The following is a 57671-nucleotide window of genomic DNA, read 5'->3' on the forward strand; positions in this document are numbered from 1 at the left end:
TATAACACCACCCTTATCCAGTTTTATGATGCTGGATGGTTTCGGATGTCCCATTTCTTCCCGTCGATAGCCCACTACGTAATCGACCATGGACTTAAGTTCTTCTGTGATCTCACTGTAATTTGCCGGCGAAGGTTGTCCGCTGATATTGGCCGATGTAGAAACAATCGCCTTACGGAACTGTTGACAAAGCCGTTTTGAGAATTCTTCATTCGTTACCCGGATACCCACGCTACCATCTTCGGCAATCAGGTTAGGTGCCAGGTTTCGCGCACCGGAGTAGATGATCGTCAACGGTTTATCTGCCACTTCAATCAAATCCCATGCCACTTCAGGCACATCCTGCACATAGAAGTCTACCTTTACAGGAGAGTCTACCAACACAAGCATCGCCTTACTGTCCGAGCGCTGCTTAATCTCATACACACGCCGCACAGCTTCTTCGTTGGTGGCGTCACAACCTATTCCCCAAATGGTGTCGGTGGGGTACAGAATGACTCCGCCTTCGTTCATCACTTGACAGGCTTTTTTAATATCTTCTATCATTTCTTGGTGTATAAATACAGTGATTAACACGCAAAAGTACTATTTTTGCACGGATTAATAGAAAAGTTTAAGAGAAAACAATGGAAGAAATTCAATTTAACCACACCCTGCCCATACAACTACGATTTAATGATGTCGATAAGTTCGGCCATGTGAACAATACGGTTTATTTCTCTTTCTATGATTTGGGAAAAACCGAGTATTTTGCTTCTGTGTGTCCGGACGTTGATTGGGAGAAAGACGGTATTGTCGTCGTACACATAGAAGCGAACTTCCTTGCACAGATTTATGGCTCGGATCATATCGCTGTACAAACCGCCGTTACTGAAATCGGCACCAAAAGCTTTCACCTCGCACAGCGGGTGATTGATACGGAAACACAGGAGATCAAGTGCATATGCACCTCTGTAATGGTAACTTTTGATTTAGAGAAACATGAATCTAAACCTCTGGAAGAAGAATGGATTCAGGCAATCTGTAAATACGAAGGAAGGGATTTGAGAAAGAAAAAATAAAAACAAATATAATAAAATACAAGAAGTCCCCTTTCACTGCACTATTCCTTTATCCATAAGGGCTGCATGTAAAGGGGATTTTTCATATGCAAACACTGCTTTTCGACTTTCAGTAAAACACTATTAGTCAATCCGGTACAATTTATAGATTTGGATAATAGAAATATATTGTATAATTTTGTTATGTCCATAATGCATATGACGTAAAAACAACTAATATTATGAAAAAACAAGAAAGATCATTTTCCACATTGCTTCAAGCCGGTTGCTCTGCTATTCTGTTTATCAGTTGCCTGCTGCCTTGGTTAAACATTACGTCACCACAAGAATCCTTAAGAGGGCAATTCAGTCTTATCAATATGCCTGTCCAAATGGTGAGCGATGCAGGAATAATGACTAACGCATTCCCGCCAGCAGGTTCTATTTTCGACTACTACCGAATAATATTCTATGTTATTCTCTTCTTTATCTTCATCAATATATTTATTCAACTCATAAAAAAGATTCCCCTGTTTACATGTTACTCGTGCCTGCTTCCAACATGTTTCAGCTACCTTTTTTGGACAAGAGTAGCAGACTGCGGAAATTATCTTGAATGTGCAGGAATCGGTCTTTATCTGGCTAACATATTTGGTACAATTGCCATTGCAACCGCATGGACAGACCTTGGAAGAAATTATGAAAACCATAGAAAATTGTTCCGTTTCTGTTGGGGATGGAGCGTTCTATGCTTTATGCTTCCAATCATTCTAATTCCCTTTGCCGGTTTTCTCAGAATTCAAACTTCCGAGATTCATATAATCCATCGAATCGTATTTGTATTTACGACAATTTGCTTTATTATCTGGGCAATAGGAATCATGCAAATACCATTTTTAATATATACCAAAATCGTAAATCAAATATCAAAACAAAAGATTCATCACGCAAAATTCTTTTTATCAAAAAGTCATTAAATCATTCACTTTACATAACATAGAAACGCTTTATCCCTATTATCACAAACAATCACATTGAGCAAATAAGTTCTTCCGGGAAAAGATATCTTTCTTTTTTAACATTTAGACCACCTATTTTAAGCAAACAGACAATCCATTTACCCCCAATAGACCATCTGTTTACTCTAAATACATGGTTTCTTTCTCTGAAAAAAAACTATTTTTACTATTATGGCTACACCCTTTTCATCAAAAGATGACACCCTTTAACCAAAAGGGTGATACCATCTTCCATTAATGGTGTAGCCTCACTGAAAAACAGATAGGATTCTTTCTATCTTGAAGTAAACCTCCGGCCAAACAATAAAACCATTTTTCAACCATGCTCAGAAAAGCACAATCTTTATGCATAGAAACACCCCATTATTCTTGCAAATAGATTTAATTCAAAGATTATTCGTGTCATTTTAGACCTTACCCATTCATATATCCTTGCGTTTTTTTCATGTATCCAAGCATCATTCCACAAAGAAAGAAATGTCAGAGAATAGAATTATCATTTTGCCATTTGGTTACTCCTATTTTTTCTCTAATAGTTTTTTACTTCACACGACAATTTCCATATATTCCTGGGCGGATTATGAATATACAAGAAATAAGCTGCACATTTTACTACAGTAAGTTTAATACTCGTATGCAGCCTTTATCTGCCTCTTTTTTCATAAATTTGCCCCCATTATGGAACAGCAGCAATCATCTTTCAAAGAAAAGGAACGTACAGACCTGCGCGAGCCGCAGCATTTCAAGGTGATCATCTATAACGATGACTTCACCACAATGGAGTTTGTCGTCAAGATACTTACTACCATATTCTTTAAATCGGCAGCAGAAGCGGAAACGCTGATGTTACAGGTACATAAGAGTCAATCGGCAGTGGTGGGCATCTATACATACGACATTGCACAATCGAAGGTACAAAAAGCCACCCGTATGGCACGCGAAGAAAATTTTCCACTCCGGCTCACCGTTGCGCCGGAAGAAGAATAAGAATTAGGAGAAGATTATGGATATACAAAATACAGTGCATGTGAACAGCGCATTCACCTATGCACAAAAAAAAGCGATATCTTATCGCCATGAATTTATCACACCTGAGCATTTGCTAAGTGCATTTCTGGAACAGAGTCCCTTTACCAGTGCCTTAAATATGTGTTTTTGTGACCCCCGAGAACTTGCTTTCTCTTTAGAGAATTATTTCACGGAAGAACTGGAAAGCGTTCCCGCAGACATGGATTATGAACTGGAAGTTTCAACCCAGCTCAACGAACTGATACAACATGCCTATCTGATGATAGACTATTCAAGTGCTGAAGCATTGAACGTCCCCCATTTAGTGCAAAGCATGCTTCAGCTCAAAGACTCCTGGGCATGCCATATTCTGAAAGAAACTCTTGAAGAAGATCTACCCGAATTTATCAGCCAACTCATCTCCCGATATGAAGAAGTGGAGGAAGAAGACGATCTGCAAACCTCTCCACAGGAAAAAAGCGAGCCCTGGCGAAGCTTTGTAACTTGTCTGAATGACTGTCTGCAAGATCATAATCCACTCATCGGACGGGAAGCTGAACTGGAACGAACCATCCAGGTGCTCTGTCGCAAAGAGAAAAACAATCCGTTGCATGTAGGCGAACCGGGTGTTGGCAAAACCTCCCTCGCTTACGGACTCGCTGCCCGCATCGAAGCACGCGAGGTCCCCGAACGACTCCTCGACTGCCGTATCTATGAACTGGATTTAGGCACTCTACTGGCAGGTACGCAATACCGGGGTGACTTCGAAAAACGCCTGAAAACTATTATGGAAGGTGTTCGCAACGAGGGACACGCCATCATCTATATCGACGAGATACACAATCTGATAGGTGCCGGACGTACAGGAGACGGTTCCATGGATGCATCCAATATGCTGAAACCTTATCTGGAAAGCGGAGACATCCGTTTCATCGGCTCTACCACATATGAGGAATACAACCGTTACTTTGCCCGCAGCAAAGGGTTGGTGCGTCGCTTTCAACAAATTGACATACTTGAACCGAGCATTGAGGAAACCATCCATATCGTAGAAGGTCTGAAAGAAAAATATGAAGAATTTCATGGAGTAACCTATCAACCTGATGTAATCCCTTACGCCGTCAAAGCGAGTGTTCGCTATATCAGCGACCGTTTTCTGCCCGACAAGGCTATCGATCTGGTGGATGAAGCAGGAGCTTATCGCGAAATTCACCCTATACCTTCCGGAGAGCAAATTGTAGACAAGACATTGATAACCGATGTACTCGCCCGTATCTGCAAAGTAGATGCACTCGCCATGAAAGAAGAAGATACCACCTCACTGGAAACTTTGCATGCACGTATCAGTGCCAAAATTTACGGCCAGGAAGAGGCAGTGCGCCAAGTGGTGGAAGCCGTACAAATGTCCAAAGCCGGACTGCTGGATGAAAACAAACCGCTGGCAAGCCTGCTCTTCGTCGGTCCTACCGGAGTAGGTAAAACCGAAGTAGCCAAAGTGCTGGCCTCCGAACTGGGTATTTCCCTGCAACGTTTCGATATGAGCGAATACACCGAGAAGCATACCGTAGCCAAATTAATCGGTTCACCCGCCGGATATGTAGGCTATGAAGACGGTGGTTTATTAACCGACGCCATCCGCAAAACTCCCAACTGTGTGTTGCTGCTTGATGAAATAGAAAAAGCCCATCCCGATGTATTCAACATCCTGCTACAAGTGATGGACTATGCTGTTCTTACGGATAACAAAGGACGAAAAGCCGACTGCCGACACGTAGTACTTATCATGACTTCAAATGCCGGTGCACAATTTGCCCGTCAAGCATCTATTGGATTCAGCAGTCAGATTACAGCCGGGGAAGCCATGTTGAAACAGGTCAAGAAGACCTTCAAGCCGGAGTTTATCAACCGTCTGTCCGCTACTGTCGTTTTCCACGATATGAGTCGGGAAATGGCCTCACTTATCCTCGACAAGAAGCTTGGGGAACTGAGCAGCAAACTTGCTGCACGCCAGATAGAGATGGAACTGAGCCCGGAAGCCCGCAACTGGTTATTGCAACGTGGATTCCTGCCCGAATATGGCGCCCGCGAAATGGACCGTGTGATAGCTTCGCATCTGAAACCACTCCTGATGCGCGAAATCTTATTCGGTTCCTTAAAATCCGGCGGTAAAACTTGCATACAGGTAGACAAAGATCAGTTAGTCCTACAACTCTCAACAAAGTAATACTATGGTCTTTGCGCTAACTGACGAAATTACATTTCCCGATCCGCACTACGCCGATCCGGACGGATTGCTGGCAGTGGGCGGTGATCTATCGACCGACCGCCTCATCCTGGCTTACTCCAACGGAATATTCCCCTGGTACGCTTTCCAGGAGGGTATGATACAATGGTGGTGCCCGCTGGAACGCTTCGTCATTTTCCCCGACGAAGTCCATATCTCACACTCCATGCGTACGCTCATGAACAAGGGGAAATACGACGTCACCATCAATCAGGCTTTTGATGAAGTCATCCGTAAGTGCGGAGAACTGAGGATGGATATGGAAGGTGCCTGGCTCGGTCCGAAAATGATAGAAGCTTACACGTTGCTGCATGAACAGGGCTTTGCCGCCAGCGTGGAAATATGGGAAGGAGAACAGTTAGTAGGCGGACTCTATGGAGTAACCTTGGGACGCTGCTTTTTCGGTGAAAGTATGTTTTCACTGGTTCCCAGTGCATCCAAGTTAGCCCTCATCCACTTGGCGCAATTCTTCGGAGAGCATGGCGGCGTACTGATAGACTGCCAGTTCGAAACTCCCCATCTGAAATCAATGGGAGGAAGATATATCAGCTACGAAGAATATATGGAGCTTTTGCAATCATAGCCACCTCCGCTGATCACACCAGCGTAAATTGCAAGTGCTCATCCGTACTGCGCCCTTCATCGTATGCAAAGCCCTCCCACGTAAAAGCTCTCAAGTCTTCGGGATTTTCAATCCGATTTTTAATAATATAGCGTAGCATTTCCCCGCGGCACATCTTGGCATATATCACAATCGTCTTTAGCTGCCCGCCTTTCCAAACCTGGAATTCGGGAGTAATGACACGGACTTCTTCTTCTACTCGCTTCCAGTCGAACAGATCTCTCATCTCACCACTGGCAAGATTAACGAGTATGCCACCCTGACGTTTGATATCCGCTATAAAATAATCCGTCAGCAAAGGTTTCCAGTAATCAAACATAGTCATCCCTCCCCTTTCGGGCAGGCGTATATCTCCTTCCATACGATAAGGCTTTATCCCGTCCAGCGGACGAAGCAGTCCGTACAGAAAGGAAGTGATGCGCATGTGTTCCTGAGCATAACGAAAATCATCTTCGGAAAAATCTTTCGGTACTATACGTTTGAACACCGCACCGGTATAGGCACAGATAGCGGGCATCGCAGAATTTGCCTCCGAAAAGAAATCCTGATAGCGCAGATAATTCTCAGCGGCAATCTTGGAATTTATACGTAGCAGACGTTCCAGGTCAGCAGCTGAAAATTGCCCCATATCCAAGGCATTCTGTACTGCTTCCGCCTGAAAGTACGGAACGGTTATTTCAGGGACTCCTACAGATGTGCGTGCCGTCATCGTTTTGGCACAAGAGATGAATGTCAACATATCACGTTCAAAGTTTTTTGGGAAACAAAGATAATGCAAATCGAATGCAGAACTTTCATACTTGCATGAAAAAGTTTTGCGCAAAGTTTTTCCGCATAATCCTCCTCTGTTTCCATACTTTTTCGTACTTTTACGCCTTGTTGGAAAAATACAGGCTTTTCCCGAGAGAAACGAAACCTCTTCCAACCACGAGACTGAAAAAAGGAAAAAACAATATATAAAATGACTCACAAATGGAATTATCAACCCATTACACCCGAACAGGCAGAGACAAGCCAAAAGTTGGCCCAAGAATTAGGGATTAGCCCGATTCTTGGCGGATTATTGGTGCAGCGGGGAATAACGAAGGCACAGGATGCCAAGAAGTTTTTCCGCCCGCAGTTGCCCGACTTGCACGACCCATTCCTGATGAAAGACATGGATGTGGCCGTGGAGCGCCTTAATAAGGCAATGGGAAAGAAAGAGCGTATTCTGATTTATGGTGATTATGATGTAGACGGCACTACAGCAGTGGCACTGGTCTACAAGTTTATTCAACAGTTCTATTCGAACATTGACTATTACATCCCCGACCGCTACAACGAAGGTTACGGGGTATCTACCAAAGGGGTAGACTATGCCGCAGAAACCGGTGTAGGATTGATTATCGTACTGGATTGCGGCATCAAAGCTGTAGAGGAGATAACCTATGCCAAAGAAAAAGGCATTGACTTCATCATCTGCGACCACCATGTGCCCGACGATGTACTTCCACCTGCCGCCGCTATCCTGAACGCCAAGCGTTTAGATAATACGTATCCGTACGAGCACCTTTCCGGTTGCGGCGTAGGCTTCAAATTCATGCAGGCATTTGCCATCAGTAATGGCATCGAGTTCCATCACCTCATTCCACTGCTCGACCTGGTTGCCGTAAGTATCGCTTCGGACATTGTTCCCATCATGGGAGAAAACCGGATACTTGCTTTCCACGGATTGAAGCAGTTGAACAGTAATCCCAGCGTAGGTTTGAAAGCGATTATCGACGTATGCGGATTGACAGAGAAGGATATTACCGTCAGCGACATCGTGTTCAAGATAGGCCCGCGCATCAATGCCTCCGGACGTATTCAGAACGGAAAAGAAGCCGTCGACCTGCTGACTGAGAAGGATTTCTCCATAGCTTTGGAAAAAGCCAATCAAATCAATCAATACAACGAAACCCGGAAAGATCTCGATAAGACCATGACCGAGGAAGCCAACCAGATTGTAGCTGATCTGGAAGGACTCGCCGAACGCCGTTCTATCGTGTTATACAACGAAGATTGGCACAAAGGTGTTATCGGTATCGTTGCCTCCCGCCTGACGGAAATTTATTATCGCCCCGCAGTAGTGCTGACCCGTACGGACGATATGGCAACAGGTTCCGCCCGTTCCGTATCCGGCTTTGACGTGTATAAGGCGATTGAATATTGCCGTGATCTGCTGGAAAATTTCGGTGGTCATACCTATGCAGCCGGTCTTTCGATGAAAGTGGAGAATGTTCCAGCCTTTACCAAACGCTTCGAGGAATTCGTTTCACAGAACATCCTACCGGAACAGACAAGTGCGGTCATAAATATCGATGCAGAGATAGATTTCAGGGATATTTCTCCGAAATTCTTTAGTGACCTGAAGAAATTCAATCCTTATGGTCCGGATAATCCGAAACCGATATTCTGTACGCATAATGTCTATGATTACGGTACCAGTAAAGTAGTGGGGCGCGATCAGGAGCATATCAAGCTGGAACTGGTAGACAACAAATCGAATAATGTAATGAACGGCATTGCCTTCGGACAAAGTTCGCATGTACGTTTCATCAAAACCAAGCGTTCGTTTGATATCTGCTACACCATTGAAGAGAATACCCATAAACGGGGCGAGGTACAGTTGCAGATAGAGGATATTCAACCTAATTAAATGAAGAATGAAGAGTGAAGAATGAAGAATTACCATGCGGATAATAGCATAGCTAATTCTTCATTCTTCATTCTTCGTTTTTCACTCTTCACTTCTATGTATAAGGAAGTCTTAAAGCAATACTGGGGATATGATAACTTCCGGGGCATACAGGAAGACATCATCAATAGCATTGGCGAAGGCAGAGACACCCTGGGGCTGATGCCTACGGGCGGCGGAAAGTCTATCACATTCCAGGTGCCTGCACTTGCCAAAGAGGGACTTTGCATAGTTATTACTCCCCTGATTTCTCTGATGAAAGACCAAGTGCAGAACCTGAAAAAAAGAGGAATCAAAGCACTTGCCATCTACTCCGGAATGTCCCGGCAAGAGATTATCGTCACGCTGGAAAACTGTATTTTCGGCAATTATAAATTCCTGTATATATCGCCCGAACGGTTGGATACGGAAATCTTCCGCACCAAGCTACGGAAAATGAACGTCAGCATGATAACCGTTGACGAAAGCCATTGCATTTCACAATGGGGATATGATTTCCGTCCTGCCTATCTGAAGATAGCCGAAATACGTGATCTCCTACCCGGTGTCCCTGTGCTGGCACTGACTGCAACCGCTACTCCGGAAGTTGTGAAGGACATCCAGACGCGGCTGTGCTTCCGGCAGGAAAATGTTTTCCGCATGAGTTTTGAACGGAAGAATCTTGCCTACATAGTCCGCAAAACAGAAAATAAGACCGGAGAGCTTCTTCACATCCTACGCCGTATGCCGGGCAGTGCCATTATTTACGTACGCAATCGTCGGCGAACCAAAGAAATCACCGAACTTTTAATTAACGAAGAGATTACCGCCGACTTCTACCATGCCGGTCTGGATGATGCCACCAAGGATATACGTCAGCATCGCTGGCAGACAGGAGAAAGCCGTGTAATGGTTGCCACCAATGCTTTCGGCATGGGTATCGACAAACCCGATGTACGTATCGTAATCCACCTTGATTTGCCGGACTCTCCCGAAGCTTATTTCCAGGAAGCAGGACGTGCAGGACGTGACGGCAACAAAGCGTATGCCGTAATACTCTATGCCAAATCGGACAAAGTCACCCTTCATAAACGTATCCCGGACACCTTTCCGGAGAAAGACTACATCAAACAGGTGTACGAACATCTGCAATATTATTACCAGATGGCAATGGGAGACGGTTTGGGATGTGTCAGAGAATTCAATCTGGAAGACTTTTGCCGGAAGTTCAAATACTTCCCTGTACCTGCCGACAGTGCATTGAAGATTCTGACGCAAGCAGGATATCTGGAATATACCGACGAACAGGACAATGCCTCCCGTCTTTACTTCACCGTCCGCCGTGATGAATTGTATAAATTACGCGAACTGGGAGAGGACATGGACAAACTTATTCAAATTGTTCTGCGCTCTTACACCGGAGTATTCACGGATTACACCTTTATCAACGAGAATTCACTTGCGGTACGTAGCGGATTGACGCGACAACGGGTGTACGACTTGCTGATACGTCTATCCAAGATGCGCGTCATCGACTATATTCCACATAAAAAGACACCTTATATCATATACACACGCGAACGTGTAGACAGGCAGCATCTGCAAATCTCCCGCAGTGTATACGAGGAGCGCAAGGAACGCTATGAAGCCCGCATTCAGGCAATGGTAGATTATGTAACGACCGAAACCGTTTGCCGCAGCCGTATGCTTCTACGCTATTTCGGAGAGAAGAATGAACATAACTGTGGAATATGCGATGTCTGCCTCAGCCACCGTGCCGAAGAAGTACCACAGGAAATTTCAATGGAAGAGTTACGTGATAAAGTGCTTCAACTTCTTGCGGAAGCATCAGTCACTCCGGCAGGCCTTGCCGAACAACTATTGGTAGATAAAGAACTTCTGACCGAAGCCGTACACCAACTATTGGATGAAGGCCGGATCACCTCTATAAATGGAATGCTTCAAATGAAGAAATAATCAATCACCGTACATGTCAAGCTTATTATTCCACAGGTATTTCCGTGTTTCACGCGCCGCCACTCCCGAAAGGAGAACTAAAGACAACAGATTGAGAATAGCCATCAGTGCATTCATGCCATCTGCCAGGTTCCAAACCAAAGAGAGATTCATCACGGAACCCAGATAAATAGCCAGTACCCAAAGTACACGGTAATATTTTATCAGGCGCTTCCCTCCCAAATATTCCACAGCTTTCTCGGCATAGTAGCTCCAACCTAAAATAGTGGAAAAGGCGAAAGTCACAATGCCCACAGCCAGAATAAGAGTTCCGACAACAGGTATTTTTCCAAAAATTGTGAGAAATAAGTGTGTGCCAAGCAACATAATGATCATAGGCCAACCCCATAACCATGTGCTGACTTCAGAAAAGAAGGAAGCAAGTGTTTCCATTCAGATATAACTTTGTTTAGATGTATTTTGCAGACCAAAGATAAAAATTATCTCACACACATACATCTATTAAAAATACAAAATAGATTGCAGGATATCAATATCCTGTCTACAAAAAGTTAAGAGTTTGTCGACAGGGAATCAACTCCTTGTTGACAAACTCTTAACTCCTTGCAGGTAGAGAATAGAAGACTATTCCCAACACTTATATAAAATTTCTAATATTATTCCGTTGCCGGTTTCTCGATACCCTCGCTGGTTGCACGTTCTTCCATACGTTTGATACGGGCATCCAAATCCGGGTGGGTAGAGAACAACTGGTTCAGTTTACTGCTCTTCTGTGCGCCGGCTTCTTCCTGCAATTTCTTCAACTTTTGGAAAGACAAAGCCATTGCCCAAGGGTTCTTGCCATGATTTTTCAGGAATTCATAGCCATAATCATCAGCACTACGTTCCTGCTTCTGTGAGTAAGTGGAATTCACCAAAGCCTCGCCCAGGTCGCCCAACTGAGAATCTGTCAGTTTAGCCGCCGTACCACCTTGTGAAGAAACACCGTCTTTCAGGGCAGAAGTCAGCAATGCTGTGCGGAAGCCATTCTTAGAGTCCTTGTGTGCCACATGACCTACTTCATGACCGATAACACCGAGCAATTCGTCGTCACTCATAATGTCCATCAAAGAAGAAAAGATACGTACACTACCATCTGCACACGCAAAGGCATTGACGTCTATCACATAGTAAACCTTAAAATTCAAGGGAATTCCTTCCACATCCGTCAGGCCGTCAGTCAGCTTTTTCAAGCGGATAGTGTACTCATTGTCGTCCGCACACACCTGATTGTGAGTATCCATCCAGTCAATGTATTCTTTCACATACTCCGTCATCTGGGCATCTGTCAAAGTCACCGCTTTCACGGCTTTCACGGCACCTTTCAGTGCTTTCGCATTAAATTGAGCCATTGCAGGCATTGTCACAGCTATGCATACGAGAAGGAGGGCCCACTTCATAAGAGTCTTTTTCATTCTTGTGTTTTTTAGAAGATGATTATTTTTATTTTAATAAATGTGGCGCAAAAGAACAAATTTTAAATGATACCGCCATCATATTAAGAGAGGTTTTTCTCTTTTTCGGCGGAGTTCTTGGTATGAAAACAAGATTTTTATGTAAGTTTGCAAAAGAATAGAAACAAAATATCAAAGACATACATAATTATGGGATTCTTTAAATCTTTCTTCTCCGGCAAACAAGACAAGCCGGAAACTGAAAAACAGAAAAACGAGCAAAAGAACTTTGAAATATTCAAGTATGACGGCATGCGTGCACAGCGCATGGGACGTCCGGACTACGCCATCAAATGTTTCACCGAAGCCTTGGCCATCCAGGATGACTTTGAAACCATGAGCTATCTGAGCCAGGTTTACATCCAGACAAATGCCCTCAGTGAAGCACATGAGCTTTTGGAACGTATGGCGAAACTGGAACCGGAACATACTTCCACCTTCCTCACCCTTGCCAATGTATGCTACCTGCAAGAAGATTATCAGGCCATGGCCAAAGCCGCACAGAAAGCCATTGAAATAGAAGAAGGCAACGCCATGGCGCACTACCTTCTGGGAAGGGCCAAGCAAGGAATGGATGATGGCCTTATGAGCATCGCCCACCTCACCAAAGCCATCGTTCTGAAAGATGATTTCACCGAAGCACGCCTCCTACGTGCCGAAGCATTAACCAAGATGAAGCAGTATAATGAAGCCATGGAGGACATTGACGCTATATTGGCACAAGATGCAGATGACGAAAGCGCCCTCTTGCTACGCGGAAAAATAAAAGAAGCCACCGGTGACGCTGGAGCGGCAGAAGCCGATTATTGTCACGTGACTGAACTGAATCCCTTCAATGAGCAAGGTTTCCTCTATCTGGGACAACTCTATATTGAGCAAAAGAAACTTCCGGAAGCTATCGCCCTCTTTGATGAAGCTATTGAACTGAACCCTAATTTTGCGCAAGCCTACCACGAACGCGGACGTGCCAAGTTGTTGAATGGCGACAAGGATGGTTCGGTTGAGGACACAAAGATAGCATTGGAACTAAATCCGAAAGAAGTTCAAACCTTCAACGGACAATATGGCAACCAGTCTAGCGAAAGACAACCGAATGTACTAGGACTATAACGCCCAATGAGAAGCGTCCTCTCCATACTCGTATTTTGTTTTCTTTTTCCAGCATTGGCAACTGCCGACAGTTTCGAACGCAGCTTTGAAGAAAACAAAAAACTTCTTTACTCACTGGACAGCCTGTTAGCACATCAGGATGTATTTGTGAAAGTAAAAGAGGAACGCATCATGCAGTTGAAGAAGCAGTATAACCAGGTAAAAGATGTAAAGGAACTCTATGCAATGAATCGGATGATTTATTTAGAGTATCGGGTATATGATGCGGATTCAGCCTTGCACTACATCAATAAAAACATTCGGCTGGCACAGCAGACCAGCAACCGGACCTGGGAAGTGGTATCTCTGCTCGAACAGTCTTTTGTCCTTACATCCTGCGGACTTCTTACTGAAGCACTGAATGCTGTGAGCGATATACGTTCGGAAGAATTGCCACAAAATCTACGTTCTGAATATTTTGGCCGTTTGTGTACACTTTATTCCCGCCTAAGGGACTACTCCGGTGAGAATTCTCATTTATCGGAGCATTACAATGAGCTTCAAAAGACTTATCGGGATTCAATACTCAATACGGCTACCCCCGATGAATTACGCTACTGGAATACCCGGACATGGCTCTACTTGGGTACTCCCAAGGTAGCCCCTGTCAAGCAAGCATTGGAACATAACAAAAAGATATTGCCCAACGACAGCCGAAAATACTCCATTGCCACATACAATCTGTCTGCCATCTACCGAAGCGAGAAAAATGAAAGCAAGTATCTGGAAAATCTGATTCTTTCCGCTATGGCAGACATCCGGTGTGTCAACGGAGACATAGGTTCATTGCAGGAAATAGCCGAATATCTGTTTAAACACGGGAAGATAGACCGTGCATATAACTATATTGTCTACTGTTCACAAAAAGCCATGCTTTTTCATAACCGGGTACGGATAGTCAGAATGTCTCATTTGCAAAATCAAATCTACAAAGCCTACCAGGAACGGGACAACATACAGCAAAAGCGACTTCAAGCTTCTCTCATCACCGTCAGTTTACTTTTTCTTGTACTTATCGGTGCATTCCTGTTCATCCGTAAGCAAATGCGCAAACTGAAGGAAGCTAATACGAGATTGGACAATACCAATCAGAAACTCTCTGTCAATATGGATGCCCTCTCCATCGCCCATCAAAGTCTGGAAGAGGCTAATGACCAACTAAAAGAACTGAATACCCAATTAAAAGAGGTAAATTCCCAATTGCGGGAATCCAATTATGTAAAGGAAGAGTATATAGGTTATGTATTCAATATCTGTTCCACCTACATCAGCAAGCTGGAAGAGTTCCGCAAAAACATCAACCGGAAACTCAGAGTGGGGCAGATAGAAGACGTCAAGGCCATGACTGATCCTTCAACGATGGCCTCCAACGAACTGAAAGAATTCTATCAGCATTTCGATACAATCTTTCTTCACCTCTACCCCAATTTCGTGGAAGACTTCAATGCGCTACTTCTACCCGAAGAACGGATTGAACTGAAAGATGGTGAACTGCTGAATACAGAACTGCGTATACACGCATTAATAAGGCTGGGTATTACGGACAGCGTGAAAATAGCCGACTTCCTTCATTGCTCCGCACAAACCGTCTACAACAACCGCCTTCGTACCCGGAATAAATCCGTTATTCCGAAAGAAGACTTCATGAACGCCATCAAAAAGCTCGGAAAATACAAAGCATAGCCCTTACTTCACACTCCCGTCTGCTATCGGGAAGTTTACTTCCAAGCTTTCCATTCTTCAAACAGGCCATTAATAATCAGCCACTTATCCATTTTAACAGTTTACTTCGACGGTTTACCTCACGAAGTGAATAGCCCTTTGTTGCATATATCTTTGCCAAAGAGATTTTAAAACAAGAACTTATGTTAACTATCAAATTAATCATGAAGAACAAAAGAAAAGAAAAACGCCTTTGCAGACTTATTCTTGTCTGCTGCGCTTTGTTGATGTTCATTTCGATCAACGCATTTGCCCAACAGCAAGTCACAGTCACCGGAAACGTAAAAGATGAAAAGGGAGAACCCATCATCGGAGCCAACGTCATCGTGAAAGGTACGGGCACAGGAAGTGTCAGTAATGTAGATGGAGATTTCTCACTGCCCAATGTACCTAACGGAGCCACACTTGAAATTTCCTTTATCGGCTATCTGAACCAGGACGTAAAGGTCAGCGGAACCAAACCTATCAACATCATTCTGAAGGAAGACACAAAAATGCTGGATGAAGTGGTTGTAGTGGGATACGGTGTACAGCGCAAGTCAGACATGACAGGTGCAGTTGCTTCCGTAAATACCAAAACACTGGAGAATCGCCCGCAGACCAACATCATCCAATCTTTGCAAGGTGCTGTACCGGGCCTGAATATCTCAGTGACCGGAACCAATGCGGAAGGCTCTTCCACCAAGACCCGCATCCGCGGCGAGAACTCCATCACGGCAGATAACAAACCACTGGTTATTCTGGACGGTATCCCCTTTGATGGTCCCTGGTCCGAAATCAATCCGAACGACATCGAATCCATTGAAGTTTTGAAAGATGCTTCTTCGGCTGCCATCTATGGTGCCCGCGGTTCAAACGGTGTCATCCTCATCAGCTCCAAGAGAGGTGAAAAAGGCAAACTGACCGTATCCTACGACACCTACATCACCATTGACAATCCCATCAACTTCCCCAACCTCATGAATGGAGCTGAATTCTGGAAGTATAAGACGGAAGCATTGAAAGATGCCAATACCACCCCGCCCACTGAAAGCAATCCCGAACCGTGGATGGGATCTATGACCGCCACAGAATTGCGTATGCACGAAGCCGGCATGGATACCGACTGGCTGGACCTGGCAACCCGCACCGGTTTCAAGCAGCAGCACAACATCTCTTTCCGTGGTGGCGTCAACAAGACCAACTATTTTGTCTCACTGAACTATACCGATGTGAAAGGTACTGCCGTAGGCAACCAATTCAAACGCTACAACATCCGTTTCAACCTCGATCAGGAGTTCACTTCCTGGTTTAAATTCTCTACCAGCACCCAGTTGGGACGCTATGACCGAAGTGGCAGCAGTGCTTCTTTCTCCAGAGCATTCCGTATGAATCCCCTAGCAGAAGCTTATGACGAAGAAGGCAACATCCGTTCCGCCGCCTGGGAAGATTCCAGCGAAGCTTTCTCTGTAAACCCCTTAAGCAGCCTCAACAACAAGAGCAACGACATACGCTCTAAAGTCATCACCAACAACGTGGTAGAAATAAAGTTGCCGTTCGTCCCCGGACTCAGCTATAAGCTCAATACCGGCTATACGTACCAAAACAGCAGCTGGAAACAGTATCAGGGAATGGACACTTACTACGGCGCACGCTCCAACGGTATTCTGAACACCGACGACTGGCATTCACAAGAGTGGATTCTGGAAAACATCGTCACTTATACCCGTGAATTCGGCAAGCACCGCATCTTCTTCACCGGTCTGTATTCTGCACAGAGCTACGAGAAGGAAGGCAACGGGATGGAAGGCAAAGACTTCCCGAACGACGTGATGTACTATTACCAGATTTCCAAAGCAGCCACCATGTCCGGCAGTTCCAGCTACACCAAGCAAAATCATATCTCTCAGATGGCACGTCTGAACTATTCATACGACAGCCGTTACCTGTTGACACTAACTGCACGCCGTGATGGCTACTCCGCATTCGGCAGCCAATCCAAGTTCGGTGTATTCCCCTCCATGGCTATCGGCTGGAACATTTCCAATGAACATTTCTTCCAGGCAAGCCCATTAGCAAAAGTGGTGAACAACCTGAAATACCGCCTGTCATGGGGTAAGAACGGCAACGAAGCGGTAGGTGCCTACACTACATTGCCCGACCTTTCCACCTTCAATTATCTGAAAGACGACCATACTCCCAACTACGGTTTCTATCCTTCCAAGCTGGCTTCTCCCTCACTGGGATGGGAAACTACACAATCCATCAATACCGGTATCGACTTCCAACTGTGGAACGGACGTATCCAGGGAACATTCGACATGTACTGGTCGAAGACAAGCGACCTGTTACTGAACCGCTCCATCCCCACCATCAACGGTACGGGAAACATTACCGAGAATATCGGTGAGACCAAGAATCGCGGTTTAGAGTTGCAGATTACCTCCAACAACATTGCCAAGAAAGATTTCGACTGGTCCACTACCTTCAACCTGTCTCACTACAAGACAAAGATCGTGAATGTAGGTCTCTACGATGCCAACGGCAACCCCATGGATGACATCGGTTCCAGATGGTTCATCGGCCAGCCCATCAGCGTGAACTACGACTACCGCTTCATCGGTATCTGGCAGATCACCGACCCGTCTAATCCGAACGGACAGCAAGACCCGAACTATCGCTACTCCATCCCCGGATATATGAAGTATCATGACAAGGACGGTGTGAACGACATCACCCCGGCAGACAAAGAAATCATCGGCTCGGCAATCCCTAAAGTAACAATGGGTATGACGAATACTTTCCGCTACAAGAATGTCAGTCTGAGCGTATTCCTCAATGCCCAACTGGGACAGACCGCCAATAACTGGCTTTACGACGTATCTCATAACTCCTATCGCCAGAACCGCCTCATGGTAGACTTCTGGACACCGGAGAACCCTACCAACAAGTACCCGAAAAACTCACTGGATACTTCTGTAAACCCGATGAACGCAGGTTTCTATGAAAAGACCGACTTCCTCCGCGTGCAGGATGTCACACTGGCCTACCGTGTTCCTCAGCGTTGGTTAAAGAAGATTTCCCTGAACCGCCTCGAAGTATATATGAACATCAAGAACCTGGCAACCTGGACAAGCTGGACCGGCCTCGACCCGGAATTTATCAGCGACCAACAGTCCACTCCGCAGGTACGTTCATTCACATTCGGTCTGAAACTTGATTTATAAACCACTAAAACAAAGAGAAACAGTATGAAAAAGCTAAAATATACACTGATAGCACTGCTCGTGCTCTGCATGACCGGATGCAATGAATCCAGTTTTCTGAAAGAAGATCCGCGTGCTTCACTCTATCCCGAAAACCTGTTAGTAGATTACAGCGGGTTCCAATCCATGGTAACCAGCCTCTACGGAATGATGCGTAACGAATACCGGCGTGCCGATGCGCTCGGTGGTGGTCTGCCGCTCGTTCTGCACTCTGCATGGGGTTGTGGTGTGGATAATTCATGGAGTAATAACTCACACAGCGACTTTAAATACATGTACTATCCGTCGCAAATTAACCAGACGGACTTGCAGATCTTCCAGAACATCTTCCAATGGTGTTACCGCATCATCAACACGGCAAACATGGTGATTTCACGCGCCGAAGGCAGTGGTATCGACTGGAAAGGAACCGAAACCGAAGCTACCGCCCACAAGAATAAGATCATCGCACAGGCTCGCTTCTTCCGCGCATGGGCTTACCGCCATCTGACGTATTCATTCGGTGCCGTACCTTTGTCTACCGAAGAAATTACAGGTATGAACTACCGTAACGACTGGGAGCGCAACTCCGTAGAATCCATCCGTGAAGTCATGGAGCAGGACTTTGCTTTCGCCATGAACAATTTACCGTTGCGTGAAGAAAACAACAGTAAGATTTCAGGAGCCATGGCACGCCACTATCTGGGTGAACTGTACCTGGCAATGGACCAGCCTTCCAAGGCAGTCGAAGTTTTGAAGCCACTGGCAGAAGGTTCCGAATACAGTTTGATAACCAACCGTTTCGGCAAGAACTCCGCCAATCCCGGCTGTCCGTTCATCGACGTATTCCGCACACCGATGTATGCGGACGGAAACACAGAGGTTTTATACGCTTTTGTCAACACGGAACCGGAAAACAGTGCTTTCGGTACAGCCGAGGTTTACATGAAGAGTACATATAAGAACTATTACTCCAACGATGGTGTCATCAACAAGAGCAATAAGTACGATCCCGACTATACAAGCGGTGCAGCCACCTGGCCTCAGGTGTTCTGGATAAACAACGGTGGTAAAGGTGCCGGACGTTGCGTGCCTTCAAGAGGCGCTTTCCGTCTCTACAACTACAAGGATCAGGGAACTCAGGACGACCGTGTATCCGATTATGCAGTGGTATGGACTATTAACGAGAAGGGTGCCGACGGAAAGATTACAGAATTCCTTAACAACGGTAAGATGGTGGTAGACACCACTGTAACCGCCGCTATGCTGGATGATAATAAGACAACTATCAAGAAGTATAACTGGCCCACTACCCGCAAATGGGATTACGTGGCACCGTTACTGGCAAATGGTGACAAGGATGGATGTTATCAAGATATTGTTTATCTCCGCCTCGCCGACACGTACTTGCTTTATGCGGAAGCCTTGCTGAAAAACAACCAGGCAGGTGAAGCCATCAAATGGATTAACAAGGTACGCAATCGTTCCAATGCAGTCAGCATCACAGAAGCCGAACTCACCGCAGGAGGCGTAGATTTCATTCTGGACGAACGTAGCCGTGAACTTCTTTCTGAAGAAGAACGCCGCCACACCCTGATTCGCGTAAGTCAGGAGAAAGGTGGAGATGAACGTGATGTGAACAATTACTTCAAACGTCGTATGCGACAATTGAATGAGATTGCAGGACGCGATGCACGAGGCATGAATTCGTATGATACGCCTGTGTTGTTCCCGATTCCGCAAGAGTTCATTGATTCCAATACAGGTCGCCAATTGGAGAATAATCCGGGGTATCTATAAAAGAACTTCACATGTATGAAACGGATGTAAACGGACTGATACTGATATACATAAAACTGATAATAACTTCCAAGGTAAAAATCCGTCGCAGCCGTTTCATCGTGTGTATTTAATCCAGCTCTATTTATAAACTTAGAACCCTACAAGATATGCCAGTTATAGCCTTCCTACTCTGTATTGTAGTGACTACTTTCACTGCTATTTACCTCTACCGGAAGCTCAATCCGCAAGGAGTATTAATGTTGGCCGGGCTCATCATGCTGACATTTGCCCTCGTGCTCAACGTCCAACCTGTTATTCCGGACAAGCCTACCGGCAGCGTTGTTTTCGATTTGGTGAAGATAGTGGAAGAAACATTCATCAGCAACCTGTCCCGTGCAGGACTGATGATTATGACCATCGGCGGCTATGTAGCCTTTATGAATCACATTAAAGCCACCAATGCCCTGGTGCACATCTCCATGAAACCGTTGGGTTTCTTTCGCCGTTATCCCTACCTGGCAGCTACTGTCACCATTCCCATCGGCCAGTTGCTCTTTATCACTACCCCCTCGGCAGCCGGATTAGGACTCTTGCTTGTCGCCTCCGTTTACCCCGTCCTCATCGGATTGGGAGTAAGCCGCCTCACCGCATTATCCGTCATTGCCGCCGCAACGCTGTTTGACCAGGGCCCCGGCTCGGCAAACACAGCCCTTGCCGCCGAACTTATCGACCAGACCAACGTAGCTTATTTCATTACCCACCAACTCCCATTGGTTATCCCTACCACCTTGGTAGTCATGACTCTCTTTTACTTCAACAATAGGTATTTCGATAAAAAAGAAGCCGCCAGGCAGAGTGCGGAAAATAGTGAAACAACAGAAGTCCCGCAGACCTCTGCCAAACCTGATATCCCATTAATATTCGCCATGCTCCCCATACTTCCGCTTGCGCTTCTCATTGTATTTTCGCCCTATGTGGGCCTGTTCCAGCCTCCCATAACGCTCAATACAACGACTGCCATGCTATTTTCCCTCTTTGTCTCACTCGTATTCGTAGGTTGCCACACACGCAATATGCGGAAAACCTTTGACGCCTTCTCCAGCTTCTGGAAAGGGATGGGAAATGTCTTCGGAAGTGTCGTGACACTGATTGTTGCCTCCGAGATATTCTCCAAAGGACTGATTAGCCTCGGTTTCATCGACTCACTGGTAGATTACTCCACGCATATAGGACTTTCCGGCATTGCCATCGCAGCAGTCTTCGCCCTGATAATCTTCTGTGCGGCCATGCTGATGGGAAGCGGAAACGCGGCTTTCTTCTCGTTCGGCCCGTTGCTGCCCGGAATTGCCGGACAGTTGGGTATGCCTGCCTATTCCCTCGTGCTTCCCTTGCAGTTATCCGCCAGCATGGGGCGTGCCGCATCTCCCATAGCGGGAATCATTGTCGCCATTGCCGGTGTGGCGGGTGTATCGCCCATTGAACTGGCAAAGAGAAACACCCTGCCCCTCATAGGCAGCATCCTGTTCCTGATAGCTTATCATTTCATAACACTATAAAACAACTCCGAATCATGTTCACACTCATTAAAAATGCAAACTTATACTCTCCGGAGCATCTCGGCATGAACGACGTTCTGCTGGCAGATGATAAAATAGCCCTCATAGACCGGAAGATAGAACTGACCGGTATTCCATTTGATACCATAGACGCCGGCGGGTGCGCCGTCACCCCCGGCTTTATCGACCAGCACGTTCACATCACCGGTGGCGGCGGACAAACCGGCTATGCTTCCTTAGTCCCCGACGTTTCCATGAGCGAACTGGTGGCTTGTGGAACCACCACCGTGGTAGGGCTACTCGGTACGGACGGTTTCGTAAAAGAACTGACCACCCTTTACGCCAAAACCAAAGCCCTGGAAGACGACGGCCTCAGTGCCTACATGCTTACCAGTTTCTACGGATTGCCTCCCAAAACACTGATGTCCTGCGTAGCCGACGATCTCATCTTCATCGACAAAGTGATCGGTTGCAAACTTGCCATGAGTGACGACCGCAGCGCTTTCCCCACCGAACTGGAGATACTGCGCCTCATCAACCAGGTACGCCTCGGCGGTTTCACTTCCGGCAAAGGAGGTATTCTGCATATTCATCTGGGAGCCTTGTCCGACGGCATCGCCCCGTTGCTGGATATCGCCCGCAAGTATCCCACGCTGATTTCCTACCTCTCGCCTACTCACCTGATACGCACGGAAGCCTTATTCCGGCAAGCCGTAGAATTTGCCTGCATGGGTGGTATGGTAGATTTCTCCACCGGAGGAACCAAATTCGACGCTCCCCATCGCTGTGTCATGAAAGCCCTCGAAGCCCATGTACCCCTCGACCGCATCACCTTCTCCAGTGACGGCCGTGGCGGAGTGCGCCGCACCAATCCCGAAACAGGAGAAACAACCTATCGCCCCGCTCCCCTGCACCTCAACTTGCAGGAGATGACATTGCTCGTAAAAGAAGGCCTTCTGCCTCTGGAACAGGCACTGACCCTTATCACCAGCAATCCGGCACGCAATCTCAAACTGCGCACCAAAGGCAGAATAGCCACCGGTTTCGATGCCGACCTTTGTTTCCTTGGTTCCGAACTTCAACTGACACACGTCATAGCACGCGGCAAACTCGTCCTAAAAGACAAGGAAGTCATTAAAAAAGGGAGGTATGAAGAATGAAAAGATTAATTCTACTTCTTGCTATTGTCTTTCTGGGCACCGGACTCCGTGCCGCCTCCGTGCTTCCCGTAGGTGAAAGCAAGTTCACCTACAAAGACTATCCTCCCTTTGCCGACCGTCCGGTAGATGTGCACTATTACATTCCGGCTTCGGGCGATGTACGCCGGATGCCCATTGTCTTTGTCTTTGAAGGTGCCGACCGCGGTTTCACCTATCTGCTCAAAGCCTGGAAGCAGGAGGCAGAGAAACATAAATTCATGGTTTTCATCCCACACTTCGATCTGGAAAGGTTTCCTTTGCCCGATTATCAGGAAATCGGTGTCATGGACGACAAGGATCATACGATACGTCCGGCTGAAAAGCGAACGCCGGCACTGGTTGATAAAATCTTTGAGTACGTCTGCCAATCTTCAGGTAGTGAACGGAAAGGATATATGATTTACGGTCACTCAGCCGGAGGGCAGTTTGTGCAGCGTTTCATGCTTTTTCATGACAGCCCGTATGTGGAGAAAGCTGTTATCGGCAGTCCGGGATGGTACACTTTCCCCGATGCTTCGCAAGATTTTCCCTACGGAGTACGCAACATTCCGTATGTCACCCCCGAAACAATCAAGAAGTATCTTGCCAAACCGATTATCCTCCAACTGGCTACGGGAGATACCATCCGCGAATCATATTTAAGGAAGACTCCCGAAGCCGAAGCACAGGGATGCAACCGTTACGAGCGCGGTAATCAGTTCTACCAATACCTCCACCGGATAGCCGCCGAACACAACTGGCCCTGCAACTGGCAGAAAATAGAAGAACAGGGCATCGGACACCACTCCACCGAAATGGGCCGACGTGCCGTTCCTGTCATGTTGGGAGACTCCCTACATGCACTGTTCATAGGCAACAGCTACACGCAATACAACCGTTTAGTCCGACAAGTGCAGGCCCTTGCCGCCTCCACCGGCCATAAGCTTTCGGTAAAATTGGTGGAACACGGCGGCTGGACATTGAAGAAACATGCTGCCAACCCTGAAACCCTGAATGCCATCCGTGAAGGAAACTGGGATTTCGTCATCCTGCAAGACCAAAGTAAAGCGCCTGCCCGCGAAAAGGAATGGGTGCGGGAGAATGTGTACAAGCCTGCCCACTCCCTCGACAGCCTGCGCCGCCTCTACAATCCGAAAGGAAAAACCGTTTTCTACATGACTTGGGGACACGACATCAACACGTATGCCGAAATGCAGCAACGACTGGCTGAAAGTTATTTGGAGATGACCGCGCAACTGAATGCCTGGTGTGCCCCCGTCGGCATCGCCTGGAAGCGTGTCCGCACGGAAAATCCAAGCATCACGCTTTACAATAACGATCACAGCCACCCTTCCCGACAGGGTTCTTATCTTGTCGCCAATGTATTCTGTAGCGTATTTTTTCAGAAACCCTATACAGGCACTTATTATGCCGGACTGCCCGAAGAGGAAGCGCTCTATCTGCAACGCATTGCGCAAGAAACCGTATTCAGCAACCCTTCTCTCTGGAATATCCAGCCCACGGTGCAACCGGAAGAGGTAGCCCGCCGTTTCTATCCCGAACCGGAACAGCAATATTCCACTCCCACCCTCGGCAAGCCGCTTGAAGAAGGTCTGGCTTCCTTGTTCGAGATAAACAGGTATTTGAAGGATTTAGCCGACAGGCATCCCGATAAGGTTACGCTGTCCGATATAGGAAAGACTCCACAGGGCAGGGATATCCCCGTGCTCTATTTCGGAACTCCCAACGAGAAAAAGAAAATAAGGGTCTGGATACAGGCAGGACTGCATGGCAACGAACCTGCCGGACCGGAAGCAACCTGTATGCTTGTCGATTATTTACTGAATACGCCCGAAGGTGCCGAACTATTGAAAAAGGTTTCTCTTGCGCTTGTACCCGTAGCCAATACAGATGGTTATGCCATGCAAAGCCGTAAATCGGGTAGTGGGTATGATTTGAACCGGGATCAAAGTAAACTTGCCGATCCGGTGGCTCTTCTTCTTAAAAAAGCGTACAAGGAATGGAATCCCGAAATAGCGCTGGACATCCACGAATTCAATCCTTTCCGCAAGGAATTTGAATTGCTGCGGGGTACTAAAGCAGCTACGGCCGCCGATGTCCTTTTCCTACCCAGCGGGCATTTGAATATCCCTGCCGGAATACGTACACTTTCCAACGGCTTATTCCGTGAAGAAGCAGAGAAGGCATTGGAGGCTAACGGTTATCATTCAGGCTTTTACTTTACCCCCAGTGTCAGGAGCGATAGTTTGTATGCAATGAAAGATGCCAAGAGCCCGCAATCCAGTTCCACGTTTCAGGGGCTTACCAATGCGGTATCTCTGTTCATAGAAATACGTGGAATAGGATTGGGAAGAGCATGTTTTGCCCGTCGTGCAGAATGTGGTTTTCTGGTATCCCGCAGTCTTTTGGAAACGACGGCTCTTCATTCAAAAGAAGTAAGAAGTGAGATACGAAAGGCAGTGAAAGAGACTTGCAGCGGAAAGAGTGATATATTCGTCACTTTTCAATCTGCACGGACAGAGCTTCCCGTTACTTTTATTGACCTTGCTAAGAACGAACGTTTTACGGAACCTCTGCCTACTTTCGATGCGCTTCAACTGAAAGCTGAGTTAGTACGCAAACGTCCCAAAGCATATATTCTGCCGGATACCTGCCGGATGCAAGCAGAGAAATTGCGGGCTTTAGGAATAGAGGTAGAAGAGATAGGAAAACCCTTCACAACCACCGTAGAGAAGTATATGGTTACCGGATACAAGAAAGCTACCAAGGAATGGGAAAAGATTTATCCAGTCACAGTATCTACACGGATGGAAAAGGAAAAGAAGAGCTTCCCGGCAGGTTGTTTCATCATTCGTCTTTCACAGAAGAATGCGAACCTTGCGGTAACGCTGTTAGAACCGGAGTCCGTGAATGGCTTTGTCAATTTCGAAGTGGTTCATACGGAGTTGAGGAAAGAGTTGCCGATATACAGGAAAGGTTTCTAACTCCATTCCGATTCATTACACATCAAATCGATTAATTCTTTTTTGTAGGGTTATGAATCTTTTCACCACAGAGTAACACAGAATTCTAAGACCTGAGCAAATAATTCGGTCTAAAAACACTGTTAATAAAACCAAACGAGTAGTGGAGCGTAATGCTTCCCTGCTCGTTTATTCTTTATACGTGATTAAATCAACAAAGGGTGTCCCTCTTCTGACTACTGCAAACATTCTGCACACAAGTTTAAACTTTACCGCATTCAGCACTACTCCATGTTCTTTTCCCTCTTTTCTTTTCCTTTCATAATACTCTTTGAGTTCCTTATCCCATACAACGGCCGATCTTGCAGCCTGCGATAGATCCGCTTTCAATAGTCTGGCTCCCGTAGCACATACCCTTGTTTTCCCTTTCACACTGGTTCCTGAAGAATGTTCAAAAGGGGCAATACCCAGATAACAGGCATATTGCCGTGCGGTTTCAAATGCCTTGAAATTATTAGTATGTATGATTGTATTGATGGCATTAACACTACCAATCCCTTTAATGCTGTTAAGAAGCTGATAGTTTAAGTTCATAGTCGGATCAGAGCTGACAATCCCGTGCATCTCATCTTCTACGCTTTGAATTTGTTTTTCCAGAATCTTAACCATTTCTTCTGCCCGCCTGCTCGTAGAGGTGGACTCCCGGTCTTTTCTGTCCGTGATAAATCCCTTGTTTTCAGTCAGATGCTTAACCAGGCGTTTCCTTTCGGACGACAAGTCACGCAAGATAAGGACAGCACTGCCGGAAAGTTTGGAATAGGTCAATTCATCCCGATGCAAGTAACCGTAGTAAGCTATCCGCTCGGCATCCACACGGTCATTCTTTCCACGGACAAGCCCCAGAGAACGCTTTAAATCCAGAGGAGTGAAAGAACTGTAATCTTGTTTACATGACTCTAAAAACAGACATAAATCATAGCTGTAAATGCCTGTATTCTCCAAGCAGATGACAGTCTGTTTAGGAGAAATACGCTTCTGCTTCATCCAGGCAAACAATGCTTGATAACCCGTTTTATTATTCGAGACTTGCTTGTAGTTTGTCTCATCCGCATGTTTCTTTGCGGGATCGTAAATAACAACATCAAGTGTTTTTTTACTGATGTCAATGCCAATAAACCATTTCTTTTTCATAACTTCGCATTACTTATTTGAAGTTAACCATAGGTTGAACTCACTAAATCCTTTAATAGGCCAACGACCTAAAATTCTAATTGGGACGATTCAACTGAAAAGGGAGGCAGGACTAGTTCTGTGTATAGGGCTTCTGCCTAGATCTCACAATAGGTCACCCGCTTCCCTTGGTTAACTCTTATTAACTACAAAGGTAATATTTCAACCCTAAGTTTTAGTAATGCAAATCTAAAGGAGTCTCACAGAGTTTAATCAATTTGAAATCAAAAGAATAGAACTCCGTGATACTCTGTGTTACTCTGTGGTGAAAACTCATTACCATTCCGATATGCATTCTGTAGGAGTGAACTAAAGAACGTAACTTCTTGTGTGATAGCCTACTTGGTGTTCCACTAAGATTGGTCGTAGTGAAACACTAGTTCAGTCGTAGTGGGAAGTGCTTTCAGTCGTAGTGGGAAATGGGTTCAGTCGTAGTGGGAAGTATGTTCAGTCCTAATGGGAATATAGCTCATTATTGCACCGTTATGAACTAAAGTACATTTGGACATAATTTACATCACAGCTATAAATTTCATCTTTACAAATAGTAGAATTCCAAAGTATCGCTGCTATCTTTACCTTGTCTAAAAACGGTATATAATATTTGCTATATAAATAACCCAAATTATGATATTATTATATGAAATAGATTTATATGGAGTTTGATGATAAAAATAATATAATCATCTACCAAAATGATAATGGTGTGCCCAAAGTCAATGTACGGTTTGCTGATACCGATGTGTGGCTCACGCAACAACCTCAGGTAGCGACACGCTTCAGGCGTTGGGCAACCGAACGATTACATGAATACATTCAAAAGGTATTTGCAATAGATGATGAATGCAACTTCCTAAAAACAATACAGTCTCCACAAACCACTTTCCAGATCGAGAATAAAATACACTTTCCCACGGCACATCACATACAGAAAATCACCTTTCACAAAGGCACTGAACACGGAATCCAGCGGTATTTTACATCCGCATTTTTCTTCCGGAAAGTCTTTACAGGGAGGTTCCAGCTTGATGCTGGCATAGTCGGAGTCGAGCGTAAAACCATATTTTATACTTAATGGGTAGAGCACTTCCCATATCTCGTGTTTCCTCTGTTCTATCATGCAGTGGATGGCCTCTGTTATCATTTCATCCTTCGGGGTATTCATATCTTCTTCGGATTTTAAATATTTAAAATCGCCCTCATCCCCCTTATACAAAAAGAAGTCGGACGTATAGTTCATATTTATCCAAGGAGAGGTACTGGTATACCCACAGAACCAATAAATACGCTTGCACGCCCGACCCTATATAGTCTGCGTGAAACATCTTTATTGAAGTTCTGTTTCTTGACTTAAATAAAATTACCAGTTTTCTCCTTGTCAAAAATAGCTTCAACACGCCGCATTTCTCTTCGGCTAATGCAAAGATAGATGAATTGCAGGGAATAGCCAAAAGGAAGAATGCTTTTTTATGGGATCAGAAAAAGAATAATACATTAACAGAATTCTTCCCTCGTTTAAATTCATAATAACCACTCTGCATTTGCAACAATATCTCAAACTTTTGAGACAGAACTAATAAAGCCCTTTCCATCGAACAGCTAATTTTGTACATAATAACCAAGTAAAATCAAACCCAAAACATCATATCATGAAAAACCTCACCTATCTCGGATTATTATCCGTTCCCTTCTGCCTTGGACAGCATGTGTCCGCGCAAACCGCAGAACAAACGAAGTCAGCATCCCAGCAAAAGCCGAACATCATTTTCATCCTCGCCGACGACATGGGCTATGGAGATGTCTCCGCCTACAACAAAGACTCGCATATCCAAACCCGCCACATCGACCAGATGGCCGCCAACGGCGTAATGTTCACCGATGCTCATTCCTGTTCAGCCGTCAGCACCCCCACCCGCTACGGCATCCTCACAGGACGCTACAACTGGCGTTCCAGTCTCAAAAGCGGTGTACTCTACGGTTACTCCCGCCCTATCATCCCCACCACCCGCAACACCATGGCATCCATGCTGAAAGCAAACGGATATACCACCGCCTGCATCGGCAAATGGCATTTAGGCTGGAACTGGGGCACGAAACCGGGACATGAGAAACCTGACGCCAACGCCCTCAACGACGAAGACGTGGACTACTCTAAACCCATCACCAACGGCCCTGCCGACTTAGGCTTCGACTATTTCTACGGCTTCTGCGGCTCCCTCGACATGGCCCCCTATGTTTATATAGAAAACCGCCAGCCCACCACCACTCAAATAGTCACCGTACCCGCAGGAAAGAAACCGGGCTTCTGGCGTGCAGGCGCCATAGGCAACGACTTCGACCACCAGGACTGTCTGCCCACCCTAACCCACCGCGCAGTAGAGTACATCAACCGCCACGCGCAAAACGAACGCCCCTTCTTCCTCTATCTGCCCCTGCCCGCCCCTCATACCCCCATCCTGCCCGCCGAAGCCTTCAAAGGAAAAACCGGGCTGGGTGATTACGGCGACTTCGTCCTGATGGTGGACGATGTAGTGGGACAAGTGCGCGAAGCCCTGCAACGCAACGGCATAGACTCCAATACTATCGTAGTCTTCACCACCGACAACGGTTGCTCTCCCGCCGGAGGTATCCCCGAAATGGCAGCTAAAGGGCATCATGCCAACTACATCTGGCGAGGCATGAAAGCCGACCTCTTCGACGGCGGTCACCGCGTGCCCACCATCGTGGAATGGGCCAACGGTGCAGGTCGAGGCACCTGTGCGCAAACCGTCTGCCTCAACGACTTCTACGCCTCTTTTGCCGCCCTCAACCATTATACCCTGAAAGATAACGAAGCGGAAGACAGCTACAATATTCTTCCCCTCATCCGGAATCCGCACCACGCGCCAACCATCCGTGAAGCCACCGTGCACCACTCCATCCGCGGAGAATTTGCCATCCGTAAAGGAGCCTGGAAACTGTTGTGTTCCCCCAGTTCCGGCGGTTGGAGCTACCCCAAGCCGGGTGTGGACAAGGAAGCCATTGCCCAGCTCCCACCGATACAACTCTATAATATGAAAGACGATCCCACCGAAAGCAAAAATGTCTATCAGAAGCACCCCGAAATAGTCAGCGAACTGAAAGACCTGTTGCAAAAGTACATCCGCGAAGGCCGTAGCACTCCGGGCAAGGCACAGTCCAACGATGCCGTGAACAAATGGGAGCAAATCAAGGGAATCATGCACGACGATTGACAGATTTCCGGCAAAAAAAGACAGACGGAAGCACTCGTCTGAAAGCTAATTTTGAAGAAGAAATAAAAAAAATATCATTTTTTGCTTGCATATAAGAGAAAAGTATTACTTTTGCCACGAAATTAAAAACAAAAAGAAAACGAAAGTATGAATTTGTTTACTTATACATATTACTTCTTTTTTTACTTTTACTTTAGCCAGAAAGTAGAGCGGGAGTTTGTATGTGTCAAGTGACAGTGATGCTTAAGAACTGAATAGAGAACTAAAGTAATATACTTAATCCCGCTCCATTGTATGGAAGCGGGATTTTTTTTTAAAGAAACAGTATGAAAAGAATAGCCATTCAAGGAACATTAGGGTCGTATCACGACATCGCTGCACACAAGTACTTCGAAGGAGAAGAAATAGAGTTAATCTGTTGCGCTACTTTTGAGGACGTGTTTGCAGCCGTGAAGAAGGACAGCAAGACCATAGGAATGTTGGCAATAGAGAATACCATTGCAGGTAGTCTGTTGCACAACAACGAGTTGCTGCGGCAGAGCGGGACACAAATCATAGGCGAATACAAACTACGCATATCACACAGTTTTGTCTGCCTGCCCGATGAGGACTGGAACGATCTGACGGAAGTCAACTCCCACCCCATCGCACTGATGCAATGCCGCGAGTTCCTTGCCCAACACCCGAAAATGAAAGTAGTGGAAGCGGAAGACACCGCCCTCAGCGCCGAAATCATCAAGCGGGAGAACCTGAAAGGACACGCCGCCATTTGCTCCAAGGCCGCTGCCGAGCGTTACGGCATGAAGGTGTTGCAGGAAGGCATCGAAACAAACAAGCACAACTTCACCCGTTTTCTGGTAGTTGCCGATCCTTGGCAAGTAGACGAAATACGCCGCCATCCGCACCCGGAGACCAACAAGGCAAGCATGGTATTCACACTGCCCCACACGGAAGGGAGCCTCTCGCAAGTACTGTCCATCCTTTCATTCTACAGCATCAACCTGACCAAGATACAGTCGCTGCCCATCATCGGACGGGAATGGGAATACCAATTTTACGTAGACATTGTTTTCGACAACCTACTGAGATATAAACAATCCATCGCGGCCATCACACCGCTAACCAAAGAACTTAAAATATTAGGCGAATATGCAGACGGAAAATCAAACATCTAAGATCAAGCCCGCCGACCGGTTGGCCAGCGTGAGCGAATACTACTTCTCCAAGAAGTTGAAAGAGGTGGCACAAATGAATGCCGAAGGAAAAGACGTAATCAGCCTCGGAATCGGCAGCCCCGACATGCCTCCCTCGGAAACAACCATACAGACCCTGTGCCGCGAAGCTCAAAACCCTGACGGACACGGCTATATGCCCTATGTAGGCATCCCCGAACTCCGCCGCAGCTTTGCCGCCTGGTATAAAAAATGGTACGGTGTGGAGTTGAATCCTAATACCGAGATACAGCCGCTCATCGGTTCGAAAGAAGGTATCCTGCACGTCACACTCGCCTTCGTCAATCCAGGCGAACAGGTACTAGTCCCCAATCCGGGCTACCCCACTTATACTTCATTGAGCAAGATACTGGGCGCGGAAGTCATCAACTACAACCTGAAAGAGGAAAGCGGCTGGATGCCCGACTTCGACGAACTGGAAAAGATGGACATGAGCCGCGTAAAACTGATGTGGACCAACTATCCGAACATGCCGACCGGAGCCAACGCCACCCCGGAACTTTATGCAAAACTGGTAGATTTTGCACGCCGTAAGGACATCGTGATTGTAAACGATAACCCGTACAGCTTCATCCTAAACGACCACCCCCTCAGCATTCTCAGTGTGCCGGGCGCCAAGGAGTGTTGCATCGAGTTCAACTCCATGAGCAAGAGCCACAATATGCCGGGCTGGCGTATCGGTATGCTGGCAAGCAACGCCGACTTTGTGCAATGGATACTGAAAGTGAAGAGCAACATCGACAGCGGTATGTTCCGCGCCATGCAACTGGCTGCCGCCAACGCCTTGGAAGCCGAACAGGAATGGTACGACGGAAATAACAAGAACTATCGCAACCGCCGCCATCTGGCAGGGGAAATCATGCATGCACTGGGATGTACATACGATGAAAAACAGGTAGGTATGTTCCTCTGGGGAAAAATTCCCGATAGCTGTGCCGACGTGGAAGAACTGACCGAAAAGGTGTTGCACAACGCACGCGTGTTCATCACACCGGGATTTATCTTCGGAAGTAACGGAAAACGGTATATCCGCATCTCGCTTTGCTGCAAAGACCATAAATTGGAAGAAGCATTGAAACGCATCAGGGAGATGAAGTAATATGTTTACAAAAAAGAAGTCTTGTAACACAAGCCACTCACCGTTTTAAAAAACGTGCCCGACGTTTTTAAAGAATAAGGGCAACGTTTTTAAAAAACGAGGCCTGTATTTATTAACACGTTCGAAAGGCTTTATCGACGGGGGTGCAGAGGGTTCAGGAGACACAGAAAAATATCTATACAACAAAAAATATAATTGAACAAAAATAAAAGAATATGGAACTTGAATTAGAATCGATTTTGCTGCCGGGTATTGAGGACAAACGTCCCATGGTAATTGCAGGTCCTTGCAGCGCCGAGACAGAAGAACAAGTAATGTGCACCGCCAAGCAACTGGCCGAAAAGGGAATGAAGATATTCCGTGCAGGAATCTGGAAACCGCGTACCAAACCGGGTGGTTTCGAAGGTGTAGGCGTAGACGGTCTGGCATGGCTGAAAGAGGTGAAGAAAGAAACCGGAATGTACGTTTCTACCGAAGTAGCCACTTCGAAGCATGTATACGAGTGTCTGAAAGCAGGTATCGATATCCTTTGGATTGGCGCACGCACCACTGCCAACCCGTTTGCCATGCAGGAAATTGCCGATGCACTGAAGGGTGTGGATATTCCTGTGTTTGTGAAGAACCCGGTAAACCCGGATCTGGAACTCTGGATCGGTGCCCTGGAGCGTATCAACAATGCCGGTCTGAAACGCCTGGCAGCCATCCACCGCGGTTTCAGCAGTTACGACAAGAAGTTGTACCGCAATCTGCCGCAATGGCATATCCCCATCGAGTTGCGTCGTCGCATCCCGAACCTGCCGATCATCTGCGACCCCAGCCACATCGGTGGTAAGCGCGAACTCATCGCACCGCTTTGCCAGCAGGCGATGGACCTCGGTTTCAACGGTCTGATTATCGAAAGCCACTGCAACCCCGACTGCGCATGGAGCGATGCTTCGCAGCAAGTGACTCCGGACGTACTGGATTACATCCTGAACCTACTCGTCATCCGTAAAGAGACCCAGACCACGGAAAACCTCAGCGAACTGCGCAAGCAGATTGACGAATGCGACAACAACCTGATGCAGGAACTTGCCAAGCGTATGCGTGTGGCACGTGAAATCGGTACGTTCAAGAAAGAACATGATATGACGATCCTGCAAACGGGACGTTATAATGAAATTCTGGACAAACGCGGTTCACAAGGTGTGCTTCTGGGCGTGGATTCGGAATTTATCAAGAAGGTATTCGAGCTGATACACGAGGAGAGTGTGAGGCAACAAATGGAAATAATTAATAAGTGACAAACTACAGGCTACAAACTACCAGTGGCTGCGCCATCATATCGCAGGATACTCGTAGCTTGTAGCTCGTAATTTGTAGCTAATAACACTAAATTTATGCGTATTTTAATACTCGGAGCCGGCAAGATGGGCTCTTTCTTTACAGATATTCTAAGTTTCCAACATGAAACGGCAGTGTTCGACGTGAATCCGCACCAGTTGCGTTTTGTCTACAACACGTATCGTTTCACCACGTTGGAAGAGATAAAGGACTTCGAACCGGAGTTGGTAATCAATGCCGCCACGGTGAGATATACGCTGGACGCATTCCGCAAGGTTCTACCTATGCTACCCAAGGATTGTATCATCAGTGATATTGCCTCGGTGAAGACGGGATTGAAGAAATTCTATGAGGAAAGTGGCTTCCGTTATGTATCGTCGCATCCGATGTTTGGTCCTACGTTTGCCAGCCTCAGTAATCTGAGCAGCGAGAATGCTATCATCATCAGTGAAGGTGACCACCTGGGAAAAATTTTCTTCAAGGACCTTTACCAGACGCTCCGCCTCAATATCTTCGAATATACTTTCGACGAGCATGATGAAACGGTAGCTTATTCTCTGTCTATTCCTTTCGTCTCTACGTTTGTTTTTGCAGCGGTAATGAAGCATCAGGAGGCTCCGGGTACTACGTTCAAAAAGCACATGGCTATTGCTAAGGGTTTGCTGAGTGAGGATGATTACTTGCTTCAGGAAATTCTCTTTAATCCGCGCACTCCCTCGCAAGTGGAAAATATTCGTCTGGAGCTGAAGAATTTGCTGGAAATTATCAGTACGAAGGATGCGGAAGGGATGAAGCAGTATCTGACGAAGATTAGGGAAAAGATAAAATAGAATAAATAGGTGAGATTAAGGAATTGAAGAGAGGGGAGGTACGGAAAAGGAAATGGGGCTTCTCTCTTCAATTCGTTAATAAAGAGAGGTGATGATATTTAGGATTAGGTAGGGGCATACTTATTTCTAAAATTATTGAAAATAGTCAAATATTGGCAGGAATGATATGAAATTCTGTTGTAATTTGCTTCTCATTTTTGTATTTTTGAACCATAGGAAACAGTATCAACACTTCCAATGATAGAACCAAAAGGGTTGTGATTTGCTTTCATTTTAGTATCTTTGAACCATAGGAAACAGTTTTAAAAGCATTTTGCAGATACACGTATGAGTTGTGATTTGCTTTCATTTTAGTATCTTTGAACCATAGGAAACAGTTAATTGGATAAGACGGTCATCTACCTTTCTGTTGTGATTTGCTTTCATTTTAGTATCTTTGAACCATAGGAAACAGTTGCAATTGCTGCACGGAGCAACCAAGAGTGGTTGTGATTTGCTTTCATTTTAGTATCTTTGAACCATAGGAAACAGTCAAATATTTTATAATAACAGCTCATACCTAGTTGTGATTTGCTTTCATTTTAGTATCTTTGAACCATAGGAAACAGTCGGCAGTCTGCCATCTATATTCATGCTGATGTTGTGATTTGCTTTCATTTTAGTATCTTTGAACCATAGGAAACAGTTATGTTACAGGAAGAAGGAAGCCAAGCAAGTTGTGATTTGCTTTCATTTTAGTATCTTTGAACCATAGGAAACAGTTTCGTTCCCGTTCTAATGCAGATAAAATAGTTGTGATTTGCTTTCATTTTAGTATCTTTGAACCATAGGAAACAGTGTAGTCCCGAAGAATACACATTGGCGGGGGGTTGTGATTTGCTTTCATTTTAGTATCTTTGAACCATAGGAAACAGTAGATAGCTTGTTGAAAATTTCCTTCTCCGAGTTGTGATTTGCTTTCATTTTAGTATCTTTGAACCATAGGAAACAGTCGCAGAATTAACTATGTCAGCGGGTCTTGGTTGTGATTTGCTTTCATTTTAGTATCTTTGAACCATAGGAAACAGTCGGCTCACTCTCGCACCCCGGTCGTGGCGGGTTGTGATTTGCTTTCATTTTAGTATCTTTGAACCATAGGAAACAGTAAATAATAACAATTTAAAGATTATGAAAGAGTTGTGATTTGCTTTCATTTTAGTATCTTTGAACCATAGGAAACAGTGATAGTATGTTAGTCCTGCAATCAGATCAGTTGTGATTTGCTTTCATTTTAGTATCTTTGAACCATAGGAAACAGTTTTACGTCCGTTGCTATTTCAAATAGCTGCGTTGTGATTTGCTTTCATTTTAGTATCTTTGAACCATAGGAAACAGTTGCCCTCAAAGGGATGTTTGCAGCCCATTCGTTGTGATTTGCTTTCATTTTAGTATCTTTGAACCATAGGAAACAGTAAATTATAATTTCATCCATAGATGCTCCAGTTGTGATTTGCTTTCATTTTAGTATCTTTGAACCATAGGAAACAGTTGCAAAAAGTGTACAGAAACAGCCTCAGCAGTTGTGATTTGCTTTCATTTTAGTATCTTTGAACCATAGGAAACAGTTACGCAACGTTTGAAATACTTGGATGATATGTTGTGATTTGCTTTCATTTTAGTATCTTTGAACCATAGGAAACAGTCTGAGTGTCATCAGTAGCATCCACATTGCCGTTGTGATTTGCTTTCATTTTAGTATCTTTGAACCATAGGAAACAGTAGTATTTGTATTCAAAGAAGAGCCATTTAGTTGTGATTTGCTTTCATTTTAGTATCTTTGAACCATAGGAAACAGTATTGCACGATGGAGCAAGTCAAAGACTACAGTTGTGATTTGCTTTCATTTTAGTATCTTTGAACCATAGGAAACAGTCTACCAGATTAGGGTCCATCCCCTTACCCGTTGTGATTTGCTTTCATTTTAGTATCTTTGAACCATAGGAAACAGTGATATGCTTGGATGTGCGAATAGCCCCATTGTTGTGATTTGCTTTCATTTTAGTATCTTTGAACCATAGGAAACAGTCTATCATTTTGGTACCTCGGAAAATCATCTGTTGTGATTTGCTTTCATTTTAGTATCTTTGAACCATAGGAAACAGTTATTAAAAGAAAGTCAATCAAAACTAACAGGTTGTGATTTGCTTTCATTTTAGTATCTTTGAACCATAGGAAACAGTAGGTGACATCTTCGATATTCAGATGATTAAGTTGTGATTTGCTTTCATTTTAGTATCTTTGAACCATAGGAAACAGTGTAAATCTGCTACAGAAAGTCAACCGTTAGGTTGTGATTTGCTTTCATTTTAGTATCTTTGAACCATAGGAAACAGTAGACTATATAATAGTTGGTTACACAACAAGTTGTGATTTGCTTTCATTTTAGTATCTTTGAACCATAGGAAACAGTTGCATGGATTAATTATATGACAAATTTCAAGTTGTGATTTGCTTTCATTTTAGTATCTTTGAACCATAGGAAACAGTTATTCAAGCAATGGATAAGGTAAGTAATTAGTTGTGATTTGCTTTCATTTTAGTATCTTTGAACCATAGGAAACAGTTCTTTCGTTCTTCTTTATTAAACACATTTTGTTGTGATTTGCTTTCATTTTAGTATCTTTGAACCATAGGAAACAGTTGGTGTCGGGTTCTGCATGTACTGTGTATCGTTGTGATTTGCTTTCATTTTAGTATCTTTGAACCATAGGAAACAGTACAACCCGCATTACAAACTGATATACAATTGGTTACAAACTATTTTTGAATTACAAAAACGATACTGTTTTCAATTAAGAATCCCGCATTTAAGCGGGATTTCTTTTTCTAGAAAAGCTCTAATTGCTGACCGGGAGTATTTATATCCAAAGATTTTTTCCCATAAAATAACTCTATATTTCCAAATTGCTTATCTGTAATACACATAATTCCAACCTGCCCATGCTCCGGTAAGAAAGATTTAACTCTTTTTATATGAACTTCTGCATTCTCACTACTAGCACAATGGCGAACATAAATAGAAAACTGAAACATAGTAAAGCCATCTTTCTGCAGATTCTTCTTAAAATCTACATATGCTTTCTTATCCTTCTTTGTTTCAGTAGGCAAATCAAATAATACAAGTACCCACATAATACGATATTCACTAAATCGGTTCATCTCACATTTCCGGATATAATATTCTACGCAATTCACCACTAAAGCATTTATACAGAGATGCAGTAGTCTGCCCCACCGCAACCATTAAAGGACTACGTTTACCAGAGATAACAACTTCTAGTGTAGGAATAGTAAGTAACTGAGCCTTTAAACCTTTCGTCAGTTCATCACAATTCATCCCCTCCTGCAATATCTTATAGACTAACTCATCAACATAGGGCCGATATGGCTCCATAATATCATCAGCCAGACAATAAGCATTATATCTATTATGATGATGTATTCCTAATGTAGGTAAAAGTCCACTAGCAACTAATCCACGTGCAACCACAGCTCTTAGAATCGCATATCCATAATTTAACAGATTATTAGGTGGAACCCCTTCCCTATCTCTTGTAAACCCTTTTATTTTAAACAAATTTTTCCAATAATAGGCAGCTGCACGAGCTTCCAGATTATCAGAGTCCCCACTTTTCACATCAGCAGCCCATATAGTCATACACTTTACTTCTTCACCTGTGCATTTTCTCAATACAGCTGCTTGATTTTCAATCTTCATTCTTACAGTCTGTTGCCACAGCTGCTTTATCAGAGGAAGAGAGGCATCCAACTGTTGACGAAAACGTTCATTCTGTGTCGTGTTTCCATATAAAGGAAGCATTAATCCAACCGGCATACTCTTACTGTCGCAAGTTATGATAGCACAATTGTTTTCAAGTAACGCTTCTAATACTCCTGAAGTAATAGTTATCTGCTTATTATCCAGTACTACTACACCAAGATCCTCTATTGGTTTAGTTATCTCTGATTGTTGTTTGAAGCCATCAGGTAAGGTGTCGTTTTTCACAACCTCCGGCAATTTGATTACCAACTGTGCATTCCTCAAAGATAAATAAACAGGATTACCGAAATAAAGCGTTTTTTTAATCATAGTATTCTATTTTTAAAATTATCTACTACTCACTATCCGCTTCAAAAGATAATTGGGGCGGTTTTTCTTCCTTTTCTAAATTTGCTAAGAAGTTTCGAAAAGATATATTGCTTCTTCCTAACTCCTTCTCTGCTTGCTCATGAGCTACTCTAGCTACATTACCTCCACGATTTACAACTTGCTTACTTTTATTAGATGTATTCGACTACTCTTTTGGGAGGATTTCCACTGTAACACGTTCGCCAAACATTGTGAAGACGGATAGCTATACCACGTCAACGTTTAACAATCCAATCCTTAGAATAACCTTCTGCTCATAGAGTTCTTTCATATACTCTTGGTAAGCTCTGGCTCTCTATCTCTTGCAAACGTTCATCCCTCACTCGAGCTAGCCAAAGTTTAAAGTGTACTGTTTTAGAAGAAATAGACTGTATAATACGAAACAATCCTTTTATATATACTGCTTGAATTTTGCTCTTTTTACCATCCTCTACTATCATTTGAACCGAGGTATAAAGTGTACCTTGGTTCAATGATAAACCTCGTCCCGTGAACACATTCGCCTTATATACTGTTTAGGATTAACACTATGAGTCAACGCCTCCGCCACATCGACAATTGAAAAATGCCATTGTTGCTCTTCTTCATTCCACGCAAAATGGATTTTCTTATCTTGAAACAGCCTAATATTATTCATTACCCTATATTTTTAATACTCACCTAGCGATACAATTTGCCCAATATGATCAACTCTAACTTTCACTATTTTATCTAATCCCTTTGAACTACGAAAATCAGTCCATATTATGCCTTTTAGAGTTGAACTTGTATCTTTGATAGTAGTTTCCAAATGATGTCTAAAAACATAGTTTTTATAAGTAAACTTTTGCACCCTAAACAAATTAGGACTTATCATCGCATAATTCTCCGGATTCAATAAATCTACCTCTTTAGGATTGAATCCTGTCTTCTCATTGGGAAATACAAAATATTCATTTTGCTTCATACTAAACAGAAACTGCCATCCTTCACTTCTTCTATAATCCTTATCTATAATAGGTTGACCAAGGTTTGCCCGTGTCACCGCATCAAAGAAAGAAACCACTACTTCATCAAGTTCATACTTCGGATTACCTTCTTCATCAAGTACTATCTGTCCCACTTTGTCCAAGACAGGCTTTTTATAGATAGCCACATGATGATTGTTACCAGTATTCACAAAATCCACTGGGATTTTCCTTCCTTCTTTGCCCAAAATCAAGTTACCATCTTTATCTTTCTTTTCATGCAGCGATTGAGCATTGCTAATGCCTCGAATACTCACGCGTTTAATCGATATTCCTCTAGCCTCATTCAGCCATATTGGATTTTCATCCAAGTTGACGAATGCCTTTTTGGCATCTCCACCATACTCTTTTAGCCTTTTTTCCAAGACACTACGAATTTTCACATCTATCACCTTATCTATACTTAAATTGGGATCAATCGGCTTTCGTATAGTATAAACAGTTTCAAACTCTACCGTCTGTACTTTTTCTGGAACCATCTCCGTTTGGTTCTCATCAAGATAGAGCGGACTCTTTTCCAATGTATTTTTACCAGTAAATGCTTTCTTTGGATCATTGCCAAAAGCCTCCAAACGTTTTAGTAAAGCATTCCGGTAAGCAAGTTTACTTACAGTAGCAATCTTGGTAACATCAAAAGCAGCATTCACTTTTTCCATTTTCGTGACATATTGTCGATGACTACCATAAACAGTTTCTAGATGTAACTGTCCACGCGGTGTTTGTTGCATTTTTTTGTTTTCACCATTGTTTTTCTTTGTACGATTCACATTGGAGGTAACCACCTTATTTTTAGCCTTGATAGATACCAATAAGTTTTCCAAGTGGCGTTTAGCTTCTGCACGAAACTGTGCCAGAGGTATTGGAGCGAGCGCCTTTCCATCTTCAAAATAGCGCGCCTTTATACCTGCTATATTGGCATGCTCTTTAGAAGTAGGCATCCAAACGGCATTCTTATTATTATAATATTGAATAAACACATCTTTCGTGAAAGCTACAGTCAGAGCATCCATTGCATGGTGTCGATGATCGTTTCTTTTAGTCCAGTCTGTTATTTTCTTTATCCTTCTCCCATTTTTGTCTTTAAAAGTCTCCACCAAACCAAGTATTTCGTATTTAGGTAGATTCAACTCTTTCATCACATCCACAAGTTGCCAATCCTCACGTAATTTATCAGTAATGGAACCAGTAGTAGCCACCACTCTGCGACTAATTTCATTCAACATAGCAAGAGCTTTCTTGGAAATATACTGCGTATTCCGCAAATCTCTATCGATAAATCCTTCCGGAATATCTTTCTCTTCCATTTTTAACTTTCTAAGCTTTGTTTTTTTATCCTTGAATAGAGCCTCGCAACGATTGAGATACTCCTGCAAACCAACATCTCCGTATTTCTCTTTTACAAAATCATAAGCCGTTTTATTACCTTTCTCTATATTAATAGCCCTGTATTCCAAAGTTTTATTAGACAGTGAATCATCGAAAAGACGAGCTTGCGGAATGATGTGTTCAATATCAATCTCTTTACTGAAAATTTTTTCTCTTGGAATGTACTCATCGGAATATAAAGTCTTATACCCGTTATCTTTTAATTCTTCATAGAGTTTATAACGTATAATATCATTACGGCTAACATTCATCATGCCGAATTCCGTTCGCAACAACTGACGAATTTCATCATGTTCACGAGTATTTCGTGCTATGGATTTTGTTAATTCTTCTCGTTCTTTAGCATTTTTCTTTAGTTCACGGGCCAGTTCCACATGAATTTCATCAGGTTTGCCGTAGGTATCAATGATTGTATTAATCAGATTAACCATTTGGTTCAAAATCTTTTCAACCACAGGGTTACGCAGGCTATTCTTGGGGAGAATATCCAATTTGTCCTTCAATATCTTATTTTCTATTTCATCTTTGGTCAATGAGGATTTAGAATGACGATACCCCGCATAGTCACATGCAACGTCATATTGATTACCTTCTTTTAAATAAGGTAGTATCTTTTTAATAGCCTTTGCACTCAGACTTCCGTAATCTTCTTGAAATGACACATTAGCAAGTTCTACAGCATACTCTTTTTCCACGCCACAAAGCTGCATAATTTTCTCAAGCAGTTTACCATTCCCAGTCGGTGTATTATCCCCCTCAAAAGAATACAATAAATGCCAAAGTCTGAAATAAGACTGCCTCTCAAGTTCTTTATCCTCTTTACTCAAATCAATAGAAAGTAGTTCTGTATTCCATCCTAAATTAGTGAATATGGTTTCCAGCTTTTCTATAATCTCATCTGCAGATTTCTTAAAATCCACAGGTTCATAACCATACTTCTCAATCATCTTGCTGTATGCTGAGAAAAGAGCGAATCCTGTATGATTACCATCAATCTGCTTAAAATTCAGATCCAGTTCCTGGAAATTTTCGAACAACAGTTTCAGAACCTCAGCCTTTTTCATACTCTCTTTTACAAAAAGTTCCTTAGCCAGCAACTCTTTTTCTTCCTGATACAAAGACCGTTTTCCTTCTACGAGCAAAGGCTTTTCCGAGTTATCAAACAATGTAGAAGATTTATCTGCTTTCTTGCGTTTACTCTGTTTATCCCACGCAAAGACTTCAATATCATTCAAGGTTTGCCATATTTTAAACTCTTGGAATAACGGATGCGAACGGGGAATCACCCGACAGCCCACTGTCTTATTCTGTTTTCTGCCATCCTTTTCTACTATAACTTCTCGCTTCTCAAATTCGCAGAAACTTATTAATCCTTTTTGACTCTTCAGACGACGTTGATAAAAAATAATGATGTCACGAATTTCTTTCTTCAGTTCCACAGTCAACTCCTCATGAAACTCAGCCTGCCTCTCCCATATCCTGTCAAATTCATCCAAATAATCTTGCCGATAGAATACTCGGTTGCGCAAACTTACATTAGGGTCTTTTTCCAACTCAGACATCAAATACTGTCCAACCGTCTGACGATTGAAGTAAAGCTGCTTACTACGATCGCTGATTGCCCCCAGATAACCACTAGAAGCACTTATCTGACCATTGATTTCTTGTAGCACAATAGCAACTATTTCCGGATTTAGTTGTTCAGAAAGAGCTTGTACACGCCAACGATAATTTTCCAATTTTAATTCATTCCCTTTGGTATCTCGTTTAAGACCGACAAGCTTATACTCCTTTACTCTTTCTTCTGTCCTTGCCTCTTTCTCATTCCAAACAGATTCTTTTTCTGACCAAACAAAGAACTTTGCTAGAATGGCCCAAGTCTGACTACGATTTTTACCTCTAACTTCTTCTTTCACTGCATCACAAAATAATTCCGGATTAAACCGCTTTTGGAAGTTCCAAATCCTGTCAAACTCATTCTGTAAATCAGAACGATAAAAATCCGGTAGATTTTTCTTTCCAGCTTCAAGCATTTGCAGGCAGAGTTCCCCTGGGGTCAAGCCCTCTTCATAAAGTTTTCTGGCTACATCCATACCATCAATCAATACACCATCTTCACTTCCTTTGGTTTTCCGACTACTTTTATAACCACGCTTCTTATTAATCATCAGTAACACTCGAGCAAACTCCTCTAAAGAAACTTCTTCCACTGCAGCTTTCGCTCTTAGACGATATGTTTCAAATGTTGTTTTATTACCATGTTCAGAAAGTAAAGTGCTATCTGTTATGAAACCGTGCTCTTTTAACACTTCAATGAGAGTTTCACGACGCAATTTATAACGTTGCAAATTACGACGCATGCTTCTTTTAAGAGTTCTGTCAGCATTCGTGGTAATACTTTTTCCTTTTTCAAAATTCTGCATTTCATCCACAGTCAAAGGATTCACTCTTACACCGAGTTTGATAATAGACGATATTTCCTCAGTATTTTCCGCCTCATTGACCAATGCCCAGCCAATGCTATTGCAACCTAAATCTAATCCTAATATTTTTTTCATGATATTATTTTAATGTTTTGTCAAATATAGTAAAAACTTTCTGTATTCTATTGTTTTTCCCAATTTATTTCATATATTTGTCAGACTAAAATGAAGCAAATCACAATAAGGATTATTCCGTTGTGAAAACATTAGGTTCCCTCGTCCTCAACGGGGGATTTTTTTTATCTTTGCATTCGCAAAAACAATTATCCAAATGATAGACCAACCTACCATAGACAGAATTCTGGATGCCGCACAGATTGTAGACATTGTATCGGACTTCGTTACGTTGCGCAAGCGAGGTGTGAATTATGTAGGCTTGTGTCCGTTCCATGATGACAAGACGCCATCTTTCTATGTGTCGCCTTCCAAAGGGTTGTGCAAATGCTTTTCCTGCGGTAAAGGTGGCAATGCGGTGCACTTCATTATGGAGCACGAGCAGATGAGTTACCCCGAAGCTCTGAAATATCTGGCAAAGAAATACGGTATCGAAATCAAGGAGCGCGAACTGTCCAGCGAAGAGAAGCTGATGCAGAGCGAACGTGAAAGTCTGTTCATCGTGAATAACTTTGCACGTGATTACTTCCAAAATATACTTAAAAACCATGTGGACGGACGTAGCATTGGCATGGCATACTTCCGCAATCGTGGTTTCCGGGATGATATCATCGAAAAGTTCCAGTTAGGCTATTGCACAGAAAGTCACGATGCCATGGCTCAAGAAGCCATCAAGAAGGGATTCAAGAAAGAATATCTTGTCAAGACAGGGCTTTGCTACGAAACGGACGATCACCGCTTACGTGACCGCTTTTGGGGACGTGTTATTTTTCCGGTGCACACACTTTCCGGTAAGGTAGTCGCTTTCGGCGGGCGCGTGCTTAGCAGTGCGACGAAGGGAGTCAAGGTTAAATATGTCAATTCTCCCGAATCAGAAATCTATCATAAGAGTAATGAACTGTATGGCATTTATTTTGCCAAACAGGCTATTGTGAAACAAGACCGTTGCTTTCTGGTGGAAGGATACACGGACGTTATTTCCATGCACCAGTCAGGTGTGGAGAATGTGGTAGCTTCTTCGGGTACGGCACTGACTCCGGGACAAATTAAGCTCATTCACCGCTTCACCAACAACATCACGGTACTCTATGACGGTGACGTGGCAGGTATCAAGGCTTCTCTCCGTGGTATCGACATGCTGCTGGAAGAAGGAATGAATATCAAGGTTTGCCTACTTCCCGACGGGGAAGATCCGGATTCCTTCGCCCGCAAGCACAACGCTACAGAATTCCAGAAATTCATACAAGATAATGAAACAGACTTTATACGTTTCAAAACCAATCTTCTACTGGAAGATGCAGGAAAAGATCCTATCAAGCGTGCTGAGTTAATCGGTAATCTTGTACAAAGTATATCTATTATTCCTGAGGCAATCGTCCGCGATGTATATATTAAAGAATGTAGCCAGCTGCTTCGTGTAGAAGACAAGCTACTGGTTTCGGAAGTTGCCAAACGACGCGAAACGCAGGCTGAGAAGCAGGCGGAACAAAGAAACCGGGAAACAAGAAAAAATAATGCAGCCCGCGACGCTGCACAAGCACCGCTTCCCGACGGAATGCAACCACCCTACCCTGAAGACATGCCTCCTTATCCCATGGATGGAGAAATACCTGACGGTGGTGCACCGCTTCCACCGGAAGCTGCCGAATACGTATCTTATATCCCGCAGGAGGGGAAAGAAGGACAGGAATTCTACAAATACGAGCGCCTTATCTTGCAAATGGTAGTACGCTACGGAGAGAAAGTATTGTGCAACGTTCCCGATGAGGAAGGGAAAGAAATTCCCATCACAGTAACGGAATACGTAGTCAATGACTTGAAGGAGGACGAACTGGCTTTCCACAACCCGCTGCACAGGCAGATGTTGACAGAAGCGGCAGAGCATATACATAATGAAGGATTCACTGCAGAACGGTATTTCCTAGCACACCCCGACCCTATTATCAGTAAGCTAAGTACAGAGTTGATTGCCGACCGCTATCAACTGAGCAAATATCACTCCAAAGCCCAAAGGTTAGTGACCGACGAGGAACGCCTATTCGAATTGGTACCTACACTCATGATTAATTTCAAGTTTGCCATCATCAGTGAAGAAATGAAACACATGATGTATGCCCTGCAAGACCCTGCCGTAGCCAATGATGAAGAACAATGTACCTCTATCATGAAACGCTACTCAGAACTGCGTGAGATCAAAAGTATTATGGCCAAACGATTGGGTGACAGAGTTGTACTCGGTTAAATCACCATGCTTCTAATGAGAACGATAGTTTCCTTATGCAGAAACAACAGTTTCCCCTAATGGGAACGACAGTTTCCTCATACAGAAACGAAATAGGGCTTCGTGTGTCCGTAGACATTCCTTTCATGAAATAAGGTATGGGATTGTTATGTGAATGAATTCTGACGAATGAGGTTCATAAACTCTTCACGAGTCTTTGCCTGATTGAAACCACCTGTAAAATCGGAAGTGGTCGTTATGGAATTCTGTTTTTCAACTCCACGCATCTGCATACACATGTGCTTGGCTTCCACAACCACCATTACGCCCAAGGGATTCAGTGTTTCCTGGATGCATTCTTTAATCTGGAGCGTCATGCGTTCCTGCACCTGAAGACGGTGGGAGAAGATATCCACTACACGGGCAATCTTGCTCAGCCCCGTAATGTAACCGTTGGGGATATAGGCCACGTGTGCTTTTCCGTAGAACGGAAGCATGTGGTGTTCGCAAAGTGAGAAGAAATCAATGTCTTTCACAATCACCATCTGACTGTATTCTTCCTTGAACTTGGCAGAGCGGAGCACTTCGTGCGGGTCCATGAAATAGCCTTTTGTCAAACTCAGCATAGCTTTCGCTACGCGTTCGGGGGTTTTCAGTAGTCCTTCGCGTTCGGCATCTTCGCCCAATAAAGTTATAATACGCTGATAGTGTTCTTTCAGTTCATCCAGTGCGGGAGATACGATTTCTTCTTTTCCTAACATATATTTGAGTTTTTAAGTTTCCGAGTTTCAGTACAACTCAAAAACTGAACAACTTATAAACTTAAAGCGGTATGTTTATCTGCTCTTTCACAATAGAAACTTCTTTGAATACGCCTGTAGCACGCAACTGGCGCATCATGGCATCCGCTTCTTCAATACTGCGGAAGTCTCCTACACGGCACAGCCAGCGGGGAGAGTTGAAAGAGGTATAAACAGAAAGTTCCGGGAAATATTCTTTGATTCGTGAGCCCACAGCGTGAGCTTCGTTCTTGGCTCTACTGGTATTGTTTCCGGCATACACCTGTACACGGAAACCCTGACTTTTAAGCACTCTGTTCTCCGTTCCGTTGGGGATATATTCCTGACCTATCAAGGCCTCGATGCGGGCATCCTGATGGATGGTTACCTTACCCTGTCCCGGCACATTGCGTTCCAAACTCTTCACAATGTTATTCTGCGCCGAAGCAAAAGCGGCGAAAGCAAAGCATGCAATTAAAAGTAAACCAAGCTTCTTCATAATGAATAATATAATAATAGACGGTTGATAATATGATTATAGAGACTGATAACCAACAACCGGCACTTCACCGGTTATCAATTATCAGTCTTCCATTATCTATTAATTAAAAGCATCAATGATACCTTTGAAATCTGCTACCTTCAGAGCTGCACCACCGATCAATCCACCATCAACGTCAGGATTAGCGAACAATTCCTTAGCGTTAGACGGTTTAGCGCTACCACCGTAAAGGATAGAGCAGTTGTCAGCAACTTCCTTACCGTACTTGTCAGCAACTAATGAACGGATGAAAGCATGGATTTCCTGAGCTTGGTCGGGAGTAGCAGTTTTACCTGTACCGATAGCCCAAACCGGTTCGTAAGCCAATACAATCTTAGAGAAATCTTCAGCAGACAGAGAGAATACAGAAGCCAACTGAGCGGCAACTACTTCATTCTGCTTGTTAGCTTCACGTTCTTCCAACACTTCACCGATACAGAAGATCGGAGTCAGGCCGTTAGCCAAAGCCAATTTTACTTTTTCTTCCAGGATGGCAACTGTTTCGCCATAGTAAGCACGACGTTCTGAGTGACCCAGGATTACATATTTAGCGCCTGTAGAAGCAACCATAGCAGCTGAAACTTCACCAGTGTAAGCACCTGATTCTTTGTCAGCACAGTTTTCAGCACCTACGCCAATCTTAGCGGGGTCTACCAACGGAGTAACCGATGCCAGGTGGATAAAAGGAGTACAGATGATTACATCACAGTTAGGCTTTTCGTTAGCCAATACTTCGTTCAGTTCTTTTGCAAGAGCAATACCCTCCTGAAGGGTTTTGTTCATTTTCCAGTTTCCTGCAACAATGTTTTTTCTCATTTTGTTTTTTATTTATTAAAAGGGTTAATGTATTTTTGATTTATAATTTGTAATTTATGGCTGTGGAAGCTCTTGCTTATCACTCATCACTCCATCGCTAATCACTTTATTTTTCGCTCTCTTTCTTTCCCTGCGCTTCACAACCAGGATGTCCACACCGATAACCATCAGCAACGGAATGATAAACCACAAAAGAACGTAACCAATCGTGCGCAAATCACTTTCTTGTTTCTGCTGACCGAGTTCCAGTTTATCCAGGCTATCCGTCAACACGTATTCATCCGGCAAGCTATTATCACTCCACTTATTCAGAATTACGCCATCCTTTATCAGTATCAATCCGGGATTGGAACGGATAATAGTCTTCAAAGTGATGTCGTCCGTCTGGCAGAAAGGATATTCTGCACCGGTCTTATCACGCCACAATTCTATTTGTTCCTCCGGCGAAGAAGTCAGGGCATAAAAGCCGTAACCATGCTCCACACTATAATCATAGATCTCGTTAATAAGATCTATATCGCTATCGTCAGCTTTTTCAATGCGATGAGCTACCAACAGAAATGTATATCCCTTATCGGATAAGATGCTATCGGTCAAATCCTCTCCGGTTTCCAGACTTACAATAGAGAAGTCGTGAATCGGAGGCTCGTATCCTTTTTCCTTCAACACCGTACGTGTTTCAACAAACGTCCATGTGCTATCCGGGTAATTATCCAGTGTAAATTCCTGTTTTTTTCCGTCTTTCTCCAGAATGAACTTGCTCTCAAACACACTGGGTTTTGCTCCTTCGGGTATTTCCATGCCTTCTTTGATATTCTTTCCGATCTTGTAAGGACGGAAATCCAGAATAGGCAGATTGTCCAGGCAATAGAATGAAAGCACAAACACAAAAAAGAACGTATACATGGAAACCATCCATGCCATTTTTGCCGTAATAAAGCGAATGATTTGTTTTCCACCTTTGAAGACAGATACGGCTGCAATAAACAATACTACATTCTTGCCAAACGTTTCCCAGTTTGTCAACACCCATGCATCACCGAAACAACCACAATCGGACACCGGATTCGCTAACGCCAGATACAGTGTCAGCGGTGTCATCACGATCATCAGCATCAGTGCCAGAGTCGTAGCAAACCTCCGCCGTATACCGAAGAACAGGAAAACTCCCACTGAGAATTCCAACGCCGACAATACGATGGCAAACAGTAGCTGCAAATATGTAGGAAACCACGCGGCCATTCCGAAAGCCGTCAGATAATCCTGAATCTTATAAAAAGAGCCTAACGGATCGACTGCCTTCACAAAGCCGGAAAAGATGAATACCGCCGCCAGTAAAAAACGGCAAACATTCACCCAGCTCTTCCATATTATATGTTTCTGCTTAGTCTCCAAATTCAATCTTAATCAAACCGAATACGGAATAATTAATCATGTCCATATAATTAGCATCCACTCCTTCCGAAACCAAAGTCTGTCCTGACAGGCTTTCAATCTGTTTCGTACGGTAGATTTTCATCAATATCAGATCAGTGTATGAACTGACACGCATGCTGCGCCATGCCTCATCGTAATCATGATTCTTAGCAAGCATCAGATCCAATGAAATTTTAGCATATTTGTCATACAACGCCATTGCTTCTTCATTCGTGATATCGGCTGATTCCGCATATCCCAGTTCCAGCTGTATCAATCCGATAATGCCATAGTTGACTATCGCAATGAACTCGGAACGTATTCCTTCGTCCACCAACGTCACTCCTTTAGTTTCAATACTCCTGATACGATTGGCTTTAATGAATATCTGGTCAGTCACGGAAGCCGGACGGAGAATACGCCATGCCGGACCGTAATCATGTAGTTTCTTGGAGAACAAATCACGACAGATGGCAATGACATGCTCAAATTGTTGTTTGGTATCTTTCATTTCCTTACAAATTGGTTGCAAAGGTAGGAATAATTAAAGAAAAAAGAAAAGAGGGCACTCTAAATTATATTAAAGTGCCCTCTTCTTTATGGGTTTATTGATATCTTACGAACAACGCAATACCTGTCCCGGACGTAAGATTGTTTTCCGTGTAATGCGATTCAACTGACAGAGCTTGTCAATAGATACTCCCTGACGGGATGCAATCTTAGACAATGTATCGCCACTCTTCACTTTATAGAACAAACCTTCACCAGAAGCCATGCTGCGAGCAGTTCCTTTTGAAGTCTTGGTCTTAGTGAAAGTATAATGATCAGCAACAACGTCTTGCTTTTCAAAGTCGAACATTAAAGCGGGGTCAATAGGAATTCCCAGGAAACGGGTTTCAAAGTGAAGATGCGAACCGGTAGAACGTCCGGTATTGCCACCTAAAGCGATAGGTTCTCCGGCTTTAACCAACTGATTAATATCTACGATCTGTTTGGACAAGTGTCCGTAAACTGTTTCCAGTCCATTGTCATGACGAATAACGATATACTTACCATAGCCACGGCGTCCCTGATTCTTTACTACGCGTACTTTACCATCGAAAGCAGCTCGAATCGTATCACCGATGAATACTTTAACATCCAAGCCATAGTGCATTCTGCGTCTTCTGGGGCGATAACCGAAGACATCGGTAATCTTCGTATGCGTTGTAGGCATACAGAAACCTGTCAGGTCCACTTTATAGCTTTCAGGAACGATAGCATCGCCATAAGCTTGTACATACTCATTATTCCAAGTCGGATATAGACTTAGACCTGGATAAGCAGATTGTTCAGCACGTATCTGTTTCTGTAAAGCCAACGAGTCAACGCTCTTTAGTTTCCTGTCGATGGGGGCTTGTCGGGCAATCAAATCCTGAGAAAAAGAATTCAGGCTGACCATTGCCGTCGCAGCTATTAGGATCGTTTTAATGCAATTGAAATTCATTCCGTTTCGTCATTCTTTTAAAAAATTCTCCCAAAGGTAGTATTTCTTCTCTAAATGAAAAGGCTGTTCTTAACTATTTTTTCGGTAAGGGATTAAAAGGTATATATTAAAACCACTTCTAACTCCCTGTATATCGGCAAGATAAAGACTAACATGTTTTACAACATAAAAATGTAAATAAAGTGTATGTTTAACCGTTATTCAACTAATGGAAGCCCAGTTAACGTTAGTTTTCCGAAGTGCCTTTAGCTGGCGCCACAGGATTTCATTCTCCGGGCGGATACTGGTAGGATCGGCATCAACCACTTCTTCGGCAACATTGCGCACATATTGCAGCAGCTGTCCGTCGCGCGCTATATCGGCAATTTTCAGGTCGAAGGCAATACCGCTTTGCTGTGTGCCTTCCAAATCACCGGGGCCGCGTAGCTTCAGATCGGCTTCAGCTATTTCAAAGCCGTCATTTGTCCGCACCATAATTTCCAGGCGCTTGCGGGTTTCCTCGACCAACTTGTATCCGGTCACTAAAATACAATAAGACTGTTCCGCTCCACGGCCTACACGACCACGCAACTGATGGAGCTGTGACAAACCGAAGCGCTCTGCATTCTCAATAATCATCACGGAAGCATTCGGTACATTTACGCCTACCTCAATCACTGTAGTCGCTACCATTATCTGTGCTTCGCCCGAAACAAAAAGCTGCATCTGCGCATCCTTCTCAGCAGCTTTCATCTTGCCATGCACTTTGCAGACTTTACAATCCGGAAATTCCTCACAAATATGAAGGTAGCCTTCTTCCAGGTTCTTTAAATCGATTTTCTCACTTTCCTTAATCAAAGGATATACAATATATACCTGTCTGCCCTCTGCAATCTGTCTATGAACGGATTGGTACAAGCTTACACGGTGCGCATCATATTTATGAATGGTCACAATAGGTTTACGTCCCGGCGGCAGTTCATCAATGACGGAGACATCGAGATCACCGTATAATGTCATGGCCAATGTACGCGGAATAGGGGTAGCTGTCATGACTAACACATGGGGCGGCTGCACATTCTTAGTCCATAAACGTGCGCGTTGTGCCACGCCGAAACGGTGCTGTTCATCTATCACCACCAATCCCAGTGAAGAGAAATTCACGGTATCTTCTATCACGGCATGCGTACCGATCAGTATTCGCACATCTCCTGTTAACAGACCGGTGAGAATGGCTTCCCGCTTTTTTCCTTTCACAGAACCGGTCAGCAATTCCACACGTATATCCATTCCGTACAACAACTCGCGGATTGTCTCAAAATGCTGGTTAGCCAAAATTTCGGTGGGTGCCATCATACAAGCCTGATAACCATTATCCAACGCTATCAGCATACTCATCAGTGCCACCAGCGTTTTTCCACTGCCTACATCCCCCTGCAACAGACGGTTCATTTGCTTACCGCTCCCCACATCCCGGCGTATTTCTTTCAGTACACGCTTCTGGGCACCTGTCAGTTCGAAAGGCAGATTCTTGGCATAGAAAGTATTGAATATCCCTCCTACCGTTTCAAATACATATCCACGGTATTTCCGTTGCCTGTCTTTGGCATAGCGGAGAATATTCAACTGTACATAAAAAAGTTCTTCAAACTTCAAGCGATATTGCGCTTTACGAAGCAATTCCGGATTTGCCGGAAAATGAATATTCATCAAAGCTTCCGTCAGTGGCATCAAATGATGCTCTGTCAATATAGCGGGAGAAAGCGTTTCGGGCAACGGTTCGCGGAGTTGCTGCACTACGGCGCTCATCATCTTCTCAATTGCATGAGAATTGAGGGAACTCCGCTTCATTTTCTCCGTTGTATTATAATAAGGTTGCAATCCCATTGTCGAGAGCTTCAGTTCCGAAGCATTATCGATATCCGGATGAGCAATGTTGATCCGTCCGTTGAAGACGCTGGGTTTACCAAATACAATATATTCCTGATGTACCTTATACTTACCGACGAGAAATTTAATTCCCTGAAACCAGACTAAATCCACAATCCCCGTACCATCCGAGAAATGGGCAATCAGACGGCGTTGCCTACCTTCTCCAATCGTCTCAAAACCCAGGATTTCACCTTTCAGTTGGATATAAGGCATCGTACCGTCTATCTCATGGATATAATAGATACGGCTACGGTCTACATATTTATAGGGGAAATAATACAATAAGTCGTGAAGGGAATAGATATTCAATTCCTTATTGAGTACTGAGGCACGTTGCGGCCCTACACCCGACAGGTATTTTATGTCACGAGAAGCTAAATCAAACATGAATCCAACAAAGCAGCGGCTATTTTCAAATCAAAGGGAGTCGTAATTTTAATGTTTTCCCGATTACCTGCCGCGAGGTATACAGATACTCCCATCGCTTCCACTACCGAAGCGTCGTCCGTAAAGAAAGAAGTATAAGGTTGTTCATAGGCCTGTTTCAGTAAATCGGCATCAAACACCTGGGGAGTCTGTACCAATTTATACTCATCCCGGCTGACGGTCACGCTTTCTTCTCCTTTGAGATGGCGTACAGTCTCCACCACATCTATCACAGGAATCACCGCCTTTTTTTCAGCAGCCAATTCATAACAACGGGCTATGACTTCCCGGGAAACAAACGGGCGTACCCCATCATGGACACCAACCAATCCCGGAGTAGTAACATGAGCCAATCCATTCTTTACCGAATGGAAGCGGGTTTCACCTCCGTCCGCCACTGTATGCGGCAAAGAAAAAGAATGCTCCGCACATAGCTCTGTCCAATAAGATTGCTGGCTATGCGGGAGCACTAATATTATATGTATCTCCGGATTGTAGGCATAAAAGGCTTCCAAAGTACGCATCAAAACAGGTTTTCCACCTATAGGCAGAAACTGTTTGGGAAGTTCGCCTCCCATGCGCAACCCTTTACCACCGGCAACTATCAGAGCATACTGAACCATAAATCAATTAACACACATTGCCTCTTTCAGTTCCTGTACCTTCTCTTTTCCGAGCATCATATCTACAACCGTCAGAGCAAATTCCATCGCAGCACCCGGTCCTTTTCCGGTAATGATGTTACCGTCTCTTTCCACCGGAGCACCTGTACATTCAGCACCTTCCAGGTATTGTTCGAAGCCGGGATAGCAAGTTGCCTTGCGGCCTTTCAGCAAGCCAAGCTTACCCAATATCATAGGAGCGGCACAAATGGCAGCAATCGGTTTATTCTTTTCAGCAAAATCCAAGACCAGTTTCCGAAGTTCCGGGCACTTCTCCAAAGTAGCTGCTCCGGGCATTCCACCGGGTAAAAGAACTAAATCTGCGTCATAGAAATCACAGTTCACTACATTCTTATCACAAAGCACCGGTACATCATGTGCACCTGTTACTATCTCATCGGGAGTCACCGTTATCATTTCCACGTTCAGCCCTGCACGTCTCATTACATCCACAGAGGTGAAAGCTTCCACTTCTTCAAATCCGTCTGCAAAAAAAACATAAACTGTACCCATAATTGTTCTCCTTATTATTTTAGTTTAAAGTAATATGTTATCGTTCCTGTCTGGTTATTCAAACCGCTTACAGCATTGAAACGCGCTTTCTTAGCAGCATCTTCAGCCGCCTTCCGCAAGGCAGAATTTATGGTATTGGTCTTCCGGTCAATACTGGTAGCAATAACATGTCCTGCCGGATTTACAGTAATAGAAACCACCACAATCCCTTCATCCTGCACATTATATGCCGGACGCGGCAAACCTCCTTGTCCTATAGAACGTCCGCCGAGGTCAAAAGTTCCATAACCTCCCGTTCCGCTAGACGCACCTTCCGGCGCATTTCCGGTGGGACTTCCCTGAATACCTGTTCCCTCAGTCGTACCTTTGCTTCCCATTTGTGCTCCTTTTCCGAAGGCACCTGCCACCCTCTTACGGGCCGCCTCTTCCGCCTCCCTGCGTTCCCGCTCGGCTTTAGCTTCTGCCAACTTCCGGGCTTCTTCCGCTTTCTCAGCTTCCGTCTTCTCCGGTTTCTTCTTTACTTCTTCCTTTTTAGGTTCTGCTTTGGGCTTGATAACAACGGTTTCTTCATCCTCCTGGGTAAGCATCTCCTGTTCTACCGTCTCCTGCACTTTAGGGGCAACGGTCTCAGGCATCACATCCACTTTCACCAGGGAGGGATCAGCACTTCCAAATGCATTGGGCACTTCACCCAGCATTACCGGCATACCGTCTTCATCCTGCTGCTCGGGCAAAGCGAAGCCAACCAGTATTAACAGGAGAATGAACGCTACATGTACCAGCAGCGCACCTACCATTCCTATATATTTGCCTTTCTTCTTCGGATCCACCGTTTGTCTATATTATATCATTTTCCTTCAGGCGGACGTGTAGCCAGCACCATCTTGAACTTATTCTCATTGGCAATATTCAGCACTTTCACGATTTCCCGGTAAGGCACAGCTTCGTCAGCATAAAGCGCCACATACATTTCCGGTTCTTTTGCAGCGCACGATTGCAGGAAAGGAGTCAATTCTTCCAAAGAAATCGCCTGCTCCTTATCATTTCCAAACGCCGCGTAAAAATTCAGGTCCTTATCGATAATAACCCGCGTCAAGGGCTTAGCCGACGTCTGCTGTTTTCCTTGCGGAAGCAACACCTTGATAGCGTTCGGCGAAACAACCGTAGACGTGATCATAAAAAAGATCAGCAACAGGAAGATGACGTCCGTCATGGATGCCATACTGAAATTGGGCGATATTTTAGCTCTACGTTGTAGCACGCTTAGTTCAATTATTAATTATTAATTACTTAGGAAGCGGGTTCATTCAAGAGGTCCATGAATGCCATGGTTTTAGCCTCCATCTTATTCACCACGCCGTCTACCAGAGTCACGAGGTAGTTATAGGCAAACATCGCAATAATACCCACGATCAAACCACCTACCGTAGTGATCATAGCCTCGTAGATACCGCCCGAAAGCAATGTGATATCGATGTTGTTACCTGCATTGGCCATTTCGTAGAAAGCACGCACCATACCGGTCACTGTACCGAGGAAACCAATCATCGGCGCACCTCCGGAGATGGTTGCCATAATCGTCAATCCTTTTTCCAGCTTCGCTACCTCAATGTTTCCCACATTCTCAATGGCAGCCTGCACATCATTCACCGGACGTCCCAAACGGCTGATACCTTTCTCTATCATACGGGCAGCCGGAGTATTTACGCTGCGGCAATAAGCTATGGCAGCTTTTATTTCTCCATCCAGGATGTAATCCTTTATCTTATCCATGAACATCGGGTCCTCTTTGCCGGCTTTCCTGATCACATAGTTGCGTTCGAACAAGATGTAGAAACAAAGGATGGACAGCAATCCAAGAACGATCATAATCCAACCACCCTTGACAGCCATGCTCCATAGGTTCATCTCTTCAGGACCAGCTACCGGAGTTAATACCGGATTGGCGCCCGCAATAGAATCGGTCAGCGCCGGAGCCACTTGGGCTAATAACAACATTACATTCATCAACGAAGACAGTTTTTATATTCCTGAATGGTACGTTCCAATCCCAGATACAGAGCATCGCTTATCAACGAGTGTCCGATAGAGACTTCATCCATCCATGGAATGTTTTGATATAAATAATTCAGATTCACCAAACTCAGGTCATGTCCGGCATTCAGGCCCAGGCCCAGACTACGTGCCACTTTGGCTGCCTCTACAAAAGGAGCAACGGCGGCTTCCTTATTCTGCGGATAAGCGGTCGCATAGGGTTCGGTATAGAGTTCCACCCGGTCGGCACCGGCTTTGGCAGCATACTCTATCATCTCCGCATCCGCCGATACAAATACGGAAGTACGGATGCCTGCATCATTAAATGTATCGAGCACTTCGGTCAGAAATTCCAGATTCTGCTTGGTATCCCAGCCTGCATTAGAAGTCAGCTGAGTCGGACTATCCGGAACCAGAGTAACCTGATGCGGCTTCACTTTCAATACCAGATCAATAAATTCGGGGGCAGGATATCCTTCGATATTAAATTCAGTACGAAGCAACGGGCGAAGATCATACACATCCCTCTGGCGTATATGACGTTCATCAGGGCGTGGATGTACGGTAATTCCTTCCGCACCAAAGCTTTCACAATCCAGTGCTACTTTCACCACATTAGGGACATCCCCTCCACGCGCATTACGCAACGTCGCAATCTTGTTTATGTTTACACTTAATCTAGTCATAATTCGGATCATAGTTTGCCGCAAATGTACAAATAATAGCGATACATTGGCAGCGTTCTGAGAAAAAAACACCATATTTGCATTTCATTAAGAAAGTACAGACGATGAAATTTGCCATATTTGGAAATACTTACCAAGCAAAAAAATCAACACATGCGGAAACTTTATTCCGCTTGTTGGAGCGGCGTAATGCCCAGCTTTGCATTTGCAGGGAGTTCTATAACTTCCTGACTTCCGACCTGCACATGACTATCGCTTCCGCCGAGCTCTTTGACGGAGACGATTTTACAGCAGATATGGTCATCAGTATCGGGGGCGACG

General features: G+C 44.4%; 43 protein-coding genes, 1 pseudogene and 1 CRISPR repeat array (2 of these 45 cut by a window edge). Of the genes and pseudogenes, 22 read left to right on the forward strand and 22 right to left on the reverse strand.

Annotated elements, in window-relative coordinates; genetic code table 11:
• On the reverse strand, positions 1-546 hold the 5' portion of the coding sequence (locus tag K6V21_RS00710; RefSeq protein ID WP_217712702.1) for an L-threonylcarbamoyladenylate synthase. It extends 18 nt beyond the left edge of the window; only the first 546 of its 564 coding nucleotides appear in the window; its start codon is at positions 544-546; its stop codon lies beyond the left edge, outside the window.
• A gap of 80 nt (positions 547-626) precedes the next feature.
• Between K6V21_RS00710 and K6V21_RS00715 the strand changes: the two genes are divergently transcribed.
• The 5 genes from K6V21_RS00715 to aat all read left to right on the forward strand — a co-directional run bounded on the left by K6V21_RS00715 (position 627) and on the right by aat (position 5934).
• On the forward strand, positions 627-1061 hold the full coding sequence (locus K6V21_RS00715) for an acyl-CoA thioesterase (RefSeq protein WP_007210119.1): 435 nt from the start codon (positions 627-629) through the stop codon (positions 1059-1061).
• A 221-nt stretch (positions 1062-1282) separates the two neighbouring features.
• Positions 1283-2017, forward strand: a complete 735-nt coding sequence (locus K6V21_RS00720; protein WP_224320556.1) for a hypothetical protein — start codon at positions 1283-1285, stop codon at positions 2015-2017.
• A gap of 720 nt (positions 2018-2737) precedes the next feature.
• On the forward strand, positions 2738-3046 hold the full coding sequence (locus tag K6V21_RS00725; RefSeq protein ID WP_025725925.1) for an ATP-dependent Clp protease adaptor ClpS: 309 nt from the start codon (positions 2738-2740) through the stop codon (positions 3044-3046).
• 16 nt (positions 3047-3062) lie between these two features.
• Positions 3063-5291: an AAA family ATPase gene (locus tag K6V21_RS00730; RefSeq protein ID WP_224320557.1), complete on the forward strand. Its 2229-nt coding sequence runs from the start codon at positions 3063-3065 to the stop codon at positions 5289-5291.
• A 4-nt stretch (positions 5292-5295) separates the two neighbouring features.
• Positions 5296-5934 (forward strand): leucyl/phenylalanyl-tRNA--protein transferase, encoded by a 639-nt coding sequence (gene aat, locus K6V21_RS00735; RefSeq protein WP_224320558.1) that lies wholly within the window; start codon positions 5296-5298, stop codon positions 5932-5934.
• Between the two features lie 13 nt (positions 5935-5947).
• On the opposite strand, the gene yaaA is transcribed toward aat, so the two are convergent.
• A complete protein-coding gene (gene yaaA / locus K6V21_RS00740) occupies positions 5948-6712 on the reverse strand; it encodes a peroxide stress protein YaaA (RefSeq protein ID WP_217712724.1) in 765 nt (254 codons plus the stop codon).
• 222 nt (positions 6713-6934) lie between these two features.
• Between yaaA and recJ the strand changes: the two genes are divergently transcribed.
• Both recJ and K6V21_RS00750 read left to right on the forward strand, forming a co-directional pair.
• Positions 6935-8650 (forward strand): single-stranded-DNA-specific exonuclease RecJ, encoded by a 1716-nt coding sequence (gene recJ / locus K6V21_RS00745; RefSeq protein WP_217712725.1) that lies wholly within the window; start codon positions 6935-6937, stop codon positions 8648-8650.
• A gap of 96 nt (positions 8651-8746) precedes the next feature.
• Complete coding sequence (locus K6V21_RS00750) at positions 8747-10645, forward strand: ATP-dependent DNA helicase RecQ (RefSeq protein ID WP_224322111.1); 1899 nt, start codon at positions 8747-8749, stop codon at positions 10643-10645.
• Here the strand turns inward: K6V21_RS00750 and K6V21_RS00755 are convergent, their stop codons facing one another.
• Together K6V21_RS00755 and K6V21_RS00760 are read right to left on the reverse strand one after the other, a co-directional pair.
• A complete protein-coding gene (locus tag K6V21_RS00755; protein WP_224320559.1) occupies positions 10646-11077 on the reverse strand; it encodes an alanine:cation symporter family protein in 432 nt (143 codons plus the stop codon).
• 224 nt (positions 11078-11301) lie between these two features.
• Positions 11302-12099: a M48 family metallopeptidase gene (locus K6V21_RS00760; RefSeq protein ID WP_224320560.1), complete on the reverse strand. Its 798-nt coding sequence runs from the start codon at positions 12097-12099 to the stop codon at positions 11302-11304.
• Between the two features lie 189 nt (positions 12100-12288).
• Between K6V21_RS00760 and K6V21_RS00765 the strand changes: the two genes are divergently transcribed.
• The 7 genes from K6V21_RS00765 to K6V21_RS00795 all read left to right on the forward strand — a co-directional run bounded on the left by K6V21_RS00765 (position 12289) and on the right by K6V21_RS00795 (position 25754).
• Positions 12289-13248 (forward strand): tetratricopeptide repeat protein, encoded by a 960-nt coding sequence (locus K6V21_RS00765; RefSeq protein ID WP_224320561.1) that lies wholly within the window; start codon positions 12289-12291, stop codon positions 13246-13248.
• A 6-nt stretch (positions 13249-13254) separates the two neighbouring features.
• Positions 13255-14970, forward strand: coding sequence for a DUF6377 domain-containing protein (locus K6V21_RS00770; RefSeq protein ID WP_217712729.1), 1716 nt, complete (start codon positions 13255-13257; stop codon positions 14968-14970).
• Positions 14971-15173: 203 nt separating this feature from the next.
• Entirely contained in the window at positions 15174-18215 is a 3042-nt protein-coding gene (locus tag K6V21_RS00775) for a SusC/RagA family TonB-linked outer membrane protein (RefSeq protein ID WP_224320562.1), read from the forward strand.
• Between the two features lie 24 nt (positions 18216-18239).
• Positions 18240-20033, forward strand: coding sequence for a RagB/SusD family nutrient uptake outer membrane protein (locus tag K6V21_RS00780; RefSeq protein WP_224320563.1), 1794 nt, complete (start codon positions 18240-18242; stop codon positions 20031-20033).
• A 149-nt stretch (positions 20034-20182) separates the two neighbouring features.
• A complete protein-coding gene (dcuC, locus tag K6V21_RS00785) occupies positions 20183-21571 on the forward strand; it encodes a C4-dicarboxylate transporter DcuC (RefSeq protein ID WP_217712732.1) in 1389 nt (462 codons plus the stop codon).
• A 14-nt stretch (positions 21572-21585) separates the two neighbouring features.
• A complete protein-coding gene (gene iadA / locus K6V21_RS00790) occupies positions 21586-22731 on the forward strand; it encodes a beta-aspartyl-peptidase (protein ID WP_224320564.1) in 1146 nt (381 codons plus the stop codon).
• On the forward strand, positions 22728-25754 hold the full coding sequence (locus K6V21_RS00795) for a M14 family metallopeptidase (RefSeq protein WP_224320565.1): 3027 nt from the start codon (positions 22728-22730) through the stop codon (positions 25752-25754). The genes iadA and K6V21_RS00795 overlap by 4 nt, the downstream gene beginning before the upstream one ends.
• 168 nt (positions 25755-25922) lie before the next feature.
• Here the strand turns inward: K6V21_RS00795 and K6V21_RS00800 are convergent, their stop codons facing one another.
• On the reverse strand, positions 25923-26924 hold the full coding sequence (locus K6V21_RS00800; RefSeq protein ID WP_224318936.1) for an IS110 family transposase: 1002 nt from the start codon (positions 26922-26924) through the stop codon (positions 25923-25925).
• Between the two features lie 694 nt (positions 26925-27618).
• Between K6V21_RS00800 and K6V21_RS00805 the strand changes: the two are divergent.
• Positions 27619-27807: pseudogene (locus tag K6V21_RS00805) on the forward strand (cell filamentation protein Fic); the annotation flags it as partial.
• A gap of 9 nt (positions 27808-27816) precedes the next feature.
• Here the strand turns inward: K6V21_RS00805 and K6V21_RS00810 are convergent.
• Entirely contained in the window at positions 27817-28128 is a 312-nt protein-coding gene (locus K6V21_RS00810) for a hypothetical protein (protein ID WP_224322113.1), read from the reverse strand.
• 484 nt (positions 28129-28612) lie between these two features.
• Here K6V21_RS00810 and K6V21_RS00815 point away from each other — a divergent pair, with 484 nt between their 5' ends.
• The 5 genes from K6V21_RS00815 (at position 28613) to K6V21_RS00835 (ending at position 34680) form a co-directional block, all read left to right on the forward strand.
• Positions 28613-30196, forward strand: coding sequence for a sulfatase family protein (locus K6V21_RS00815; protein ID WP_224320566.1), 1584 nt, complete (start codon positions 28613-28615; stop codon positions 30194-30196).
• Between the two features lie 326 nt (positions 30197-30522).
• Positions 30523-31371, forward strand: a complete 849-nt coding sequence (locus K6V21_RS00820) for a prephenate dehydratase (RefSeq protein ID WP_224320567.1) — start codon at positions 30523-30525, stop codon at positions 31369-31371.
• Positions 31346-32527: a pyridoxal phosphate-dependent aminotransferase gene (locus K6V21_RS00825; RefSeq protein WP_224320568.1), complete on the forward strand. Its 1182-nt coding sequence runs from the start codon at positions 31346-31348 to the stop codon at positions 32525-32527. The genes K6V21_RS00820 and K6V21_RS00825 overlap by 26 nt, the downstream gene beginning before the upstream one ends.
• Before the next feature lie 215 nt (positions 32528-32742).
• On the forward strand, positions 32743-33810 hold the full coding sequence (locus K6V21_RS00830) for a bifunctional 3-deoxy-7-phosphoheptulonate synthase/chorismate mutase type II (protein ID WP_007210090.1): 1068 nt from the start codon (positions 32743-32745) through the stop codon (positions 33808-33810).
• 96 nt (positions 33811-33906) lie between these two features.
• Positions 33907-34680, forward strand: coding sequence for a prephenate dehydrogenase/arogenate dehydrogenase family protein (locus tag K6V21_RS00835; RefSeq protein ID WP_217712738.1), 774 nt, complete (start codon positions 33907-33909; stop codon positions 34678-34680).
• A gap of 254 nt (positions 34681-34934) precedes the next feature.
• A CRISPR array of direct repeats spans positions 34935-37437; the repeat unit is 47 nt; unit sequence GTTGTGATTTGCTTTCATTTTAGTATCTTTGAACCATAGGAAACAGT.
• A 108-nt stretch (positions 37438-37545) separates the two neighbouring features.
• Here K6V21_RS00835 and cas2 read toward each other — a convergent pair.
• The 3 genes from cas2 to cas9 all read right to left on the reverse strand — a co-directional run bounded on the left by cas2 (position 37546) and on the right by cas9 (position 43820).
• Positions 37546-37878, reverse strand: coding sequence for a CRISPR-associated endonuclease Cas2 (gene cas2 / locus K6V21_RS00840; protein ID WP_217712739.1), 333 nt, complete (start codon positions 37876-37878; stop codon positions 37546-37548).
• A 1-nt stretch (position 37879) separates the two neighbouring features.
• The gene (cas1, locus tag K6V21_RS00845; protein ID WP_224320569.1) at positions 37880-38809 is read right to left on the reverse strand and encodes a type II CRISPR-associated endonuclease Cas1; all 930 of its coding nucleotides are present in this window, start codon (positions 38807-38809) and stop codon (positions 37880-37882) included.
• Between the two features lie 709 nt (positions 38810-39518).
• A complete protein-coding gene (gene cas9, locus K6V21_RS00850; protein WP_224320570.1) occupies positions 39519-43820 on the reverse strand; it encodes a type II CRISPR RNA-guided endonuclease Cas9 in 4302 nt (1433 codons plus the stop codon).
• 196 nt (positions 43821-44016) lie between these two features.
• Here cas9 and dnaG point away from each other — a divergent pair, with 196 nt between their 5' ends.
• Positions 44017-46101, forward strand: coding sequence for a DNA primase (gene dnaG, locus K6V21_RS00855; RefSeq protein WP_224320571.1), 2085 nt, complete (start codon positions 44017-44019; stop codon positions 46099-46101).
• Positions 46102-46247: 146 nt separating this feature from the next.
• Here dnaG and folE read toward each other — a convergent pair whose 3' ends face one another.
• The 13 genes from folE to K6V21_RS00920 form a co-directional block, all read right to left on the reverse strand.
• Positions 46248-46841 (reverse strand): GTP cyclohydrolase I FolE, encoded by a 594-nt coding sequence (gene folE / locus K6V21_RS00860; protein WP_118296468.1) that lies wholly within the window; start codon positions 46839-46841, stop codon positions 46248-46250.
• 61 nt (positions 46842-46902) lie between these two features.
• Positions 46903-47358, reverse strand: coding sequence for an SPOR domain-containing protein (locus tag K6V21_RS00865; RefSeq protein ID WP_007210081.1), 456 nt, complete (start codon positions 47356-47358; stop codon positions 46903-46905).
• A 102-nt stretch (positions 47359-47460) separates the two neighbouring features.
• The gene (tpiA, locus tag K6V21_RS00870; RefSeq protein ID WP_022208975.1) at positions 47461-48216 is read right to left on the reverse strand and encodes a triose-phosphate isomerase; all 756 of its coding nucleotides are present in this window, start codon (positions 48214-48216) and stop codon (positions 47461-47463) included.
• 54 nt (positions 48217-48270) lie between these two features.
• Positions 48271-49611 (reverse strand): BT_3928 family protein, encoded by a 1341-nt coding sequence (locus K6V21_RS00875; protein ID WP_060408293.1) that lies wholly within the window; start codon positions 49609-49611, stop codon positions 48271-48273.
• Complete coding sequence (locus K6V21_RS00880) at positions 49601-50143, reverse strand: DUF1599 domain-containing protein (RefSeq protein ID WP_129617504.1); 543 nt, start codon at positions 50141-50143, stop codon at positions 49601-49603. Before K6V21_RS00880 ends, K6V21_RS00875 begins: the two co-directional genes overlap by 11 nt.
• Positions 50144-50248: 105 nt before the next feature.
• Positions 50249-51118 (reverse strand): M23 family metallopeptidase, encoded by an 870-nt coding sequence (locus tag K6V21_RS00885; RefSeq protein ID WP_129617505.1) that lies wholly within the window; start codon positions 51116-51118, stop codon positions 50249-50251.
• 201 nt (positions 51119-51319) lie between these two features.
• A complete protein-coding gene (recG, locus tag K6V21_RS00890) occupies positions 51320-53416 on the reverse strand; it encodes an ATP-dependent DNA helicase RecG (protein WP_224320572.1) in 2097 nt (698 codons plus the stop codon).
• The gene (locus K6V21_RS00895; RefSeq protein WP_044266137.1) at positions 53404-54078 is read right to left on the reverse strand and encodes a 2-C-methyl-D-erythritol 4-phosphate cytidylyltransferase; all 675 of its coding nucleotides are present in this window, start codon (positions 54076-54078) and stop codon (positions 53404-53406) included. The genes recG and K6V21_RS00895 overlap by 13 nt, the downstream gene beginning before the upstream one ends.
• A gap of 3 nt (positions 54079-54081) precedes the next feature.
• The gene (locus K6V21_RS00900; RefSeq protein ID WP_044266135.1) at positions 54082-54630 is read right to left on the reverse strand and encodes a DJ-1 family glyoxalase III; all 549 of its coding nucleotides are present in this window, start codon (positions 54628-54630) and stop codon (positions 54082-54084) included.
• A gap of 14 nt (positions 54631-54644) precedes the next feature.
• On the reverse strand, positions 54645-55460 hold the full coding sequence (locus K6V21_RS00905) for a TonB family protein (protein WP_224320573.1): 816 nt from the start codon (positions 55458-55460) through the stop codon (positions 54645-54647).
• A gap of 17 nt (positions 55461-55477) precedes the next feature.
• Complete coding sequence (locus tag K6V21_RS00910) at positions 55478-55852, reverse strand: ExbD/TolR family protein (protein WP_007210072.1); 375 nt, start codon at positions 55850-55852, stop codon at positions 55478-55480.
• A gap of 68 nt (positions 55853-55920) precedes the next feature.
• Positions 55921-56637 (reverse strand): MotA/TolQ/ExbB proton channel family protein, encoded by a 717-nt coding sequence (locus K6V21_RS00915; RefSeq protein WP_007659717.1) that lies wholly within the window; start codon positions 56635-56637, stop codon positions 55921-55923.
• A complete protein-coding gene (locus K6V21_RS00920) occupies positions 56637-57350 on the reverse strand; it encodes a pyridoxine 5'-phosphate synthase (RefSeq protein ID WP_060408294.1) in 714 nt (237 codons plus the stop codon). Before K6V21_RS00920 ends, K6V21_RS00915 begins: the two co-directional genes overlap by 1 nt.
• A 104-nt stretch (positions 57351-57454) precedes the next feature.
• Here K6V21_RS00920 and K6V21_RS00925 point away from each other — a divergent pair, with 104 nt between their 5' ends.
• On the forward strand, positions 57455-57671 hold the start of the coding sequence (locus tag K6V21_RS00925) for an NAD kinase (RefSeq protein WP_007218803.1). It continues 653 nt past the right edge of the window; 217 of the gene's 870 nt are visible here — the first part of the coding sequence; the start codon lies at positions 57455-57457; its stop codon lies off the right edge, out of view.

It is taken from the genome of Bacteroides cellulosilyticus, from assembly GCF_020091405.1.
Lineage (GTDB): Bacteria > Bacteroidota > Bacteroidia > Bacteroidales > Bacteroidaceae > Bacteroides.

What these genes read in the sequence shown, in the direction of transcription:
- K6V21_RS00715 (WP_007210119.1), top strand. Translation starts at nt 627, where the DNA reads ATGGAAGAAATTCAATTTAACCACACCCTGCCCATACAACTACGATTT.
- K6V21_RS00720 (WP_224320556.1), top strand. Translation starts at nt 1,283, where the DNA reads ATGAAAAAACAAGAAAGATCATTTTCCACATTGCTTCAAGCCGGTTGC.
- K6V21_RS00725 (WP_025725925.1), top strand. Translation starts at nt 2,738, where the DNA reads ATGGAACAGCAGCAATCATCTTTCAAAGAAAAGGAACGTACAGACCTG.
- K6V21_RS00730 (WP_224320557.1), top strand. Translation starts at nt 3,063, where the DNA reads ATGGATATACAAAATACAGTGCATGTGAACAGCGCATTCACCTATGCA.
- aat (WP_224320558.1), top strand. Translation starts at nt 5,296, where the DNA reads ATGGTCTTTGCGCTAACTGACGAAATTACATTTCCCGATCCGCACTAC.
- yaaA (WP_217712724.1), bottom strand. Translation starts at nt 6,712, where the DNA reads ATGTTGACATTCATCTCTTGTGCCAAAACGATGACGGCACGCACATCT.
- recJ (WP_217712725.1), top strand. Translation starts at nt 6,935, where the DNA reads ATGACTCACAAATGGAATTATCAACCCATTACACCCGAACAGGCAGAG.
- K6V21_RS00750 (WP_224322111.1), top strand. Translation starts at nt 8,747, where the DNA reads ATGTATAAGGAAGTCTTAAAGCAATACTGGGGATATGATAACTTCCGG.
- K6V21_RS00755 (WP_224320559.1), bottom strand. Translation starts at nt 11,077, where the DNA reads ATGGAAACACTTGCTTCCTTCTTTTCTGAAGTCAGCACATGGTTATGG.
- K6V21_RS00760 (WP_224320560.1), bottom strand. Translation starts at nt 12,099, where the DNA reads ATGAAAAAGACTCTTATGAAGTGGGCCCTCCTTCTCGTATGCATAGCT.
- K6V21_RS00765 (WP_224320561.1), top strand. Translation starts at nt 12,289, where the DNA reads ATGGGATTCTTTAAATCTTTCTTCTCCGGCAAACAAGACAAGCCGGAA.
- K6V21_RS00770 (WP_217712729.1), top strand. Translation starts at nt 13,255, where the DNA reads ATGAGAAGCGTCCTCTCCATACTCGTATTTTGTTTTCTTTTTCCAGCA.
- K6V21_RS00775 (WP_224320562.1), top strand. Translation starts at nt 15,174, where the DNA reads ATGAAGAACAAAAGAAAAGAAAAACGCCTTTGCAGACTTATTCTTGTC.
- K6V21_RS00780 (WP_224320563.1), top strand. Translation starts at nt 18,240, where the DNA reads ATGAAAAAGCTAAAATATACACTGATAGCACTGCTCGTGCTCTGCATG.
- dcuC (WP_217712732.1), top strand. Translation starts at nt 20,183, where the DNA reads ATGCCAGTTATAGCCTTCCTACTCTGTATTGTAGTGACTACTTTCACT.
- iadA (WP_224320564.1), top strand. Translation starts at nt 21,586, where the DNA reads ATGTTCACACTCATTAAAAATGCAAACTTATACTCTCCGGAGCATCTC.
- K6V21_RS00795 (WP_224320565.1), top strand. Translation starts at nt 22,728, where the DNA reads ATGAAAAGATTAATTCTACTTCTTGCTATTGTCTTTCTGGGCACCGGA.
- K6V21_RS00800 (WP_224318936.1), bottom strand. Translation starts at nt 26,924, where the DNA reads ATGAAAAAGAAATGGTTTATTGGCATTGACATCAGTAAAAAAACACTT.
- K6V21_RS00810 (WP_224322113.1), bottom strand. Translation starts at nt 28,128, where the DNA reads ATGAATACCCCGAAGGATGAAATGATAACAGAGGCCATCCACTGCATG.
- K6V21_RS00815 (WP_224320566.1), top strand. Translation starts at nt 28,613, where the DNA reads ATGAAAAACCTCACCTATCTCGGATTATTATCCGTTCCCTTCTGCCTT.
- K6V21_RS00820 (WP_224320567.1), top strand. Translation starts at nt 30,523, where the DNA reads ATGAAAAGAATAGCCATTCAAGGAACATTAGGGTCGTATCACGACATC.
- K6V21_RS00825 (WP_224320568.1), top strand. Translation starts at nt 31,346, where the DNA reads ATGCAGACGGAAAATCAAACATCTAAGATCAAGCCCGCCGACCGGTTG.
- K6V21_RS00830 (WP_007210090.1), top strand. Translation starts at nt 32,743, where the DNA reads ATGGAACTTGAATTAGAATCGATTTTGCTGCCGGGTATTGAGGACAAA.
- K6V21_RS00835 (WP_217712738.1), top strand. Translation starts at nt 33,907, where the DNA reads ATGCGTATTTTAATACTCGGAGCCGGCAAGATGGGCTCTTTCTTTACA.
- cas2 (WP_217712739.1), bottom strand. Translation starts at nt 37,878, where the DNA reads ATGAACCGATTTAGTGAATATCGTATTATGTGGGTACTTGTATTATTT.
- cas1 (WP_224320569.1), bottom strand. Translation starts at nt 38,809, where the DNA reads ATGATTAAAAAAACGCTTTATTTCGGTAATCCTGTTTATTTATCTTTG.
- cas9 (WP_224320570.1), bottom strand. Translation starts at nt 43,820, where the DNA reads ATGAAAAAAATATTAGGATTAGATTTAGGTTGCAATAGCATTGGCTGG.
- dnaG (WP_224320571.1), top strand. Translation starts at nt 44,017, where the DNA reads ATGATAGACCAACCTACCATAGACAGAATTCTGGATGCCGCACAGATT.
- folE (WP_118296468.1), bottom strand. Translation starts at nt 46,841, where the DNA reads ATGTTAGGAAAAGAAGAAATCGTATCTCCCGCACTGGATGAACTGAAA.
- K6V21_RS00865 (WP_007210081.1), bottom strand. Translation starts at nt 47,358, where the DNA reads ATGAAGAAGCTTGGTTTACTTTTAATTGCATGCTTTGCTTTCGCCGCT.
- tpiA (WP_022208975.1), bottom strand. Translation starts at nt 48,216, where the DNA reads ATGAGAAAAAACATTGTTGCAGGAAACTGGAAAATGAACAAAACCCTT.
- K6V21_RS00880 (WP_129617504.1), bottom strand. Translation starts at nt 50,143, where the DNA reads ATGAAAGATACCAAACAACAATTTGAGCATGTCATTGCCATCTGTCGT.
- K6V21_RS00885 (WP_129617505.1), bottom strand. Translation starts at nt 51,118, where the DNA reads ATGAATTTCAATTGCATTAAAACGATCCTAATAGCTGCGACGGCAATG.
- recG (WP_224320572.1), bottom strand. Translation starts at nt 53,416, where the DNA reads ATGTTTGATTTAGCTTCTCGTGACATAAAATACCTGTCGGGTGTAGGG.
- K6V21_RS00895 (WP_044266137.1), bottom strand. Translation starts at nt 54,078, where the DNA reads ATGGTTCAGTATGCTCTGATAGTTGCCGGTGGTAAAGGGTTGCGCATG.
- K6V21_RS00900 (WP_044266135.1), bottom strand. Translation starts at nt 54,630, where the DNA reads ATGGGTACAGTTTATGTTTTTTTTGCAGACGGATTTGAAGAAGTGGAA.
- K6V21_RS00910 (WP_007210072.1), bottom strand. Translation starts at nt 55,852, where the DNA reads ATGGCATCCATGACGGACGTCATCTTCCTGTTGCTGATCTTTTTTATG.
- K6V21_RS00915 (WP_007659717.1), bottom strand. Translation starts at nt 56,637, where the DNA reads ATGAATGTAATGTTGTTATTAGCCCAAGTGGCTCCGGCGCTGACCGAT.
- K6V21_RS00920 (WP_060408294.1), bottom strand. Translation starts at nt 57,350, where the DNA reads ATGACTAGATTAAGTGTAAACATAAACAAGATTGCGACGTTGCGTAAT.